The sequence below is a fragment of the Fibrobacter sp. UWB13 genome (assembly GCF_900177805.1).
Taxonomy (GTDB): domain Bacteria; phylum Fibrobacterota; class Fibrobacteria; order Fibrobacterales; family Fibrobacteraceae; genus Fibrobacter.
Map to the genome: position 1 here is coordinate 1 of NZ_FXAX01000006.1, position 57,671 is coordinate 57,671.

The following is a 57,671-nucleotide window of genomic DNA, read 5'->3' on the forward strand; positions in this document are numbered from 1 at the left end:
ATGAGTAATTTTAGTCCTAGAACTATGTCAAATTCATGGATGAAAGATTATGATGAGGCTGTCCTCAGGTATGAGGGTGCGCAAGACAAGGCTCGCGAAATGGCTATGAGAATGCTGGTAAAAGACGAGCCTGTTGATAAAATTGTCGAGTACACTAGACTCTCTGTTTCTGATGTTCTGGCTCTCAAGGCTTCCCTTGATCAGAAACAGTGAGTGCATTGAAATTGAAGTGATTGCTTTTTAATCAAAAAAATCCCCGAAATCAGTTGATTTTCGGGGATTCTTGTTAAAAGGGCTTTTTTTTGCAAAGAAGCCGAGGGATGTTATTCCACGCCGATACCAAGACCTCTAAACGGAACGTATCGGAGCTGTTCCTTGTTGTCGATAATGACTGCAACACCGGTAAGGAAGTACGGCCAGTGGCTTGTAACGTGGAACTTGTAGTTCACGGCTCCGTTAGAGACGAATACGCTGAACGGGAGAACAAAGTCGTCGTGGGTACAGATGACGCGGTACTTGTTCATGGAGGCGTAGCCCGGGGCGATGTCCTTCTTGATGATTTCTTCGGATTTTTCCTTGAGGTCGTAGAAGGCGTCGGCATAGAGGTTGTCGTATGCCCAACCCGCAATGACGAGACGGACGTTTGTCGTGGAGTCGTCATAGAACTTGTAGCGTTCGCTGTCTTTCTTGTACCAGCTGATGGAATAAAGGCTGGTTGTGTCATGCTGGAATGTCTGTTGTCCGCGGCCAAGGTTGATGTTGTAGCAGGTCTGTTCGGTGCGGACGTAGTTGGTGTGCGAATACACAAATTCATCGGCGCTGATGAGCTTTTTACCGACGGCTCGGGCTTGTCTTACGCCGTCAGACGGTTGACCGTTGACGGAGTCGGGTTCGTTTTCCCAGTAGGTGAGGGGCGTTTCACGACCGGTCTGTGCGTCGTCGCGTTCGCCGTGGCGGATGATGAACACAGCCTTTTCGTTGCAGCGGACGCTCTTGAAAACGTCAGCGATGTCAGCGAGTCCGTTGGTGTCAAGGGGAATGTTGATAACAGGAGTTTCGACGCAACTCGGATCGAGTTGGGCGGTTCCTGCCGAGGAACTGGACTGAGTCGGCGGAACGTCTGTGGAAGAGCTGGATTCACCGATCGGAGCTGTGGCGGAGCTGGAGATTGCGTCGGCAGAGCTTGCCGGGAGCTGATCTGTGGAAGAGCTGGAAAGCTGTTCTTGCTGTATTTGGCTGCTTGAACTTTGGCTAATGGCTGTGCTAATCGGGGATGTTGCGGAGTCGTCACCGCAGGCTGCCAAAAGCGAGGCGGAGAGGATTGCGCCGGTAAGAGCTAAAGAAATGCGAGAAATTTTATGCATTGCGTGAAATTCCTTGTTTTTATCCCTCTAAATCTATTTATGTTGCGTGGTTTCTTCAAGTAAATTTTTCCAAAACCCGTGAATTATGCGTTTTTTACGCTTTAGCTTCGGCTGGCTTGTCGGAATTGTAGTTGATTTCGTTGCGGCGCTTGAGTTCTTTGTTGAGCGGCCAGTAAATGAGCGCAAAAACGATGTAACCGATGAGGAGTACAATCCAGTGGTTGAGCCCGAAACCGATTTCCACATAGCGCATGGTGATGAACATGAACGGACCTGCGATGAGGAATAGCGGAAGCTGTCTGCATTGGTCGCCGAGCGAGTAACGGCTCTCGTAGCTTACGATGGAGTTCATCATCGGGAAGCTGGTGCAAAAACCGCCCATCAGGCGCTTGATGAACATGAGTCCGGAAACGACGCCTGCGATGGCGGGCGCCTTGATGTAAACCGGGAGCGGGGTCTTGTAGCGCACGCCTGCTTTGTACTTTTGCTTCTGGAAGAAAATCACGCCGATGACAAAGTCAAAAACGCAAACGCCGATAAAGTATGCTTCGCCTTCCGGGATGCGTGCATGCAAAAATGTTCCGAGTGCGACAAAAAAGGCGAGTCCTGCAATAATCGACGGTACGATTGGTACTTTTACTTTGTAGTGGAGGATGCGTACAATGTGTACGTACAACATGCACATGAAGCCCGAAACTGCATTTTCGGTGCCCATTGGGAGTCCGACAGCGATGTAGGCAAAACCGCAGGGAATAGGGATTGTTGCTGTGACCGCTTTGAGTTGCGGGTCCTTGAGGTAGGCGCTCAAGGTGCCGAGGGCGGTAACCATAAAGACGAGCAGCCAGTCGTATGCCGAAAAATGGAAATTTAACGCTTCAAACATCGTGCCCAAAGATAGAAAATAGTGGCTAATTGCTATATTCACACGCAGAGGTTTTATTATGAAAGTTTTGGTAACTGGTGTCGGTGGCCAGCTGGGTCACGATGTGATGAATGAACTTGCAAAACGCGGCTACGAGGGTGTCGGTAGCGATATTGCTCCGGTTTATTCCGGTGTGGCTGATGGCAGTGCTGTGACCACGATGCCTTATGTTCCGATGGATATTACGAATGCAGCTGCGGTTGCAGAAACCATCAAGAGCGTGAAGCCTGATGTGATTGTGCATTGCGCTGCTTGGACGGCAGTGGACCTTGCCGAAGACGAAGACAAGAAGGCGAAGGTCTTTGCAATTAACGCCGAAGGCACGGAAAACATTGCTCGCGTTGCTAAAGAAATTGATGCAAAGATGGTCTACATCAGCACGGACTACGTGTTTAATGGCCGTGGCACTTCTCCGTGGAAACCGGACTGCAAGGATTACGAACCGCTCAACGTCTATGGCGAATCCAAGCTCAAGGGTGAACTTGCCGTGAGCGGAACTCTTGAAAAGTATTTCATTGTACGTATCGCCTGGGTGTTCGGCCTCAATGGCAAGAACTTCATCAAGACGATGCTCAAGGTGGGCGAGACTCACGATACGGTCCGCGTTGTTTACGACCAGATTGGTACACCGACTTACACGCTTGACTTGAGCCGCCTCCTCGTCGATATGATAGAAACGGACAAGTACGGCTACTATCACGCCACGAACGAAGGTGGATTCATCAGCTGGTACGATTTCACGAAGGAAATCTACAAGCAGGCGGGACTCCCGACTAAGGTGTTGCCGGTGACGACTGCGGAATACGGTCTCTCGAAGGCCGCACGTCCGTTCAATAGCCGCTTGGACAAGAGCAAGCTTGTGGAAGCTGGTTTCAAACCGCTCCCCACATGGCAGGATGCGCTTGGCCGTTATCTCAAGGAAATCGGCGTGCTCGCTTAAAGGGCGGCGCACTTAATGAGTGTACGGTCTTAAGAAAATCTTTCGTACAAGGCGTCTCGTTCCACCGGAACGAGGCCTTCTTTTTTGATGAGGTCTTGCATGCGTTCCGGGCTCATGCCCACGGGAACCGTGGCGCCTGCGGCATGTGTAATCTTCTCTTCGATAATCGTGCCGTCCAAATCCGATGCGCCGGCGTGGAGTGCTTTCATGGCAGTCTCGATGCCCATCTGGATCCAGTAAGCCTTGATGTGCGGGAAGTTGTCCAAGAACAAACGAGAAACAGCGACCGTGCGGAGGATGTCTTCTTCGCTTGTGATGTTTGGGACAATCTGGTGGAGCGCATTGTGTTCCGGGTGATACACGAGCGGAATGAACGCGAAGAATCCCGGAGCTTCATCTTGCAAGTCACGGAGCATCTTCATGTGCGCGATGCGGTCTTCAATCTTTTCGATATGGCCGAAGAGCATGGTTGCATTCGTCGGGATGCCGAGCTTGTGGGCTGCACGATGGACGTCGAGCCATTCTTCGCCTGTTTCCTTGCCCGGGCAAATCTTGTCGCGTACACTTTGTACTAAAATCTCGGCACCGCCACCGGGGAGTGCGTCTAGGCCTGCGTCCTTGAGCGTTGCCATAATCTGTTCGGGCGTCTGGCCCGAAATTTTGGCGAAGTGGCAAATCTCGACGGCGGTAAAAGCCTTCAAGTTTGCAGACGGAAATTCCTTGCGGAGCTTGCGCAACATCTCGATGTAGTAATCGAACGGATGATCGGGATGGAGACCGCCAACAATGTGCAATTCGCGGGCGCCTTTGCTGATGGCTTCGGCGGCCTTGTCGCGGATGGTTTCGTAATTCCAGTCGTAAGCGGTCGGGCTATCTTTTTTGATGCGGCTGAAGGCGCAGAATTTGCAGTGCAGCACGCACACGTTCGTGTAGTTGATTTGGCGGTTGTTCACCCAGTAAACGGACTTCCCGTGGCGCGCTTCTTTTTCAGCATTGGCGCGTGCGCAAAGTTCATCGAGCGGTGCGTTCAAAAATAAATCGAGAGCTTCTTGTTCTGAAATGCGAGACATACTACAAATATAAAAAAGAAAAGACCTAGAGTGAATCTAGGTCTTTTTAGTAGCGGGGGCAGGACTTGAACGCTGCGACCTTCGGGTTATGAGCCCGACGAGCTACCAACTGCTCCACCCCGCGTCGAGGTTGTCCCATATATAGAAAATTATAACAGGTTTGGCAAGAGTGAAAAGCAGAGTATTTGTCGGAGTAAGTTTTTTTTATGTTTTCCCGCGATTTATGCACGAATTTGACTATACGAATTTTTTCAAAATGTGCTTGCTTGCGTAGAAATAATCAATTCCGCTCACGATTGTAATGGTGGTTATGATGCCCATCACAACAATCGGGAACTGGTGCCAAATGCTTTCAAATCCTGGAATCAATGCGCGGACCGGGTCAATGGCGCCAAGAAGAATCGCGACAATGCCGATGCCTTGCAATGCGGTTTTCCACTTGCCACTGCGACGTGCGGGCATCACGAGGCCTTCACTTGCGGCGAGCGTTCTGAGCGTTTCCACACTAGATTCGCGGAAGTAAATCAGAGCGACCATCCACACGGGCGCATAGCCTGTAGCGATAAAGCACATGAAAATCGTCATGTTCGAAATCTTGTCGCTGAACGGGTCAAGGTATTTGCCGAGCGTGCTGACTTCGCCCATCGCGCGGGCGAGCTTGCCGTCCAAAAAGTCCGTGAGCATAAAGCCGAGCACCATCACGAGCGAAAGCACTTTAAAGACGATGTTGTTGTTGCTGTAATCCAAATCGTTATCGTAGAAGAACACCCAGAGGAAAAACGGCGTGAGCACAATGCGGCTCATGGTGAGCTGGCTTGCGATCGAAAGCGGCTTGCGGTGTGCGGGGTCACGGTAGTACCAGTATGCGTATGCGGCGGTGGAGGCGGCAATGAGCAAAATGGAAATGACCATCATAATTTGTTGGTAATTTTCCAAGTTCAGCAAGTATACGCCCATCGTAATTGTGACAGAAAGATTTGCAAGTTTGCTCCAGCGGCGCTTGCGGGGGAGTTGCTTCCCTTCGCGGAGAACGCCGAGCGAAAATAGCGTGTGGGCTATCAGTCGTCCAAGCAAGACGGCGCAACCGACACCGAGAATCTTTTCGGCACTTTCGTTCTGGATCAAGTCGCGGAAGAAAATGCTTGTCATCACGATGAACTGCAAGAACCCATCGATAGTGTTGAGCCAAAGTCGGTAATAAGGCTTTTCAATTTCCTGGCTCTTGAGCTGGAACAAGTTGACCCAACCCATGATAAGCGCAATACCCACAAAGGAGCATGCCATCGTGGTCCAGTCTTTCCAGATGAAGATTATGACGCAGACAAAGATGAGAGCACGCATGATGCTCCAAATGCGTGACCTTAAACGAACATCAGAAGTTTTTTCTGGTTCTGTCATAAATTATTCTCCAACAGCTGCTTTGCATGGGTGCGGACCGTTTCGGAGGTCCCACCTAACATTCTAGCAATTTCTTCGATACGTCCGTTCTTGTCGAGGTCAATAATGGACGTAAATGTCCTTCCGTCAACCTCTTTCTTGCTCACGGCGAGCTGATTTTTGGCTCGGCTTGCGACTTGATGCAAGTGGGTGATGGTGAGCACCTGGTGGTGCTTCCCTAAATTGCGCAGCGCTTCGCCAATGCTATTGCCCGTTTCGCCCGAAATTCCGGAATCCACTTCGTCGAAAATCAGGAGCGGGACCTTGTCGAGGTCTGCCATGACGCTCTTGATGGCGAGCAGCACACGGCTGAGTTCACCGCCGGAGACCGCCTTTTGTAACGACTTTTCGCCTTCGCCCGGGTTCGGGGCGAGCAAGAATTCGATGCGGTCGGCGCCGTTTGGTGTCGGGTCCTGCTCCGTGATGCTCGTAAAGAATTTGGCTTTCGGCATGCCGAGGCTGTGCAAAATTTCTTGCACGGCCGAGTCAAAGCGCTGTGCCGCTTCTTTACGCTTCTCGGTAAGACTTGATGCCAAGCGGTGGGTCTCTGCTTTGTGGGCTTCTGCTTTGCGCTTGAGCTCTTCGAGGTCGGAGTCGAGGTTCTCGAGACTGTCGAGTTCCTGCTTACGTTGTTCGGTGAGCGCGATAAGCCCTGCCACATCAGTGCGGTACTTGCGCTTGAGTTTTTGAATCGTTGCAATTCGAGAATTGGCACGGTCGATTTCGACGGGGCTCATGGACTTTGACGGGCGGAGCCTCTGCAGGTCCTTGCAAATTCCTTCGAACGGGTCCGCGACTTCGACGAGTGCGTTCAGGTCTTCTTCGTAATGCGGAATCTTTTGAGCGAGACTGCGCAACTTGTACTGAAGGTTCTGGACCTGTTCCAAGATGCCGTTATCGCAACCGATCAATCCCTGGATTTCATTCAGCAGGTTGTGTTCCGCTTCGCTCTTGCTTGCAACGTTGACTTTTTCTTCAAGCTCTTCTTCTTCGCCATCGCGGAGTGCCGCCTTGGAAAGTTCATCGTACTGGAATTTCAAAAAGTCCTTTTGCTGCGCCAGATCTTTGGCGTGCGCTTCAGTCTTTTGAATCTCGGCGAGAACGTTGTTCCAGGCGTTGTAGCTTTTTGAATAGTTTATCAGCAACTCGTTGTTGCCCGCGTATTCATCGAGCATCTTTGCATGTGTGCGGATGTCGCGCAATAACAGCTGTTCGCTCTGCCCGTGCATCTGGATAAGCGATTCGCCAAGCTCCTGCAAATCCGAGAGACTGACGACAGAACCGTTCACGCGGGCGCGTCCCTTTCCGTTTTCAAGAATCTCGCGGCGGATGATGAGCTCATCGTCGTCATCGAGTTCCAACTTTGCAAGAATTTGTTTGACCTCGGGTTCATTCGAAATGTCGAAAGTCCCTTCGATGACCGCTTTTTCTTCGCCTGTGCGGACCATCGACGCTTGCGACTTGTCTCCGCAGACCATGCGGAGCGCTTTCATCAAGACGGACTTGCCGGCGCCAGTTTCACCCGTGATTGCGGTAAAACCTTCATGAAACGGGACGCTTGCTTCGGCAATGAGTGTAAAGCTGTTTATTGTGAGTTGCTTTAACATGATTATTTCTAGTTATTAGTCATTAGTTATTAGTTGTTAGTTGCTGCTATTGACTACTGACTAATGACCATTGACTAATTCCTATTTTTCAAACTCTATAATACTTCTGTAAATAGGTCTGCCTTCTTTGCGGTACTTGCGTTCGAAACCGGTCGTGATGCCTTCGGTGGGTTCTGCCGTATTGCGGACGAGCACCTTGCAAGTCGGGTAAGCATCGAATGTTTCAAGAGCGATTTCGTTGTATTCCTTGTGGTCAGTACCCCAGTAGAAAATGCGCTTGCCCGGCTTTAAACAACGGGCGACTTCATCGAGAAAGTCGGGGCGGAGCAAACGGTTCTTGTGGTGGCGTTCCTTTGGCCACGGGTCCGGGAAGTACATGTGGAAAGCTTCGACAGTGTTGTCCTTCACGGCGTCGCGCAAGAAGTAGAAAACGTCACCGCGCAACATGGCCGCATTGCCCTGAGCGACGATACCGCGCTTTTCCATGCGTTCGTGTGCGAAGGCTGCCCACGTGAAGTCCCATTCGCTACCCATGATAAAGTAGTCCGGATGCTTCTCGGCGTAGTCCGTCATGAAGTTGCCCTTGCCACTTCCGATTTCGACTTCGATGTGTCCGTTTTCGTTTGGAAACATGTCTTTCCAGGTGAAGTCGAGCTTGTGCGGCTTTCCGTCCGGAGTCTTGATGGGCTTGCGGTCGCCATTCGTGCGGAACACATAATGCCATAGCGCCTTCATTTGCGGGTCCTGACTCAAGTCTCGATAAAACTCCGGAATCACGACTTCCTTCGGAGCCTTTTCTTCTTCTAAAATTTCGTTGTTGATTTCTTCTGCCATGTTTTTGTTCCTATTAAACTTTACTGGATCCTTCGACTTCGCTCAGGATGACGCTGTTAAATAAACGCTATGATCCTTTCCTTAAACTTCTCCGGGATTGCCTTGTCTAGCATTTCGCGGATGTGCCTTTCGGAATACTTCATCGAGAAATGGCTCAAGATGATTTTTTCGCACTTGATTTCATCATCAAGCTCGTTGAGCGCATGCACAATATCTTTCAAGTGGCTGTGGCCCTTCTTTTTGCTCATCGCCTCTTCGCCATCGTCGAGGAATGTGCATTCTGTAATCAGCACTTTCGATTGGAAAACTCGGCTGTTGTCGAGCAAGCTTTCGCCAAGACAGTCGCCCATAAAGCTCACGAGCGGATCGTAAACTTCACGTGTGATTTCGACACCGTTCTTGCGGAGTTCGATAATTTCGGTGGGCGTTTTCCCGAGGAATTCGTCCTTGAGTTTTTTCTTGTAAAAGTAGAGCGTGCCGCCCATTGCCGGAATGGAATGCTTGACTTCGAACGCTTCGAGCGCGAGGTCCTTGCGGTATCTCAAAAATTGCAATTCGCCTGCGGTAACGGGTTCAATTTCCGGGTAGCGGAATTTCGCTTCGCCAACGCCTTCGAACAGAGCTTCTGCCTTGATCCATGCCTTTGCATTTTCGCTCAAGCATTCGGGCATGTAATAAACGCTGTCGCGTTCGACACCCATCATCTTGCGTAAACTGTGGTGACGCATCAGGCAGCGCGCGTGGTCGCCGTGCGCATGTGTCAGGAATACGTGGTTCAGGGGAATTGCCGAGAGCGGGCATTCGCCCATGTCAATGCAAAAATCCAGCTCTGGAATTTGGATGTATGTCGCCAGTCCGGAAATCGAAAATCCGGAAATAGGCGAGCATGGCGTATCAACGTGGATTTGCCGCAGAGCGTTGTGTATGTACTTGTTTTCGTTCACTTTTTTACCGCCCGATAATTTAGCAAAAAAGGAAATCAAAAAAATGACACTAAAAAAAGCAGCCCCTTAAGAGCTGCTAAAAAACTTGTTCGATTTATTTTTTATCGGTTCGAAACGATTCTATCGAATTCCGTGCAAGACATGGTTTCGATGTTCACACCCATAGCCCTGCTACGAGTCCTGTCGTTACCCTTCTTTTCGGGGATGCGGAAGCAGAAGTCGTACTTGTTGCCTCTGTCGGTTGGGATGCCCATCTTGAAAATGCGGAGGCGTTCAGAACCCTTAGGCGTAATTTCGAAGTAGTCGTAAGTGTTCTTGACGCGTTCAAGGCGCTTTTCCTGGCTGAATTCGAGTTCGTTCGTAATCGGGCCCTCGAGGTTGATCGGGAGGGAGTTCTGGAAGCGGAGCTCGAGCTTGCCGTTCGTTTTGACGATAGACGTTTCGGACGGCTTGATCAGGTAGCGTTGTTGAGGAATGTTCTTATACGCAATGTTGTGTCTGCTTGCCTTGCGCACGCCGCAAACTTCACGCATGTCGGGGTTAGCGACAAAGTCGATATCGCGGCAAATGGGGGGGAGGTCGGTCGGAACTTCGAGGTCTTCGCCGTTTTGAGCAGAGGAGCCTGCGCAACCAACCAAGAATGAAACTGCAAGGATGCAAGACGACAACAAAAATTTATTCTTCATGTACTCAAATATAAGTTTATTATATGCTATTGCGGAAAATTTTTTGAAAATGAACTAAATAGATGTTATTTTCTGCATAATTTTTAAAAGTTGTAAATATTTGTTAACTTTTTCTTTGTGTTGAGGCCTTTGTACCCTTTGGAGTTTGAAAAAATATTCTATCTTTGGCGTTGAAATTGAGATTGGGGTCAAAATGAAAATCTACAGCTGGAACGTCAACGGTATTCGTTCCGTACTGAAAAAAGGCTTTGAAGATTGGTTCACTGCGACCGATCCCGATGTGCTTTGCCTTCAGGAAGTCCGCGCCGAAAAAAGCCAGGTTGCTGAAGTGGCAAGCCGTGAAGGCTATTATACCTACTGGAACGCTTGCAAGCGCAAGAAGGGTTACAGTGGTGTTGCCGTGTATTCAAAGATTGAACCGGATGCGGTTAATTACGGCTTTGACATCGAAGAATTCGATGAAGAAGGTCGTGTGCTCCAGCTGGTGTTCCCGGACTGGGTGCTCAACTGCATTTATTTCCCAAATGGTGGTCAGGGCGATGACCGCTTGGACTACAAGCTTCGCTTCTACGATGCGTTCCTTGAAAATTCCAAGCAGTGGCTCGCCGATGGCAAGCATGTGGTGACTGTTGGTGACTACAATACCTGCCACAAGGAAATCGATATTGCTCGCCCGAAGGAAAACGAGAACGTGAGCGGCTTCTTGCCGATTGAACGCGCCTGGATGGACAAGTACGTCGAAAACGGCTTTGTCGATACGTTCCGCACGTTGCATCCGGATACCCGTGACGCTTATTCCTGGTGGTCGAACCGCTTTGGCGCACGCGAACGCAATGTCGGTTGGCGTTTGGACTACGGCTTTGTTGATGCCGCCCTCATGCCGAATGTGGTGAGCTCCGAAATCCTGAGTGATGTCAAAGGTTCGGACCATTGCCCGATTTGCTTGGAACTCGAACCGCCGTTCCTCCCGATTCCCATCAAGAAGTCGGAAGATATTTAAGTCGATAAATATTTAAAGCTAAACGCAAAATTTAAAAAGCCTCGCCATCTGTGAAGAGCGAGGCTTTTTGCTTATTTTGTCTTGACGATCATCCAAGCTTCGTCGAAGTATTTTTCCGCTTCGCCCAAGTCCGTGAGGAATACCATGCGGTTTATCTCTTGCTTGTTCGGATTGATAACGCGGTTGTTCTTAAAGTCGTCATCCATGATTTCAAGGCTTGCCTTGTTGGGCGTGGCGTAGTTGATCGCCTTCGCGAGCTGGGCTCCGATTTTAGCATCGAGGATGTAGTTCATAAAGGCGTATGCGCCCTCGGGATTTTTTGCTCGACTGCTGAGCGTCATGGCATCAACCCACATAAAGCTGCCTTCTGTCGGAATGGCGTAATGCAGCGTGGAGTCTGTGTCAATGGCATCCATGGCTTCTCCGCTGAAGACGATGGCTGCCCAGTTGCTATCGGCAATTACTTTGTCCTTTCCGATGTCGGAACCGTCAAAGCCTGCGAAGTGCTTGTCTTTTTTCGCCTGCAAAATGTAGTCCACTGCTTTGTTGAGCTCTTCTTGCTTGATGCTGTTGGCATCGTAGCCGACTGCCTGGAGTGCCATACTGAGCATGGAACGGCTTTCGTTTAAAAGGCTGAAATTACCTTTGGTGTTTTTCGCGTCAAAAAGCAAGGAGTAGCTTACGCTATCGGGGTGGAATTTGCCTCCGCGGTAGAGAATGCCTGTAGTGCCCCAAAGATAGGGGAGACTGTAGGTGTTTGTCGGGTCGTAGGCTTGGCCTAAAAACTGCGGTGCCACGTTCACGTGGTTTGGAATTTTATTGGTGTCAATAGACGAGATTAGCCCAAGGTGCACCATCTGCTGGATGACTACATCCGATGCAATGATGACATCGTATTTGCCGGAATCCGCCGTTATAAGCTTTGCGATCATTTCTTCTTGAGCTTCGTAAAGTTCCAGCTCCACATTGTAGCCGGTCTTGTTACGGAAGTCATCAAGCAATGCAGGATCGATATATTCGCTATAAATCATTACCGTGACATTTTTTGTAGACATTGCATCTCCCTGCTTTTGAATGCAGGCGGTTATCGCAATTGCTACGAAAAGTGCAATAATGAAGATTGTCTTTTTCAAATTGTCTCTCAATGCCTAGTAATGATACGATAAACATAAAAAAAACTGATAACGTGAACGGCGTGTATTTGAATTTATAACAAAAAATCCTGACACTTTGTGTGTCAGGACTTTAGTCACTAATAACTATTGACCAACGACTATTGACTAATGACCAACAACTAACTATGCAGGTATTCGATGATGGCGTCGTGAATCGTGGTGAACACGCTGCGGAGTTCGTCTTCGTCTTCTTCCAACAGCGTTACACGGAAACCCTTGAGGTCCGTGCAGAAGCTCGTGCTCGGCACAACGCAGATACCCTTTGCGCCCAGGAGATAGTACACGAAGCGGTAGTCGAGATTCGTCGTCTTGCTGCACCATTCTTCGACTTTCTTCTTGATAATCGGATTGTCGATCTTCAGCGTCTGGTGATTGTTGAGCGTACCTTCGCGGAAGATGATGGTGTTGTAGAATGCACCGTAAGTTGGGTTGAAATAGAGCTCCGGAATGTCGGATAGAATATCGTTAATGATCGCACTGCGGCGGCCAATCTTTTCGTTCAATGCCTTGCGGTGTTCCATGAAACGCTTGTCGCCGAGAACGCGCGGAATCGTCATCTGCGGGAGCGTCGTGGAGCAGACTTCCACCATCTTGGCGTTGTCGATGGCGCGGCAGAAGGCGTCGAACTGTTCGTCCTTGTCGCGGTTGTAGTATTCAGCCCAGCCGCAACGAGCGCCCGGCCATGGGTATTCTTTGGAAATGCCCTTGAGCGCAATGCCCGGAACGTCACCGATGTATTCGGCGAGCGCATAAGCGTGAGCTCCGTTGTACGTAATCTTGTTGTAGATTTCGTCGCAGATGATGAAGAGGCCGTAGCGCTTGGCGATGTCTACAATCTTCTGGAGGATTTCGAGCGGGTAAACCATGCCCGTCGGATTGTCCGGGTTCAGAATCAAGATGCCCGCGATGCTCGGGTTGTACTTCACCTTGTTCTCGAGTTCTTCGAGGTCCGGGTACCAGTGGTTTTCCGGCTGCAAACGATAAGTGATAGGAGCCGTATGGGCGTGGGCGGCTTCGGCAGAGCTATGCGTAGAGTAGGCCGGGGCCGGTCCGATGATACGGGTGTTCATCGAGAGCAGGCCATAGATGGTGGCGATTGCGTCACCGAGGCCGTTGAAGAACAGGATGTCATCGACGTTGATCTGTGCGCCACCGAGCTTGTTGTTTTCTTTTACCAAGAATTCGCGCGTTTCGAGCATGCCCTTGGACGGGCAATAGCCGTAGCTGCGGTTTGTGCGGACGAGGTCCACGACAATGTCCTTGATCCAGTCGGGAACTTGACATTTCTTTTCAATCGGGTCACCGATATTTTCCCAATGGATTGGCAAGCCGAGTGCCTTGAGCTGGTTCGCCTTCTTCACGATCTCGCGGATTTCGTAAGAAAGTTCCTTAGCACCTTCGCTCAACAATCTTCTACGCATTTTGGACTCCTATAGCGGTTTCGAAAATTCTTTTTGCGCTGTAATTATAGCATAAAATTGTTCAAGAATTTCCGTTGTTCCTTGTGGTTAGTGGTTAAAAAGGGGGTAAATAAAAAAAGCAGCCTTTTGTGGGACTGCCCTTGAAACGTTTTGTCTGGATTTTAGCGCGATGCTTTTCAGATCTCAGTTTCTTTGGACAGCCCCATAATAGCTCGGGCTGCTGCCGGGCTTGCTGCAATCGCTTTCGCTGCGATGGTGTTCTGTCCAAAGATATTCATGTGCCAAAATATAGTTCTGGGGCTTACGAATGTCAAGAGAAAAATTTGTTGTAAATTTGTATATTAGCATGTATGAAAGAGAAAATGCGTTTTACATTTTTTGTTTTGCTTTGGGCAACGCTTCTTTTGAATGGTTGCTTTTATTGCGGTGATCATGAAGAAAAAGAAGATTTGGTTGCCTATACTTTTTCCGAAACATCCATTGCACTCATGGATTCCCTAAAAAATGAGTATGCCGCCAAGAATAAGTGGTCGACGTCCGAGGTCGAAAAAACGAAACCCTCGAAAGGCTATGATGACAATAAATTTGTGTATGATATGTATTGGTATAATAACAGCTCTGACCATAAAGGCGTTAAAGGAATTGTTCTTCGTTTTAATTTATTTGCTTGTACCCCTGACAATGACTGTGATTATAATTTTGTTGAAGCCGATACAGTATCTCACCTTATCATAGAACTTCACGGGTGTGATAATTTTACTTGCAAAAATACGAGTCGCATTGTGGTGCATGATCGTGACTATCGTTTTGTCCGCGCTTTTGATAAAAGTCAGTTTTCCATTACGGATGGCGGCGATTTTGAATATTCGACGGATGGCGATTGCACAGTTTATAAAAAACTGAGTTTTAACTTGGTCATCAATGGTGAAGATATCAAGATAAACTGGAACATTAAAGACGGCTACATTGACTGCACTTCCACAAAATGTCATCGAGTTACTGATTATTCTGTGTGGGGTTGATATGATGAAATGGCTTTGCTCGTTTGTTCTGTTGCTTGTGATGGTCTTATCTTTGGTGGGCTGCGATAGTGTTGATACTGTATATGTTGTGCCTTCGAATAATGATCCTTATTCTTTGGAAAATCGAGAATTGCGCATAGGTGTAGATTTGGATTCTTCTATAGTTTTGGTTGCTGCTTCTGTCGATGTTCTTGATGATTCCCTGAAAAAGATTCGCTCTGTGGAATCTCGCGCTATAGGTGGATTTCGCCAATGGTATAAAAAGGATGGTTGGTCGTTTGAAGTTGCAGAACAAAACTACGAGTCTTCGTATTTAAAAGTTTCTTATACCTGCGTTTTGCCTAATGGTGATTCTGCAACGTTTGTGGATTATGTCGATATTGCGTGGGAAATGTATCCGACATTTTATTTAATTCAATCCTTGCGAAAATACAGGATAGAATCGCTTGTGAAAAAGGAAAAATTTCCGTTGTACACAGCGATTCGAATTGCTAATCGTGACTTGCTAGAATTCTTTTCGTTTAGCAGTGCACTTGATATCGAAAGTCAAGAGAAACACCTAGCTTGGATAAAGGAATATCCTTATTTGTATGGAGGCTATTATTTATCTGATCCTGATTTTCCTGATAATGTTGAAGCGATAGCCAAGGACTTTGATCGAGTCTTGACTAAAAACAAAAAAGTATCTGCTTTGGATACGGTTGAAATGGTGGATAACGCCTTGTTCAGTGGACAGATGGACATCCTTTTCCGCGATTCGCATTATTGGACTGCCTATGGCTTTCCTTATTGTGATTCAACACGTAGAGATAGTGTTGTTTTTAATAACGTAAAAGGAAGCTATTACAAGGATTCTCTTTTTAAATGCGATGGTCGTGCATGGCGTAAAATAGGCCCCCGTTCTAGTAGTAGTTCGGTAATGAGTTCGAGTTCAGCAAATCCATTGGATTGGTGCCTTAAGGAAAGTAGAATCTTAGCAGCAGAAAATAAAACTTACAGCATTGCTTATGATAGCTTGTGTTCTTCTGAGGTAGTGAACCAAATAGGTTCAGTCAATTTTTCGGGTGGTTTTTATGCGGATAGAGTGATGGATTTATCATCTGCTGAATTTTTGATGAACCTTGTTGATTCTGCTACGTGGCACTCACTAGCGTATTGGTATCGGATGCACCCTGTTTTGAGCTGGAATGAAGATGAAGTTTTGTGTCCAGATGGTTTTCACATTCCCGATACGCTAGAATTCAAGAATAGTCAATGGCTTTTTGACAATAATCAATTGGGAGCGTTTGAAACAAAAGCAATAGGTGATACGATTCCATCTGCGATAGAAGCTTTTGCATTTTTCTGGACATCTAATGCGAAAAGCGGTAATATACGGTATTGTGCCCAATTAAATTTTTACGACACTCCCTTATTCGTAGGTCAGTATTCCGCAAAACGGGCTGCAAAACCTTATTTTGTAGAAATTGTGGAATGCCCCGTGGATGTGACTATGGCTATACAGCTTGCTTGTGCGAAGGCTTTGGAAAAAAGGTGATTTTTACAGTCGCCGTCTGTTGGCAGGGAACCGGTCGTAGTACCGTTTTTTGTCTTCGTACATGCGGGCGTCGGCTTCGTGCATCGCAATGCGGATATCTCCACCGTTTGCATCGTAGTAGAACCCGACTGCAAAACTGACCTTGCCTGGAATCATCGATTTTTCGCGGAGTGCTTTGACTTTGGCTTCGAGCTCTTCTTTCGGCTTGTCGAGGGCGATAATCAAGAACTCGTCGCCACCTGCGCGGTAGAATTCGCAACCGTCGAACGTGAATTTTAAAAGCTGAGACGCGTCTTTTAAAAGCTTGTCGCCTGCATCGTGACCTTTGTTGTCATTGACGGGCTTGAGGCCGTTCAGGTCTGCAAAAATAATGCCGAGCGACTTGTACTGCACTTCGCCATTCAGAAACTGTGTTACGCGATTGTTCATGGAATTGCGGTTCTTGACGCAAGTTAAAAGGTCCATGCTGCTGAGTAGTTCTAGCTGGTTCAAAAGCTGGTAGTTCGCAATTTCCGAGGCGACAAAGAATGCCGAAAGCTCAAGTGTTTCACGTATGTAGAGCGTGTTCGACGTGTCGAAATTCGTGGCCCAGAAAAAGCCTAGAGTAAGGCCGTTGTATTCGAGTGGCAAGAGGACAAGGCTACGGACGTTAGCGGCTACAAGCGAATTGTACCATGCCGGGTTTTCCTGATGGATGACTTCGAGGTCGTCCTTGTTCTTGATCATCAGGCAATTGCTTCCGTTCAGTGTCTTTATCCAGGACCTTGCGTAATCGACAAAGTTTTCGGATTTGAGTTCACGAATGGAACGGATCCCGGAATCCGGCTTTAAGGCATCGCTAAATACGGACCACGTGTTGTCATTGAAGTCCGTCAGCATCACGCAGCAATAGCTTGCATCACAGATTTTGCGGATGTCCTCGATGACTTCGTCCATGGTCTTTTGCAAGTTTTTAGTACTGCGCAACTTGATACAAGTCTGCAATACGTTGGATGAAGTCTTAGCCGAAATGTTCGACATCGCGTCGACATTTTCTTCGAACGTAATTTCCTGGGAGTAGCTACAATACGCCTTTTTCGGGTCGTCAATAGCGAGCGGCATCATGTACAGGTTGATGCAGAAGGTGTAGCGCTCGGGGCGGATGTAGGCGTGTACAGGTTTCTTTTTGATGGCACATTCGTAGCAGAAGTTCTCGAAGTTGAGTTCCTTCTTCATGTAGCGTTCGTAGCTACTGCCTGGGACAAACTTTTCCTTAAAGACGACGTTGCCATCTTTGTCGACCTTTTCCATGGCGCGGATATACAGGTCATTTGCGGCCTCGATGCGGATGGTGCCGATTCTGTCATCATCGCGCTTTTCGACCGACAAGATGCTTGTCATCGTGTGGAAGTTATCTACAAATTTCTGCAAATCCATCATTTAACGATTCCTGCACTCAGGGTGCCTTTCATAAAAAGCTTTTTTATCGTTGTACATATTGGCGTCGGCTTCGCGCATGGCTTTTCGGATGTCGCCACCATTTTCTTCGTAATAGAATCCGACGGCAAAACTGATTTTGTTCGGGTCGTCCGATTTCTTTCGGAGCGTCTCAACTTTGTGGCTTAGAGTTTCTTTGGTGTTTTCCATGTCGATAATCAGGAACTCGTCGCCACCGGCGCGGTAAATCTCTGAATTTTCGAAAGTCGACTTGAGAATTTCTGCACCGTCTTTTAGCAACTGGTCGCCTGCACCGTGGCCTTCGCTGTCGTTGACGTATTTGAGGTTGTTCAAGTCGGCAAAGACAATCCCATAGCTGTTTGGAACTCTTTCGCGGCCGGATAATATCTTGAGAATGCGGTTGTTCATTGCGTTGCGGTTCTTGACTCCGGTCAAGAGGTCCGTAGAACTCAGCTTTTCGAGTTTTTGCAGCAGCTGGTAGTTGGCTATTTCCGATGCGATAAAGTACGTCGAAAGTTCGAGCGTTTCCTTGATGTGGTCCGTTTCTTCGAGAGCAAAGTTGGTTGCCCAGATGAATCCGATGATGTCATCGTTGTACTTGAGCGGGAACAGCGCAAGCCTTTCGATGTTGGCAGACCGCATGGAATTATACCAAGCCGGGTGACGGGCCTTGATATCTTCCTTGTCTTGTTCGTTCTTGACGAGCAAGCAAGTGCTCCCGTTGATGATGTCTAGCCAGGACTTGGCGTAGTCGATAAATTCATCGTTTAAAAAGTCTGCAAGCGTGTGCCTGCCGATTTCGGGGGCGGCATTTTCGCTGAGCAAGGAGCATTTACGTGCCTTGAAGTCCGTCAACATGATGCAGCAGTAATTGGCTTTGCAGATGTTGCGGATATCGGCCATTACCTCGTCCATGGTCTTGAGGAAGTTCTTGGTGCTGCGGAGCTTGATGCAGGTCTTGAGCACATCGGCAGTTGTCTTTGCCGAAAGGCTTTGCAAGGAATCCGTGTTCATTTCGGTCGACAGTTCTTGCGTGTAGGTGCAGTAGCACTTGAACGGGTCTTCAAAATCGAGGGGCAGGCTGAAGATATTGAACCAGACATCAAACCGATCTGGGTGGATGTAGGCGTGCATCGGCTTTTTGAGGACGGCGCTGTTGTAGATAAAATGTTCGAAGTTCAAGTCTTTGGGAATATACGCAGTGTATTCTTGACCCGGGACGAACCTCTTGCCATACGGCATGTCGATAAGATTGTCACTATTTTTTTCGAAGGAATCGATATATGCCTTGTTCCCGACTTCGATACGCATCTTGCCGTAGCCGTTCGGCTTTTTTTCGACGGACATGATGCAGGTCATCGAATCGAACTGATTGACATATTCCTGTAAATCCATATTTGCTCCTTCGTAGGCTTTTTGTAAATAAAAAGTCATTATAAAGATAATATGAAACACGCAAGTTGGGTTGACTTGTTTAACTTTTTTTGTAATTTCGCCTTGAAATGGGGTGATTTTCCTCACGTTTTTTTATATTCTCGCCAATGACCCACGAAACGCTATTTGACCCGATTCGCAAAAAAGAAGTCCCCGCAACGCCCGAAGAGCATGTCCGCCAGGCGACGGTGCGCTATTTGCTCGATGTGGTGAAGGTGCCGGAGCATTTGATTGCGGTGGAATTTCCGCTTTCGTCGATTGATGTAAAGACGGCGGACCGCGTGGATATCTTGGTGCATAATTTTAGGGCGGGGGCGCCTCTGAATAAGCCGTGGCTCTTGGTGGAGTGCAAGGCTCCGGGTGAATACACGTGGCCAGTGTTGCAACAGCAATTGAACAAGTATTTGCAAATCTTGACGCCGAACTACGTGATGCTTGCGTTAGGCGATTGTGTGCGCTATTTTGAGTTGGACTCCGTGACGCACCGCTTCAAGAAAATCGAGTGCCTGCCGGTATTTGGCTAGGGACTGTGCGGAGCTTGTCATCCTGAGCGGAGTGCGCAGCACGAAGTCGAAGGATCTAGTTATTGTACCACGGACAGAATATCGCCATCGGCGAGGCGTGTCTTGATGGTGTCGCCGCTTTTGAGCTGGCTTGCCTTGCGAATAAATTTCCCGTTTTCGTCAAGCGTGAGCGAGTAGCCCTTGGCAAGTGTCGTCTTGGGGTCTGCGTTTTTGACCTTCTCGGTGACGAGCTCGAACTGCGATTTCGCGAGGTCAAGAATCTTGCGGGATCCCTGCTTTAAACCTTCTTGGTTGCGGTCAAGTCGTTCGTGCTCAGACTTTATATAAAATGCGGTGTCTTTTTTTATGGAGGCGGCGATGAGCACGTGTTTTGATTTTTCGTTCTGGATGAGCCCGAAAACTTTTTGCTGGAGCTGGTTTCCCATTGTGCCGAGCTGCTTGTTGTTTTCGGTGAGGAGGTCGCGGGCTCCATCGGCAATGCTTGCCATTGCATTTGTCATGCGGTTCCAGCTATCCGTGACGCGTTCCACGAGACGCTTCGCGCAGTCTGTAGGCGTGATGCACGAGAGGTAGGCGACTTCGTCCAAAAGGCAACGGTCGATTTCGTGACCGATTCCCGTAAAGACTGGGGTGGGGTAGTTCGCGACCGCGCGGCAAAGCGCTTCGCTATCAAAGAAGTTTAAGTCCGTCTTGGCACCGCCACCGCGCACAATGCAGACAACGTCTAAATTTGAATCGCTTTGGAGCTGTTCCAGTGCAGCGATGATGCTGTCTTCGGTTTCGTTCCCTTGCATTCGCGCATAGACGGTCGTGACCTCGAATGCAAACGGCGAGGCTTCAAGTCTCGTGGTGAAGTCCTTGTACGCAGCCGTGTTTTCACCGGTGATGAGTCCCACGCGGAGCGGCACGTCGGCAAGTTCGAGCTGCTTGTTCTTTTCGAGCAAGCCCTCCATCGCAAGGCGCTTCAAAATGGCGCTCTTGGTGAGAGCGAGTTCGCCAATTGTATAAACCGGATCGATGTCTAGGATTTGTGCTTGCAGCTTTCCGTACGGGATGTACAATTCCGCACGCACGAGAAAGTTGACTTTCAAATCGTGCTTGAGTGTAAACGGTTGCGAAAGGCTTGAAATCTTGGCGAGAATCGCATCGTACTTGGCGGTGTAGCAATAAAGGGCAAGCGTTGCTTTCGGCTTCACGTCGCCATCGGCAAAGTCCGCAATGCTCAGGTAAACGCCCGACGGCTTTTCCGCAATTTGCGAAATGACCCCATGTACCCAAACCGCAGGTGTCGATTCTACGGTGTTCTTGAGCGAACGCATGTACTGCGTGACCGAATATGTGCGAACTTCTTGATCCATTTTTTGATGTCACCCCGGATTTATTCCGGGGTCACCTTTTGCATTGTCATGCCCGCGAAGGCGGGCATCTCCTTTCAAACATTTTGACGTTAACTATAATAATAATTAAATTGGTTGTAAGAAAAAGGACTCCCCGTGTCGAAAGTAGTTTCTGCAATGGATATGCGTCAGAATTTTGGGACGCTCTTGAACCAAGTCGCCATCAAGGACGAAGAAATCGTCATTGAGCGCGCTGGCAAGCCTTTGGCACGCCTTGTGAGCATGAATTCTGCTACAAGCGGCAAGCTTGATTTCCGCGACATTGGCAAACTCCCGAACGACATCTGGAACGAACTTTAGTTTGTATTTATTTGCTGAAGGCTGTAAAAAACATCTTAACGAAAAACGCCTCCGACTAAGTCGGGGGCGAAATTTTTGTCATTCTCCGTTAGGAGAATCCATGCTTTTCAGCTTGCTTAATTCATAAACCCGGCAAAGATGTTGTTGCTCAGGAACGGTACAAAGCCGAGGAGGATTACCGCGATGCTCAGCAAAATGATGACTTCGCGCTGGCGCTTGGTGAGGCGAAGCGGATTCAAATGTCCGTCAGGTTCATCGACCCAGGCAGCCTTGATGAGCTGCAAGTAGTAGAAGAGCGCAATGACGTTGTTCAAGACGGCGAATGCCACGAGCGTGTAATGGCCTGTCGAAGCGCCGCTGAAGAACAGGTGGAACTTGCCAAAGAAACCGGCGAGAGGCGGGATGCCTGCCAAGCTGAACATCGAAATAGCAAGGGCGATGGCGAGGCTCGGGTTCTGCTTTGAAAGTCCGCGGAGCGACTGGAATGTTTCTTCGCGGTGATGCCCGATGATGCCGAACACGAAGAATGCGAGGTAGTTCGAAACGGCATAGACAAAGAGGTAATAGATGATTGCCGTCTTTGCGGTTGTTGCAGGGCCGAGCAAGGCGACCATGATGTAGCCTGCCTGAGCGATAGAGCTGTAAGCCATGAAGCGGCGGAGGCGGCTTTGCTTGAGTGCGCCGAGGTTACCGACAAAGAGCGTGACGCCTGCGAGGAGCGCAATGAGCGGAGCCATCTTGTCTTGGATCGGGGAGAGCGGGCCATAGACGAGCACGACGAGGAACGCAATGGCGGTTGCCTTCGAGGTCACGGAAAGCACGGCGGTTACCGGCGTCGGAGCGCCTTCGTAAACGTCCGGAGCCCAGGTGTAGAACGGGAACAGCGTGAGCTTGAATCCGATTCCGCAGAAGAGGAACAGCACGGCAATCCACAAGAGCGGGCTAGAACCGCTTGCGACGGCGGCTTGAATCTCGTTAAAGTGGAGGCTTCCGGAGAAACCGTAGAGGTAGCTGAAGCCAAACAGTTCAAATGCTGTGGCGACAGATCCCATCAAGATGTACTTGGTAGCAGCTTCGGAACCGTACTGGTCGCGCTTGTTCCAGGCGGCGAGTGCGTACATCGGGATGGTCGCGATTTCGAGGCCGAGGAAGAACGTGAGCAAGTCGCAAGCGCTCACGACTGTGAAGCCGCCGAACGTCGCAAATGCGATGGCGCCGATGAATTCGGCAATCTGGTGCATAGGTGGCTTCTTGTCGGCGCCGTGTTCAAAGTAGTCCTTGGAAAGCCACATGCCAAGCAGAGCGCTCACCATGAGCACTTCGCGCATGAGCACGCCGAAGTCGTCCACTTTCCAGTTGCAGATAAAGAACTTGCCGTTGCCGCTCGCGAGCGGGATGAAGTTCAGCAAGAAGAAAATGGCGATAAAGCCGATGTTTGCCATGCGCCACGGGACTTTGGATTGCGTAGTCACGAAAAGGCGTATCCCAATCACGACGAACGGGAAAATCAGCAGCAAAACGTCAGGTAGAATGAAGTTTGGAATTGCAAAATTTGTCATAATTAAACCTACTATAAACCTGCCGATGAAATCTTTTCAAAGATAGGTGCTATGCTCTGGTCCAGAAGTTCAGAAATCCAGCCGGGGCAAACACCGATGAACAACAAGCAGGCAACGAGAACGACAATGACCAACTTTTCGCGGAAGCTTCCATCCGTGAGGCCTTCGTACTTCTGCGGGAGCGGGCCGTGAAGCATACGGTTCGCGGTTTGCAAAATGTAGACGGCGGTCGTCGTGATGGAGAGAATGGCGAGAATCGTCACGATGCGTGTAAGCGTGGAATCTTGCTGGAACGCGCCAATGAAGATGGTGCTTTCGGCAATGAATCCGCTAAAGCCCGGGAGGCCAAGCCCTGCGAAACCGGCAAGCACAAAGCCAACGCCGAGGAATGGCATCTTGCGCATGATACCACCCATTTCCGTGATATCGCGGGTGTGGGTGCGTTCGTAAATCATGCCGATGGTCGCGAAGAAGAGGCCTGTCAAGAATCCGTGCGAAATCATCTGGAGGCTAGCGCCGCGAAGTCCAATCGGCGTGAGGGCTGCAAGTCCGAGGAAGATGAGGCCCAAGTGGCTGATGGAACTGTAAGCGGTGATGTACTTGAGGTCTTTGTGGCGGATGGCGATAAACGGGCCGAGAACCACGTTAAAGATGAGGAGTGCTACAACGTACGGGAGCCAAATCTTGGCGGCTTCGGGCATGAGGAACATGGCGACACGCAAGCATCCGTAGGCACCCATTTTCATCATCACACCGGCAGCGAGCATCGAAACGGCAGTCGGTGCAGCGGAGTGACCATCCGGGCTCCAGAAGTGGAACGGGAAAAGCGAACTCGAAACGGCAAATCCCATGAACATGAGCGGGAATGCCCACATCTGGAAATCCATCGGGAGAGTCGTCTTTGCAATTTCAATGAGGTTCCAGCTTGTAGCGCCACTTTCGAAGTAAAGCCCGAAGAGCGTTGCAAGAATCATCGAAGAGCCAAACGCGAGCGTCAACGTGAGCTTTTTACCACCGTAGTCGCGCTTGCCACTGCCGTAGCAGGCAATCATGAGGTACATGCAGAGTGCTTCCATTTCGTAGAACACGAAGAAAAGCACCAAGTCAAAGCTCATGTACACGCCGTAAACGCTTGTTGCCAAGAGCTGGATAAGCGCAAAGAAAATCTTTTGATTCCCTTTGATCTTGAGGCTTACAAGCACGCCAGCCCAGACGATGAACGCCGTGAGCGCAAGCAACAGCATGTTGAGACCGTCAGCGCCGACAATGTAATGGGCATTGAACATCGAAAGCCACGGAATATCCGTGAAGAAGCGGAGCGCAAGTGGTGCGGCTGCCGGATCCGTCGGAGTTCCCGAGAGGGCATAGACGGCGTAAGTCAAGTAGCAGACAATTGCAAGGACAATCGTTGCCGACGTGACGTGGATGGTTCGGAGCGTCTTTTCGTACGTGGCAGGGATCAGTACGCAGGCGAGAACCGTTAAGAGGGGGAGAACCCAAATGGAGTTAAAAAGTATTGTATTCATGGGTGCGCCTTACAGGGGAAGCTGGCCGAAGAATCGCCAAAGGAGAACGCCAACAATCAAAGTACCCAAGTAGAACGGCAGGTAGCCGGCCTGGGCAAAACGGACCAAGTCACCGAGCTTGTGGACAAACCAGACCGTAAAGGCGAGGAGTCCTTCAATCACGTAATCGTTGAATGCGCGGGCGACACGTGCGATACCGCCAAAGATGAACTGGCGGACGACGGCGTAGTACATTTCATCGAGGTAGAACTTGTGATAAACGACTTTGTAAATGCCACTGCGATTGGATTCATCGAGTGCGCGCTGGACTTTAGCCCAGGGGCTTGCGTAAAGCACCCAGGCAATCACGAGAGCGATAACGGCAATGCCCACAGCTACAAACGGAATCCATTCGGCATGATCGAATCTCACCAACTGCGGAACATGCAATGCACCCGGCTCAAAGAACTTCTCGAAAAGTCCCTTGCCTAAAACACCGCTCAAGAGAGCCGGAATCGCAAGGATTACAATCGGGAGTGTCATCGCGAAATCTTCATGCACATGGCCTGCCTTGACGCCTTCGTGACGCGGAGCGCCATGGAATGCAAGGAAGAACAGACGGAACATGTAGAACGTCGTGAGGCCGCTCGTGAGGAGTGCAAGCCCAAAGACAACGTAATGGTGCCCTTGGAATGCGGCGAGAATGATTTCGTCCTTGGAGAAGAATCCGGAGAACGGCGGAATGCCTGAAATCGCGAGAATCGAAATGAGTGTGCAGGCGTAAGTGAGCTTCATCTTCTTTCCGAGACCGCCCATGGCATCGAGATCGTTCGTACCGACCTGATGGATTAAGCTACCGGCGATAAGGAACAAGCTGCACTTGAAGAACGCGTGCGTAAAGATGTGGAATGTCGAAGCGGTCCAACCGGTAACGGCGACAACCTGGCCAATCTTGCAAGCGCCAAGCGCAAACATCATGTAACCGAGCTGCGAAAGCGTGGAGTAGGCGAGGATGCGCTTGATGTCCTTTTGCGTGCAAGCGATGACGGCAGCGAATACCATCGTGAATGCGCCAACCCACATGATGAGCGTGAGGGCGTTATCGCAAATGGCAAAGAACGGGAAGAGTCGAGCGACAAGGTAAACGCCTGCGACGACCATTGTTGCACTGTGAATGATAGAGCTGACGGGTGTAGGACCTTCCATCGCGTTCGGGAGCCAGATATGCATCGGGAACATGGCGGACTTGCCCCAGCCACCGGTGAAAATCAAGATGGAACCGAGAACGAGTGCTTCGGACTTTGGAATTGTCACAAGGCCGAGGTTGATGAATTGCTTCTGGAAATCGATGAGGCTGAGCGAATTGAGCGTCGAAAAGTCGAAACTTCCGACGACGTAGCTCACAAGCACAATGCCGAGCAAGAAGAAGCTATCGGCAAAGCGGGTGAGGATGAACGCCTGCTTGGATGCGCTTACGGCACTTGGCTTGTGGTACCAGAAACCGATGAGCAAGTAACTCGAAACGCCGACGAGTTCCCAGAAGATGAACATCTGGAAAAGGTTTGTAGCGATGACGAGTCCGAGCATGCTAAAGCTGAACAGCGAGAGCAGTGCAAAGAAACGCCCGGCGGCGCGGTCTTCGCGCATGTAGCCGATGCTGTAGATATTCACCATGAAGCTGATGAACGTGACAACCACGAGCATCATCACGGAGAGCGGATCTACGAGCATACCGATTCTTGCGACCAAATTCCCGACGAACGGGATAAACGTATGGTCGAACAGAATTGCCTTTTGCGGTGCAAAGTCCGAGCTGAAGTAGTGGAAGGCGAGTGTGCCTGCGGCGGCAAAGGCAAGGCCGTTGCAAATGACAGCGAGAATCGCTGCGGCTTTTGCGCACTTGTTTCCGAGGAAAAGCCCGTTCACGACGAACGTGATGAGCGGGAACAGAAGGATCAAATAGCCGAGAGTGATATCATCAATCATGGAGGTCCCTCAACTGGTCAACGTCAAGACTCTTATGGCGGCGGTACATGGTCACGATAATCGCAAGGGCGATGGCCATTTCGCAAGCCGTCACGGCAATGACAAAGATACTGAACAGAGCGCCTGCAGTCGCATCGTGTGCGGTGAAGTAGGCGAAACTGATAAAGTTGATGTTTGCGGCATTCAGCATGAGCTCAATGGAAATGAGCATGCCAATGAGATGGCGACGGCGCATCAGGCCCCAGACGCCAATCCCGAACAGCAAAAATGCGAGAATCAAGCAATTCAAAAGGTTCATTTGCTAGCCTCCTCTTCGGCATCTTCCTTGGTGCGGCGGGCGACCGTGATAGCGCAAATGAGCGTCATCAAGAGGAGCACGCTCACGATTTCAAATGGGATGATGAATCCGTTGGGATCGTTACCAAGCAAGCGCAAGGCGAAGTTTTGGAGTGAAGAATAGTCGGCGGGGGAGTTCACGATGCCGCTTGCCAAGTCCGGAGTCGGCAGCACGCATTTGACCATCACGAATACAAACGCGATGGAGAGCGCAAATGCGGTGAACACTCGCGGAATCTTTGTCGTGAAAGCGTCTTCTCCCAAATGGCTTGTGAGGAGAATCGTAAACACCACGAAAATCACGACACCGCCCACGTAAACCATCACCTGGGCAAGCGCAATGAATTCGGCATGCATGAGCATGTAGAGGATGGCGGTCGTGACAAAGCTAAAGATGAGGAACACGGCACTCTGCAGGATGTTTTTCACGGCAACGCAACAAACTGCCGTCATTAAAATCACGAATGCGACGACATAGAACGCAATGTCCATGCCTCCCATCGGGAATGATAAAGGCAAATCCGGGAACATTAACCTTGTCCCTCCTTCTTATTTAAAATCATTTCGAGATCGTTCGGGTCGGTTGTCGCAACTTCGAATGCGGGACTCATGCGGATGGCTCCAAACGGGCAGGCTTCTACGCAGAGGCCACACTGGGTGCAACTGGCGAAGTGGTACACGTAACGTCCGAGAACCTTCTTGCCGGCAATGTTCTTTGTGGCAAGCACGTTGATGGAGGCGTTCGGGCAGGCGCGTTCGCACATGCCGCAAGCGGTGCAGTGGTTGTTGCCGTCTGCATCTTCGATCATCTCGAGGCGGCCGCGGTAACGGTCGTGCATCTTGAGCGTCTTCCTGTTTTCGGGGTACTGTTCCGTAACGATGCGCTTAGGATTGAAAAAATATTTGAGCGTCACGGACAATCCGCAAATAAGGCTCCACGGACCCGTAATGCAACGCTTTAAATAGCGCTTGATATATTGTAATGTTGAAATCTTTTCTTGCATAAACTAACCACCAATTGCGATAAAGGCTGCGCCAGCGACGAGCAACACTAGGTTTACCGGCAAAAGGAATTTCCATTCAAAGTCCATGAGCTGGTCGACACGCGGGCGCACAAACGTCCAGCGGACCATCATGTAGCACCAGACCATAAAGTAAATCTTGGCGAAGAACCATACGACGCCGGGTACCATGTTCAAGACGTTGTCCACCGCGGCGATGCCGATGCACGGCGGGAAGAATCCACCGAGGAAGCATGTGGTCGCAAGGGCGGAGTTTGTGATGAGGGCGATGTATTCAGCGAGGTAGAACATGGCAAACGGAGTGCCATTGTATTCCGTGTGGTAACCGCCGGTGAGTTCCTGTTCTGCTTCGGCAATGTCGAAGGGAGCGCGGTTCATTTCGGCTGTACTAGAAATAAAGAAGAGGATGAACGCGATGAAACCGAGGACTGGAATCTTGAAAATCCACCAGTCAAAAATGGTTCCTTCCTGGCCCATCGTAATGCTCATGAGGTTCGTAGAACCAGAAATCATGACGACAAACAGGAGAATCATTGCAAACGAGATTTCGTAGCTGATCATCTGGGCGCCACTGCGGAGCGCACCGAGCAAGGAATACTTGTTGTTACTGCTCCAGCCGCCAAGCAAAATGCCGAGCACGCCAAAGCCGTTCACCGCGATGATGAGCGGGATGCCCATCGAGACGTCCGCCACGACGAGATTCTTGTCGAACGGAATCAAGGCGCAGACGATGAACGGTGCAATCAAGACGATGAGCGGTGCCAAGTAGAACATGAGCTTGTCAGCGCCACTCGGAGCGTACACTTCCTTGAAGAGCATTTTGATCACGTCCGCGATGGTCTGGATCGTTCCGTGCCAGCCAAGACGCATCGGTCCCAAACGGCACTGCACGTGAGCGCAAACCTTACGTTCCATGTAAATGAGGATCGGGGCAGAGCCGATGTTCACCACGCAAACAGCGATAATGCAAATCACAGCGTTGATGAGGAAGGCGACGACGCTGTTGAGGTCTTCGGACTGGATGTTTGCGGGCAGGTATTCTGCCAAGCGCGGAACCCATTCACGGACAAAGTCGCCAATAGGATGTGTTACTGAAGGTACAAACATAAACTACCTGTCAATTTCCGGAATCACGGGGTCAAGGGTTGCCATGATGGTCACGAGGTCCGAAATCTTGTGACCTTGAGCCATCTTGTTAATTGCTCCAATATGCGGGAAGCTCGGGCCGCGTGTGTGGATGCGGTACGGCTTTTCACCGGTCGTCGCGGCGACAACGTAAGTGGCGTAAAGACCCTTGGCTGTTTCAATTTCGCTGTAGTAGCGGCCCACGGGGAGTCGCACCGGCTTTTCTTTGGAACGCCACGGACCTTCGGTCGGGAACTTTTCGACGCACTGGCGCAAAATCTTCATGGATTGATGAATTTCAGCAATGCGGATCTGGTAGCGGTCGTAGCAGTCGCCGTTATGGAATACGGGCACGTCAAAGTCGAGCTGGTCGTAAATGCTATACGGGTTTGCACGGCGCACATCGAAGTTCACGCCGCTGGCGCGGAGCACAGGACCCGAGCAACCGTAAGCGATTGCATCTTCCTTGGAAAGAACTCCAATGCCGATGCTGCGTTCCAACACGATGATGTTTTTCGAAAGGAATCTTTCGTAGTCCTTCATCGTATCTTCCATGTGGTCGAGGAATGCTTTCACGCGTGGGATAAACGTATCCGGCACGTCATAGCGGCTTCCGCCCGGTCTAAAGAAGTTCGTCGTAAGGCGAGAACCTGTTACTTCTTCAAGCATGTCGTGAATCATTTCACGTTCCTTGAAGCCGAACAAAAGGCAAGTCTGTCCGCCAAGGTCACCGCCAAAGCAACCGTAGAACACCAAGTGCGAGGCTATGCGGCCAAGTTCCTGGAGCATCACGCGGATGTATTCGCCACGGAGCGGAACGCCCACGTTCATGCCCTTTTCAAGAGCAATGACAACGCCCAAGTTGTTCTGGATGGCGGTCAAATAGTCCTGACGGTCCGACATCGCGATGTACTGCAAGTAGCTCATCGATTCCGCTTGCTTTTCCATACCGCGGTGGATATAGCCAAAGTGCGGGACAACTTCTACAATGGTCTCACCGTCCATGCGGAGCGTGAGTCGCAAAGCACCGTGAGTACTCGGGTGCTGCGGACCCATGTTGATAAAAAATTCTTCAGTATTCGATTTGCGTTCGAGGCGAAATCCCGGAGGTAACTGATGACTCATATAGGCCTCCTAATCATTTCCGGGTGAGCAAAGTCTTTACGGAGCGGGTAACCCACGAAGTCCTTGTCCAAGAAGATGCGGCGAAGGTCGGGGTGGTTTTCAAACTTGATGCCGAACATGTCGTAAACTTCGCGTTCCTTGATTTCTGCACCGGGGTAGAGGTGCGAGATTGTTGGGACGCTAGCGAGGAGCGATGTTGGGCGTTTTTCTTCGTCAATCGAGAAGTCTTTCTTGAGCTGCACGCAAAGGAAAATCTTGTGGCCGATTTCAAGGCTTCTGAGCATTGTCACCATGTCGAAGTGGTCGTCGTAGTCAATGGCGGTCACGTCAATCAGGTAATCCATCTTGAATTCAGGATCATTCTTGACAAATTCAACGACGTTCAGGTAATCTTCCTTTTCGAGCATGACTTCGAGCGGGCAATCCGCAGGCATCTTGGCGACGACATCTTCTGGAGTGTCTTCACCGCGGGTATGCACGGTCACGTTCGGGAACTTGGCGCGGAGCTTTGTGAAAAGCTCGAGCTGCGTCATGCCAAAGCGCTTGGCGGGTACGCGTTCCACTTCCGGGAAATCCGGCTTCTTGACGCGAATCGGCTTGAAGGCGCTCTTGTAGTCTGGATTTTCTTCCTTGAACTTCGCGCGGGCTTCGGCCATCTGCTCGTCTTTCATTTCTTCGAGAGCGGCCCAAGTCTTTGCGGCTTCGCGATAGCGATCCATCGTCGAAACGTCTTTCGGTTCGCCTTCGTGCCACGGGTTGCGGCATGTTTCCTTGAGAATTTTTTCGCGGAGCGTCAAAAGTCCGTGGAAGAGTGCTTCGGGGCGCGGCGGGCAGCCGGGAACGAACACATCGACCGGAATCAAGTTCTGTGCGCCACGAACAACAGAATAGTTGTCGTAGATGAACGGGCCACCGCTAATCGTGCAGGCGCCCATGGCGATGACGTATTTCGGACCGGGAATTTGTTCCCAAAGCATCTGGATGGCGGGTGCCATGCGGCGGGTAATCGTACCTGCCAAAATAAACAAGTCCGCCTGTCGCGGGGACGAGCGGAACACTTCAGAGCCAAAACGGGCAATGTCATAACGAGCCATAGAACTCGACATCATTTCGATGGCGCAGCAGCTAGTACCGTATGTCAGAGGCCAAATGGAGTTTGCACGGGCCCAGTTCACAACATAGTCGATGGCGTTTACAACGTACTTTCCACCGGGAATCGGGTCCAAAATCTTTGGAGCTAAATTGATTATTCCCATTTGAGAATTCCTTTCTTCCAGGCATAGGCGAGACCTGAAACGAGAATCGCAATGAAGATGATAAGGTCGATAACGACGACTGATGGCGGGAGCGCCGTGTGGCCAGCCATGATTTCCTTGAAGTTCATCATGACGGGGAAGAGGAACAGCGCTTCGATATCAAACACGAGGAAGAGCAAGGCGAACAGGTAGTAGCCCACCTTGAACTGAATTCTTGCGTTGCCGATGGTTTCCATACCGCATTCGTACGGTGCCATCTTGTTCTTTGTATTCTTGGTGCGGTAGCCTAGCAATAGGCCTGTGACGGTTGCCGCCGCCGCGATAAACGCGCCCAGAAAAAGGAATATTGAAAGTATGATGTATTCAGACATAGTCGTTAGTTTTTAGTCAATGGTCATTAGTAGAAATTCTGCAAGTCCTGGACGGTTCCGAATAGCGTATTGCCAATCTGGAAGCGGTCCAGAACGTGTTTCAACAAGTCCTTAAATTCATCGATGGTGCCTGCGTTCATGGTATTCAATTTGCCTTGAATATCACTCACGAAACCGTAAACGACAGGGCTTGATTTCATGCCCTGCATTTCCCCACTCCATTGCTGCAACACTTTATCCGTATCAATCCTTGCGATAACGTATCGCGTCGTCGAAAGAAGCTCCTGCAAAAAGTGCACGAGGAAAATTTCTTCTTGCAAAATACCCCAGCGTTTGTCTTTAGAGTAAAGCGAAGAATTTTCTGCCTTGCCGTAGAAAATGGCAGCCTGCGCATATTCGAGGCATGTCATCAGGAGTCGTTCGTAACGCTTGATGTCCTTGCTCAAATGCTGGTACCAGGCATTGTTCTCTTCGGGTGTAGAGTCCTTGGCTTCGGCGATTTCGTTCGGGAACAGCGCACGGAACGCGTAATACACTTCTTCGTAATAACGGTTCCTCATGCGGCAGTTGAACGCACGGTTTTTTTGTGTGTAGTCGCAATGGTGTAGGGAAGATATCATGCTTTTTCAACCCCTCTGACGCCCTCGACTTGCCTTATCTTGGCCACAATGGCATCGACCTGGTCCTTGCGGAACGCCTTGAATTCCATACGGATGCGTCCCGTGTACTGGGCACTGGCGATACTCATTCTATCCAGCGACAAGTTCTCGTCTTTCAGAACCATCAGGATGCTTAACGGCAAGTTCCTGCGGTTGTCTGTTTCAATCGTGAGGTGCGTGGTAAATGGCTTCGAAACGTCGGCGCTCCAGTCGACAGGGAGGCGTTGGTCGGTCGGCAAGTCCTTGAGGCAAGGGCAGTCGCTCTTGTGGACTTCAATACCGATTTGCGGGCGCATCACGCCGACAATCTTATCACCCGGAACAGGGCCGCAGCAGCTTGCGAAATGGATGAGAAGACTGGTTTCTTGGCCAATCATCAACGGCATTTCGTCGGTGAGCGTGTTGTCCATGTCCTTTCCGAATTTCGGATAGAAGCGGATGGCTGCGGTTTCCTTGGATATGTCGTTTCCGCCGTTCAAGAAACGGTGGATGTCCTGGAGCGGCAGTTCGCCCTGGCCGATTTTCTCGAAAAATTCGTTGAGGCTCGTCATGCCGAAGTTCTTGAGGATGTCCTCTTCCTTCGGGCGTTTGTCCTTTTCAATTTTCAGGAGGCGCAGTTCGCGAGTCCAGATTTCTTTACCGAGGCTGCGGGATTGCGTGATGATGCTTGTCTTCATCCACTTGCGGAGCTCCTGCTTTGCCTTGATGGTCTTGACCATTTCAAGCCATTCCGGGCTCGGTTCCTGGTTCGGGCTCTTTAAAATCTGGATGGTGGCACCGTGCGGCACGGGTTCATCGAGGCTCACGACCTTGTCGTTAATGCGTGCTCCGATGCAGTGCAGGCCGAGCTCCGTGTGTACTGCAAATGCAAAGTCCAAAACGATGGCGCCTTCGGGGAGTTCAACGGATGCTCCCTTCGGGGTGAACACCGTCATGCCTTCGGGCTTCAAGTCCACTTTCAAGAAGTCGAGGTATTCCTTGGAGTCCGAGATTTCGGATTGCAGCTTGACCATGTGATCGAGCCAGGCGAGTTCTTCACCTTCGTGCTGCGTTTCCATCTTGTAGGCCCAGTGGGCGGCAAATCCCTTTTCGGCGGTTAAGTCCATGTCCTTTGTGCGGATCTGGACTTCGACCATCTTGTTTTCGGGACCGATGACGGTTGTATGGATACTCTGGTAAAGGTTAGGCTTCGGGGTCGCGATGTAGTCCTTGAAGCGGCTTTGCAGCGGCGTCCAGAGGTTGTGAACGTAACCCAGAGCGAGGTAGCATTCCGGAATCGTTTCGACGATAATGCGGATGGCGAAAATGTCAAAGATGTCTTCGAACCCGCAACCGCGGGCAATCATCTTGTTATAGATGCTGTATATGTTCTTGGTGCGTCCCTGGATGGTGCAGTCGAAGTCTTCGAGAGCCATCTTGATCTGGAGCGGGCCAATCACGGATTGCACGTAGTTTTCGCGCTTTTCCTTGTTCTCGATAAGGGCGTCGACGAGCTTTTGGTATTCGTCCGGGTTTACGTACTTGAAGCTCAAGTCTTCGAGTTCGGTTTTCAGTTTGTATAGACCGAATCTATGGGTGAGCGGTACGTAAATGTCGAGCGTTTCCTGGGCGATAATCTTGCGCTTTTCGGGCTTCATGTATCGCATGGTGCGCATGTTGTGGATGCGGTCTGCGATTTTAATCATGATGACGCGCGGGTCTTTGGCCATGGCCGTAATGAGCTTACGGTAGGTACTTGCCTTTTGCGCCGTCTTGCTTGCTTCTTGGACTGCGGTAATCTTTGTCACCGCATCGACCATAAACGCCGTGTCTTCGCCAAAAAGTTCAGAAATTTCACTGAGGGTATGCGGGGTGTCTTCCACCACGTCGTGCAATAAGCCTGCGAGTACCGTTGCCTGGTCTTGCTTGAGGTCTGCAAGAATCTTGGCCACTTCGTAAGGGTGTTCTGTGTAGGGCATGCCGCTCTTGCGGTATTGACCATCGTGGGCATCGGCAATAAAGGCTATAGCTTTTCTGAGAATCCCTTCGTCAAGTTTGGGATTCTTCTTAAGGAGCACACTTACAATGTGCTCTTGGTTAGTTGTAAATTTAGCCTGATCCATCATTCTCAATTTATCTAATAATTTGATACTTATGCGGCTTTTTTTCGAAAATATGCCAAAAATAAGACGAAAAAAGCATCGACTTGACTAGAAAAAAGGAAAAATTGAAAATTTCCAGTTTGCGGGTAGATGCATCTGAATGAGTGCGTTGTAACTGTTACAACAAAAAAGTTATTACACCTCGCCCAAAATTTTTAGAATAGATTAATTTAAAGGACAACAATTCCGCCGAATTCACGGCTGTTGTTGGGGTTGGTATACAATGAATAAGTGGATGAAAGTAATGCCAGTGGCAGTTGCTGCCTTTGGCTTATGGGCGTGCGGCGATGAAGCTATGACTTCTGCCGCGCAATGTACAACAAAAGAATGCTTGGAACAGGTCGGTCAATCCGCTGGAATTATTTCTGGTGGAGAATCTAGCTCCAGTTCGTACGCCGAAAATAGCGTAGAATCAAGTTCTGATGACGGTTCTGGCAGTCAGGGACCTGATTCTTCTGCAGATGCACAATCTCCGACGAGTAGTTCTGATGTCGCTATTTCTAGCGGTGCATCTAGTAGTAGTGTCCTTGGACCTCAGCTTTCGTCGAGTAGCGATGCTTTGCCTGGAAGCAGCAGCGATGCTGTCTCTAGTTCTAGCCGTGGACATCATCAATCTAGTTCGTCTGCAGCAAAGCCGGAAGTCTCTAGCTCTAGCGAATCAACGCCTCCGACTCCGGTAAATGAATTTGTTGAAGACCATCGCAGTGAATGCCAGATTGGCAATATCCCTTCAAGCGTGAACAACGCAAAACTGCCGGACCCGTTTATGGGTCTTGATGGCAAGCGTATTTCTAGCAAGGCTGATTGGAAATGCCGTCGCGAAGAAATCGGTGCCATGTACGAAAAGCTCATGTTCGGTACAAAGCCGCGCAATCCTGAAAAAGTCGAAGGCTCGTATTCTGGCGGAAAGCTCACCATTAAGGTCACCGACAAGGGCAAATCTGGTTCGTTCTCCGTGAAAATCAGCAACGCCGGTACCAAGGACAAGCCGAAGCCTGCGATGATCGGTTTTGGCGGTGGCATGATGGGCGGTTGCGGAAGCCTCGGCAACGCAACGAACGGTCTTGACATCGCTCAGATTACGTTTAACCCGGATGACGTCGCTCCCGAAAGCGGTGGCGGTATGTTCTTCAACATCTATGGTGGTAACACGAACAACTACGGCACCATTATCGCGTGGGCCTGGGGCGTGAGCCGCATTATCGATGCTCTTGAAAAGACGCCTGAAGCCGGTATCGATGTCAAGCATCTCGCCATGACGGGTTGCTCTCGCTGGGGTAAGGGAACGCTTGCCGTGGGCGCATTCGATGAACGTATTGCCCTCACGATTCCGCAGGAATCCGGTTCCGGTGGCGCATCGCTTTGGCGTGTGGGCGCTCAGGTGAACAAGCAGAAGGGTAAGCAGTTCGTTCAGGGCTTGAGCAGTGCTGGTTCCGAAGGCAAGTGGATGATTTCTAGTTTCAAGAGCTACGATGGCAAGGAAAATACGCTCCCGTTTGACCAGCACATGTTGGTGGCTATGGTGGCTCCGCGTGCGCTCCTCATTCTCGACAATGCAGGTCAGGAATGGTTGGGCGAAGTTCCGTCGAACTATTGCGGACAAGCTTCTAAGGAAGTTTATGACGCTCTCGGTGCAACGGAAAATTACACCTACAGCCAGGAAGGCGGTCATGGTCACTGCCAGCTTCCGAACGGGCAGTTTGACGAAGTCAAGGACTTTATGAACAAGTTCTTGCTCGGCAAGGATGCCAAGACGGGTAAGATTGACTACACCAAGAATACTCAAACCATCAACTTCAAAAAGTCTGAATGGATCGACTGGGAAACACCTAGCTTGAAATAATTATTAGTCGTTAGTTGTTAGTCATTGGTTATTAGTTATTGGTTGTTTTTTCTAATGACTATTGACCATTGACTAATGACCGTTGACTGATTATAAAAAATAACCGCCGACATTGTGTCGACGGTTTTTGTATACTTTGTGCTTTTTTTTACAGCGAATCCTGGAACTTATGGAATTTGTCCAAAAGTTCTGCGTAGGTCTTTGTGGCTTCGAGCTGCGGGAACTGTGCCACGATGGAATCCGGAGCGCAGAAGAAGCAGCCCTTGTCGGCCTGCTTGAGCATGCCCGTGTCGTTGAAGGAATCGCCCGAGGCAAACACCTTGAAGTTGAGTTCCTGCAAGTGCTTTACGACCTTCGTCTTCTGGTCGCTCATGCGCAAGTGATAACCCTTGATCATGTCGTTTTCGACCACGAGATTGTGGCAGAAAATTGTCGGGAATCCGAGATTTTTCATGATGGGGTAGGCGAATTCCTGGAATGTATCCGAGAGAATGATCACCTGAGCTTCGTCGCGGAGCGTGTCCATAAAGTCACGGGCACCATCGAGGAGTCCGAGGTTTGCGATAACGTTCTGGATGTCAGAGAGCTTGATGTTTTCGCGTTCGAGAATCTTGATGCGGCCCTTCATGAGCACATCGTAGTCGGGAATGTCGCGAGTGGTGAGGCGGAGGTCCTTGATGCCCGTCTTTTCGGCGACGGCAATCCAGATTTCTGGTGCAAGAACGCCTTCCAGGTCAAGAGTGACAACACATTGCTTAGTAAACATGATTTTAGGTGTTAGGTTGTAGGTTTTAGGTGGTTGTTGCTTAAGGGTCTTTAGCTATTAGTCATTAGTTGTTAGTAGATAATTGTGCTTACGGCACCAAACTTTAAAAAACTAAAGACCATTGACTAATGACTATTGACCTAGCACTATATTTTCTTATTTCTCTCGTCTATAATTTCTTGCATGTCGGCAGGTGTAATCGTGTAGTTTGTGCGGCAGAAGTCGCAGACAACGTTCAAGTCCTTGTTTTCGCTGCTGAGTTCTTGCAAATCCTTGAGCGGGAGCGTTGCAAGTGTAGCGAGCATGCGGTCCTTGCTGCACGGGCAGAAGGGCTTCGGGTCGATTTCGCGCACCACTTCGATGTCGTACGGTCCGCGGAGCTGGTCCAGAAGTTCATCAAGGTCAAAGCCCTTGTCTGCCTTGTACATGTCACAGAACTTCGGGAGATTCTGCACGATGACTTCGATTAGGTTGATGTCCTTGTCCTCGAGGTCCGGGAAAGCTTCGATGTAGAAGCCTGCGGCATAATCGAGAACGCTCGGGTCCTGAGTGTTGTACTGGGCTTCGATTCCAACGGCAGTGCGAATCTGTTCGGACTGCAAAAGGTATGTGGCGAGGTTCTGACCCACAGAAACGGACGGAGCTTCGATAATGCTTTCGTGAACGCGCTTGCCCTGTTCGTTCAACTTTACGACTTGCACGTGCTGAGGCACGAGGGCGGGTTCGTTTGCTCCGATTGCCTGGAGTTCAGTCTGCGGAATCATGGCGCGGACAAGACCCATCGGAGTCGAGTCTGTTTGAATCTTTGTGATTTCGCCACCAAAAGTAGTGGTATAGGAAACTGTACCTGCGAATTTAAGGCCTGCGCTCAAGAATATGCTTGCAATGGAGTTTTCGGCAAGCAACTTGAGGGCAAAACCCTTGGCGTTGTGGTGGCGGCCGATTTCATTCATGGTCTCTGTTAAATCGACCACGATAAGGCGGAAGGGCGTTTTTTTGCCCGTCGCACGGATGATTCTGTCTTTAAAATTCATACCCTAAATATAGAATTTCACGATATCTCTGATGTTGGTGCTGTTTAAAAATGAGTTAAGAACGCAAAAAAAATAATGAAAAAAGGTAATTGAATTAGAAAAAAAGCTATAATAACTAGGTAACTATTTGGAGGTATTATGCAAATTCTCGTTCTGCTGGCAGATGGTTTTGAAGAAACCGAATTCGTTGTTCCTGTTGATTTGTGGCGCCGTGCCGGTTTTAAGGTGACTATTGCGTCTGTTTCGGGGGCTGATTTAGTCAATGGTCTTCATGGGCTCAAAATCCAGTCCGATGTTGCTTTGAATAAACTTGAACCGACCGATTTCGATGCTGTTTTCTTGCCGGGTGGCGGTGTTGGCGTGCAGAATCTCAAGGCAAGTGCTGCTGTTGAAAATGCAATTTGCAGCCTCAATGATGATAATAAATGGATTTTGGCTATTTGCGCCGCTCCGACGGTACTCAGCAAGGCTCGAATTCTTGTCGACAGAAAGGCTACGTGTTATCCTGGCTGCGAGACCGATCTTGTATGCAGTGAATTTTCTACAGACCGCGTCGTTGTTGACGGAAATATCATTACAAGCCGTGGTCCGGGTACGGCTGAAGAATTTGCTCTAAAGTGCATTGCCGAGATGGGTAGCACTGAACTTTCTGAACAAATCCAACGTCAAATCGTTGCTCGCTAAGTTGTCTGTATCATACTGTATCATGACAAAACCCTGAGGTATTCCCCTGTAACTATGCAGGGGATTTTTTTATAGACGGTTTATAATTTGTTTATTCATTCTTAAGTTGTTAGTCAATAAGTACAATGTTTGTACGATAAAATATTTTTTTATTAAAAATTGAATTTAGGTGACACTTTATATTGTAAAAAATGCTATATATAAAGTACTCCATATACACCAATAAGGGTCGGAAACTAAAATTTCCGGCCCTTTCCTTTTAATAATTAAATGTCCACAGTTAAAAAATCAAAAAATGCCCGGCATAGCCGAGCATGATTTTTTAGTCAATAGTTGCTGTTTTCGGCGTTTTGGCGCCAAAATTATCCGACGCTATGTTCGAGTTTTAAAGTCAACAGTTGGCGGGCCTCTGTAGCGAACTCGCCGGGGAGTTCCTTGAACACGTCCTTGCAGAATCCGCCGACCATCGCTTGTATGGCATCTTCACGTTTGATGCCGCGGCTCTCAAAGTAGAACAGCTGGTCTTCGCTGATGCGGCTGGTCGTAGCTTCGTGCTCGGTTTGGGCGCTTGCGTTTGCGACGGTGATGTAGGGGAACGTGTGGGCGGCGCTCTTGGTGCCGACGAGCATGCTATCGCACTGGGTGTAGTTGCGGGCGCCTGTAGCGGACTTACGGATGCTCACTTCGCCACGGTAGGCGTTGCTAGAGCAGTCCGCGCTGATGCCCTTCGAAATAATCGTGCTCTTGGTGTTCTTGCCGATGTGGATCATCTTCGTGCCGGTGTCTGCCTGCATGTGGCCGTTCGTGAGGGCCACGCTGTAGAATTCACCGACGGAATTGTCGCCCTGCAAGATGCAGCTCGGGTACTTCCACGTGATGGCGGAACCCGTTTCGACCTGCGTCCAGCTGATGCGGCTGTTCTTGCCTGCGCATTTGCCACGCTTCGTGACGAAGTTGTACACGCCGCCTGCGCCCGTTTCGCGGTCGCCGGCGTACCAGTTCTGCACGGTAGAATACTTGATTTTGGCGTTTTCTTTGGCCACGAGTTCCACGATGGCGCTGTGGAGCTGCTTGCTGCTGAATTCCGGCGCGGTGCAGCCTTCGAGGTAGCTTACGCTGGCGTCGTCATCGGCGATAATCAATGTGCGTTCGAACTGGCCTGCTTCCTTGTTGTTGATGCGGAAGTAGGTGGAAAGGTCCATGGGGCACTTGACTCCAGGCGGAATATAGACGAAGCTTCCGTCGCCAAAGACCGCGCTGTTGAGGGCCGCAAAGTAGTTGTCGCCAGCGGGGACCACGCTACCCAGATATTCCTCGATGAGTTCCGGGTATTCCTTGATGGCGTCGCTGATGGAGCAGAAGATGATGCCCATTTCCATGAGCTTCTTCTTGTGGCTTGTGTAAATGCTGACGGAATCGAACACGGCATCGACGGCGACGTTCGCGAGTCGCTTCTGTTCGTCGAGCGGGATGCCGAGCTTTTCAAAAGTCGCCAAGAGTTCCGGGTCCACGTCTTCGATCTTTTCGTGGCTCTTCTTGGTCTTCGGCGCGGAATAGTAAACGATGTCCTGCAAATCGACAGGATTGAAGTGGAGCTCGCCCCAGTTGGGCTGTTCCATCGTCTTGAGCTTTTCGTAGGCTCTCAAGCGAAAATCGAGCATAAATTGCGGTTCGCCGCGAAGCGCTGACGCCCTGCGGATGATATCCTCGTTAAGGCCTTTTTCGAAGGCTTCGTTCTCAATATCAGTGACAAATCCGTATTTATAGTTTTCGCTCATCTTTAACCCGCTTTACCCGCGTATTTTTCGGGTGCAAATATAGAAAAATGTAAAAGAGGTTCCAAATGGAACAACTCCATTTCTGTGTTAACCTATAAATGTTGTAGGGTGACTGCGGCGACCGCCGTCATTTACCCTTTCTTAATCACTTCTACGGTGAGCTTGTTGAACGCAATCTTGCCGCCTTCGCGCAGTTCTAGCGCAGCCCTGAATGTCGTGTCGTTTTTCTTGAACGGTTCAAGGATCGGTGTGGATTTGTTCTTGAGGAGCGTTTCGACTTCTTCGTCGGAAAACTCGCGTTTGAAGAATATTTTGGGAATCCCGTAATTGCAGGCGGGGTTCATGCACACGTATGCCGCAAGCGTTTGCACTTCGCCGTTTGGCGTTTGCGTGGTCGTGCCGCTACGGAAACGCAGTTGGTCGCCGCAACAAGGGCAGGGGAGGTCTCTGTGGACAAATTCAAAATTTGTGCGACCGTCTTCACCGAGTTTTAGGTAGGCATCGAATTCCGTCCCTTTCTTGCTCTTGAATCCGGTTAAAAGTTCGGTCTTGCCGCCGGTGAGGAGAGCCTTGATGTCTGCTACGCGGAGTTTTTTGCCTGCAACGGACTTGAACAGGGTAAAGTTACAAGCTGGGCAGAAAATGGCGTTTTTGTTTTCTTCGAGTTTCTTTTTGCAGAGCGGGCAGTTGAACTTGGTTTCGGTGCCGTGGAAATGTCCATCGTTTTCGAAAGCGAATGTCGCCTTGAAATCCTTGTCCCAGACGACTTTGGCGTTGAAGGTCGTGCCTTTCTTGGTCAAGAATCCGCTGATGATTTCGGTCGTGCCGTTGCTGAAAAGTTCTGCAATTTCTGTGTCGCTCATGATGTGCCCGGCAATTGTCTTGTAAAATACGAAGTCGCAAGTCGGGGCTGTGTCCGGTGTGAGCGTCGGGTCGCCATTTTCGTTGTTCGATGTGGTGACGTCGCTCCCTTCGCAGATGAGGCGGTTCCCGGAATCCAAAAGCGTCTTGCCGCACTTGGGACACTTGTAATTGGTCGGCGTTTTGGCGCGGGCGTCATCGGAAAATTCAAAGCCGATGTTGCCGTCATCGCCTAATGTGAGCGTGGCGCTGAATGTCGTTCCTTTTTTGCTCTTGAAACCGCTGAGCAAATCGGACTTGCCGGTTTTCAGGAGTGTCGCCATTTCGGCGTGGCTCAGTGTGCGGCCGGCAATCGTGTGGCCTGCCTTGAAGCCGCATTCTTCGTTTTTGCAGATATAGCCCCACGGCGCAATTTCCAACGGGCTGGAACATTTCGGGCAAGGAATGGCGTCGGTGACGGTTTCGCGTTCGAATTGGCTTGCGTATTTTTGGTGCAGATGTTCGAAGAGTTCCTTGACGTAATTCACGATGCCGTCGCGGAATTCAATTGGCGTGAGTTTGCCTTTTTCGACTTGCGAAAGCTTGAATTCCCATTCGCCGGTCATTTCGGGTGATTTGACTTTTTCGTCCATGAGCGCGATGACTTCGCGTCCGCGTTGGGTGCTGACAAGGTAATTCTTTTGCGCTTCGATGAATCCGCGTTTTTTGAGCGTTTCGATGATGCCAGCTTGCGTGGCTGGCGTTCCGAGACCGCGTTCTTTCATGGCTTCGGCAAGTTCTTCGTTTTCGATTTGCTTGCCCGCCGTTTTCATTGCGGCAAGGAGCGTCGCTTCGGTGAAGTACTTAGGCTTGCTCTTCTTTTTCTTTTGCAGTTCTAGACTGTCAAATGGCGCGTGGTCCCCGAGATTCCATTCCGGGAATGTCTCGACAATGTTTGTGATATCGTCGCCATCGCCTTTGCTTTCGGTATCTGCTCCCTTCGCATCGCTTGTCATGCCGGACTCTGTTCCGGTATCGCCTTTTTTCTTTTTCGACGGTTTCTTCTTTTCTTCCTTGACGAGTGCGCGGAAACCTAAATCTTCATTCCTCTTGAGTTTTAGCCTAAAGATTTCGGCGTTGGCGGCATCCAGCAGAACTTCCATTTCGCTCCAGACATACGGCTTGAGCCAAGCCTGCACAAAGCGTTCCTTCGCGAGCTTGTAAATGTTCTCTTCCATTTCAGGGAGGTTTTGCGGCTCTTCTCCCGTGGGGATAATGGCAAAGTGGTCTGTGACTTTACTGGAGTTGATGAAGACAAAGTTTTCGTTCACGCTACGCATGACTGATTTTTCTTGCGGCGTGGCTAGTTTTTGTGCAAGTGCGTATGCTTCTTGCTGCATCGTATCCGGCAGGTATTGCGAGTCCGTACGCGGGTAGGTGAGCAACTTCTTTTCGTACAAGTTTTGTGCGCAATCGAGAACTTGTTGGGCGCTGTATTTAAAACGCTTGTTGCCCTCTTTTTGCAGTTCCGTCAAGTCGAACGGCTTTTGCGGGAACTGTTTTTTTTGCTGGATGTCAACCTTTGCAATTGCCGCTTCTTCTGGCGGCGAACATTTGTCTATAACAGCTTGCGCCGGCTCTTCTTTCTCGAAAATCGCAACTTTTAAATTGCTTTGCTTGTCTGCCGCGACTTTCTCATCTACAGGCGTGCCGGAATCGCCTTTTTCCTCTTTCGTTTCGCTTTTGACGAGCTGCGCCAGGAACCCTTTCCACGTTCCCACAACACTGTAATAAAACAGTTCCTTGAATTGCTCGACAATTGCATCGCGTTCCACGACCAAGTTCAGCGTCGGTGTCTGCACGCGCCCCACAGAAATCATCTTTCCGCGCCCGGCAGTGAGCGTGTATGCACGAGTTGCATTCAGCCCGACCATCCAGTCGGCACGCTGGCGGAGCCTTGCCGCATAGCTCAAGTTCAAACGCTCAGTCGCGTCTTCCAGATTCTTCCAAGCCTTGTCCAAATCTTTCGCCACATAGCTGTTCACCCACAAACGCTTGATCTGCTTTTTGCGAAAGTCCGGCGTGTAGTCGAGAATCAAGTCGAAAATCAAATTACCTTCACGGCCCGCGTCCGCGCCGTTCACAAGAACATCCGCCCTTGCCATCATGTCGCGCACAACCGCGAGCTGCTTTCGCGTGCTCTCGATTTCCATCAACTTGAATTTTTCGGGCAAAAGCGGCAAGTTCGAAAGTCGCCAACCGCCCTCGAAACCGGGGTAGGCGTCCAACGGAGCAAGCGTAATCAAGTGACCCACGCACCATGTGATGCAATGGTTCTTGCCGATGAGGCACCCGTCGCCTTGCGTAAACTTTTCCCCTTCGATACGCTCCAACATGGGCTTGTAATGTTGATTGGCGACAGATGGTTTTTCGGCGACGAGTAAAATCATAATTGTCGAAAAATATAATTTAATTCTTGGATGGCTTGTAGGAGTATTAAACTCTTATTGTAGAATCGCTTTAGTGGATTGCGAGTGCCGCTTTTTTTAATTCATCAAAAAATTGCTTTGTTGCCTTGGCGTTTGCTTTGCGAGTGTCCTCTGCAGCTTCACTCATTATTTGGGCAAGCATTTCATCGGTAGGTTCGTCTAAATCAGTCAATCTGTACGAATTGATGTTTTTTTTTGTTATCATAGACGCCTCTGAGTGGTGAAACCTTTTTACTAATATATGTTTTGATGAATTTTTAGTCAATATGATAGTGCTTGTGATGGCTAAAACGGAGCGCTGCTATGGGATTTTTATCTCCGCTTGAAAACAATCTCTATAAGAAAAAAAACAGGGCCAAACGCGAAAACGCCCAGCCCATTGTAGAGAAAAATGATAAGGTATTGAAGAAATATCGGGTAAATGAGCTTTACAGTTTCAAGCGATTGTCTCGATAGCATTCATCAAGTAATTCAACTAAATCCCAATTTCTTTGGTAATAGTCGATGCTTCTTTCGCTTATTTCATAATATCCGCATTCTACGGCGTTTCCTGAACGGCAGGTGTTGTAATGTTTCTTGCAATATATCGGGGTGTCGTCGGCTACGCCTTTTTTCCAGTTTTTTCTACAATGTTGGCAAAGGAAACAATTTCTAACATTTCTTTTGTTCTTCAAAAAAAGACATAGAACAGCCTTGAAAACATCGTCACCTGGGAAAAATTGATAGGATTCTTGCAAGGAATTTCCTATGACAACATAATCACAAAGTGTTTTTTCCATAGCTTTCAATTTTTCGTATATGCTAGGAATTTCCTCATATCTTACCGGAGTACAGCGACCATCCTTTGTCAGCATAAACCCTTTAAATTGATAATCTCCGCAAGACAAAAAATTTTTCAATTTGAAATTATGGAATCTTATATCGTTTGATTCCTTTATTATCATATAGGGCTCTTCCCAAGGAAAAATACCATTATTTAAATTCAATCCAAATTGAATCGTTCGTATTTTATCGTCAAATATATATCCTCTTGACAATCCCACCGAAAAGGCGAATCGAATTTTGTTTCCTTTTTCATCTGCGTAAACCAAACTATCGTCAGTACATTCTGCATCTACGATGCTCCTAAACCTACAGGCCAAATCAAAACTTGAACAAGTCATTGCGTTTAGGCATCGAACAGTTTTGAAATAGGGGCAGTCTTTCTCGCAATGTTTTCCGCTAGGGAAATTGATGACAAACCTTTCATTCTTTCTTAGTGTTTTGGCATAATAGTCTTTGAAACTATTCTTTGCTTTTAACATTTCCAACGTGCAATATGGTTCGTCTTTTATGGCGCTATTTACCATATTGAAACATACAACATTGAGTCTGTTTAAATCCGTAACGATCAGGCCATTTTCTGTTCGGAAGCCTTTCAAGTCTTCTTCCGATTCAAGATTGATTTCTACAATGGGTACGCCAGAAGCTATTTTATCCTCTGTGGAAATATGTGTCACAGCAATTTCCACATACAATTTATCACCATTAGCGTTTGAAAGCAAAATATCTGGTGTCAATCCAGTTGTTGAATCGTATTTTTCAACTTCAATACTTGTAAATTTTTCAATTAAATCAAGTTTTCTATTTTCAAATTGTCCATAACACTTTTCACTCTTACAGTATTTACACTTATCCGTTCCACATTGATGTTCTACTTCGTAGTCAACCATTAAGGGGAACCCCATCATTTTATTCTTTTCAAACAGTTCCTTGAAAAGTCTTTTACCAAGTTGATGCAGATACGTTTCAAGAGAGCATTTGGATTCTGAATGTCTAAAATGCGGAAGTCTTTTCGTGACATTTACAACAGCTTCCAATTTAGAGCCGCAACCTAAGCAAGTAAACTGGTGGTTTTTGCGATATTCCACCGTGACTTCCTGGACGTGCTTTACAGAGCCGTCTTCAGATTGGGCGTATTGATAGGTTATGCTCATATTTTATCTCAGCTCGAGAAGCATCTCGATAAGGCTTACTTTTAAATATACTCATATTTTATGTGGGTTTTCGTGTGATTGAACTTTTATGACGAGCGTTAAAGAGCCTACTTGACAAAGATTTCATCAAAGGTGTATCTTTAACAGAGTACACCGACGAAATTCTATTGAACGAGGTTGATGGTATGACAGACTTGCTTTACGAGAGACAAGGGGCCTATGCTCAAGGACATGATGATGCCTGTAAAGAACACGCCCAACTTATGGTCGATGCCGGAATAATGACCCCAGAGAAAGCTGCCGAATTGTTCAAGGTTCCTAAAAAGGAAATCCTACCAAGAAATCGGTGATTGCTTTTTTCTAAATGAAATACCCAGCCCGACTAAGTCGGGTTTTCTCTTTTTTCATTTTGCAAACTGCTTATAAAATCGATTTATTTAAATTCCCTAAAATTCCATACGCTACAAATCATCTTCTAAATCTCCGAGATTTAAATTGGGCGTACTATTATTAGGAAAAGGAAATTGAGGACTGGGCATGGGTTTTGTAGGGAAAGCATCTTCCAAAATGCGCTTGCGGTTGGATTCGAAGCGGTCACTTTGGATAGCTCTCTGCATGAACGAAGCGTAATCTTCAATAGCCTGGTTGGCCTTGTCTAACGTCGGACGTAATGCTTTACGCTTGCTTTCCACACGCGGCGTCGGTAACTGGCTTGCAAGATCCAAGGCTAGAATCTGAATGGAGTCATACTGGCTCCATATTGCATCGAATGCCTGACGAGCGCTATCGCGAGCAGCAACAGACACCATCGGCTGTTCCGTGCGATTTTCAGCCTGATTCAAGGCTTCTAAAGCGTCCTGGTAGTTCTTCTTTATCATGTAGCAGAAACCCATAACAAGGTAAGCTTCTGACACGAGGAAAGATTCTGGAAGGTTGTTTATAATCCATTTGGCGTACTTTATAGCTTCATCCGGCTTGTTGGCCTTGATAAAGGCCCATGCAATACCAAGCATCGCTTCGTCGAACACCGGAGAATCCTTCTGCACCAGGCCATACATCCGAGCGGCGGCTGCAATGTCCGGCTTTTCTGCAGAGAAGAATAGGTGGCCAAGTTTGACCTTGGCTGCATTCTGGATGTCGTGTTCGGACTTGTTGGAAACTGGCAGTTCCGTAATAGCGCGGAAGCAGTTTTCGGCTTCGTCAAACTTGCTCATTCGACTGTTAGCGATACCCATTGTATAGCGGGCGTATAAGTAGTTTGCGTTACCCGGATGGATTGTGGCGAGCAGATCGATAGCTTCCTGATAGAGGCCCTGTTCGAACTTGATTTGGCTGGCAACGTAGTCTGCATCAGCCTTCGCATCGCTTTTGCCGAACTTCTGAGCAATGTACTGGTACTTATTCATTGCTTCTGTATATTTTCCTTCCTTATAGTCCATGTTCATCAACTGGAAGTGATACTTGGCAAGTTGGTCACTCTGCGGATAGCGCTTGATGGCATCTCGGTAAATTTCCCTAGCCGCCTTGTGCATACGGAGGTTTTCAAAGGACTTTGCCTCATAGAAAGCAGCCTGGTCCACCAAGTGGAATGCCGGGTACTTGGTCTGAACCTTACCGAAGGCGTAAGCCGCATCCAAGAACTGACGATTCAAGAAAAGACGCTTAGCGGCGCGGTAGTCGTCGAGCGGACCCGTTTCAAATAATCCTGCCGAGTTCTCGTACATCCAGGTGCTACTACCATATTCGGGAGACCACTCATCCTGCTGATACTGATTCGGCGTGTCGGTGGCCTTTGCAAACAAAGAAGTGCAGGCTACGGCAAGCCCGATAGCGGACGCTTTGACGAAACTAGTACGCAACACCATTTTATTTATGCTTGAAATAACTCTTCTATAAAACCCACTTCAATATACTTTATTTTGTTTGGGTGAACAAGCGATTGAAAAAGTGTTTTTTGAGAGGTTTTGACTGTTTTTTTGAAATAATATATATTTCCTAAAAAAAGATTTTGTCTTTAATGAAGTCTTGGGGGGCTTTCATGAAAAATACACTTGAATATTTTTTAGGGGTATTTCTCCTATTTTACGTTTGCGCATGGAGTAAAGCATCTGATATCCTCATCGTCGTTGACGACGAAATGATAAAAGACAACGAAATCAGGAATGCCATAAACACCTATACAGATGACATCTGGAATACTTATCAGGTAAATGCCTCTATCGTATCTTTCAAATCCCAGAAGAACGGCGGGAAAGCGACCGACCTAAAAGAAATACTCGTAAGCAAGAAGGATTCTATCACGGGAGCCGTTTTTGTTGGAGACATTCCGCGAGCTCAATTTGAATTTTATCAGAAAACAGAAGAAGGATTCCGATACCAACGTTGGGTAACAGACTTATACTTCATGGATCTTGACGGTATTTGGAAAGACACTGCTGCCGGAGGCCCCGAAGCCTATGGCGGAAAGTTGTTTGACACCACCACGACAACATTAAACTTCAATGTAGTCAACGGTTCTCCGATACCAGGGAAAGTACCGGCGGATAGTTTTTCAATTGCATATTCCGGATACATCAAATCTCCTGTCACCGCACTTTGTTCCCTGCAACTTACCACGGACAATGACAGGCGCCTTTGGATTAACGATTCCCTGCTCATTGACGCATGGTTCAACAACTGGGACATTCCCTATTACAGCGCTTTTCAATTCCAAAAAGACAGTCTCTACAAATTCAAACTGAACTATGCAGAAGAATTTGGCGACGCTTATCTTACCCTAAAATGGAAATGCGGGGATAATGCCTCCTATCAACCAATCCCTGATTCCGTTTGGCGTCAAAATGACAAGAGCACACGCGGTCTTAATCAAACCTATTACGGAAATATTTTCATGATAGATTCGCTCCCCGAAGAGGACATAAAGCACCTTTGGATTTCTGGAAAATCCAATGGAGTTTTTGACGGGCACTATTCCAAAAGTGGCGCAGTTTCTGATTCCTTTGAAATATGGGTTTCTCGAATTGACCCCAACACGGCCGGTTTCTACGGTAACCCCAAAACACTTTTATTGAGATATTTCGAGAAAATCCACAGCTACTATCTCGGTTTGTTCAAGAAACGTACGCGTAGTGCCATGTTCCTAACTGAGGAAGGAGGCTTAAACAATCCTCTAGACCAGAAATTCGTTGATGGTTTGAGTCGTCTTTATTCCCTAGACTCCCTTGATAAGTCTATCGCTGACGGGCTGGAATATCTAGACAACATAAAATCAGATAAGTATGATTGGGCCCTTTACGGTGGGCACGGAGGCCAAACTGGCCTTGGAAACGGACTGGATATAACACAAGTGGAAAGGAACATGTGCGTCTCACCGAGATTTTTCCACTTTGCTTGCTGTGGTCCACTTACCTGCTATGATTTCTACGGCAACGCCAATAGTGCCTCTGTTGGAAGCGAGCATATCTTTAACACGATTAACGGCGGTTTTGTAAGTATCGGTTCGTCCAAAACCAGTGGAAGCGACCAAATGGATGGTTTCATGTACTACGCCTTTGAGCACAAGTTCATTGGCGAATCGTTCCGGGAATGGGTGAATGAAAGGGTGAAAAGAAACCAGTACGGCCATAAGGAAGACCTTTACGATTGGTTCTATGGAGAATCGATTATCGGAGATCCGATGCAAAAACTGGAAGTGCCAGAACAAAAAACGATTCGCATCCACAAAGTCAAAGCACAACAGAAACCACAAAAAAACGGCAAGCTGTACGACCTTTTGGGAAGAATCAAAGGCTTGACAAATTTATAAAATAGTGTACATTTGTGTATGTAACAAAGGAGGCTTTGCAATGAAATTAGAAGGCTTTGGACTTTTTGTCGATGACATGGCGACTATGACTTTTCCGATGCGCGCAAGGTTGCTCCGGACAAGTTAAAGACCGTAATCCGCCATCCGATTCGGAAAAAGCAGTAGTTTCTAAAATGGGAACACCCCCTCCTTCCCCCTTGCCATTCCTCTCGAAACTTTGTATATTCATGCACATGAGAAAAATCACGAACCTTCTACTTCTACTTAGCATCGCTACCGAAGCGAGGTTTTAGGGATTTTTCAAAGATTTTCAAAGAATTTAAACCTAAAAGCGCCCGCTTCGAGAATGAAGCGGGTTCTTTTTTATGGTGAAATTCTATTTTTGGAATTGAAAAATTAAAGGAACTTTGCGGTCTTGAAGCCGGCAAGGAGATAAAAAATGACTGAAACGAGAAAACCATTCTTCTATGACGTAACACTGCGTGATGGTAACCAGGCTCTTCCGAAGCCTTGGAACAATGCCCAGAAAAAAGATGTTTATCTGTTGCTCTTGAAGCTCGGTGTGCAAGGTGCCGAAGTCGGTTTCCCTGCGTCTAGCGAAATGGATTTTGAATCGGTCATGGAATTGGCTAAGCTCACCGCTCAGATGGCGGAAGAAGGCGACGAAACTGCAAAGAACGTCGTGGTTTCTGGCCTCGCTCGCTGCATCGAAAGCGATATCCAGCGCTGCTGGGAAGCGGTCCAGTACGCACCGCACCCGCGCATCCACACGTTCCTCGCTACAAGCCCCTTGTCCATGGAAAACGTGCTGCACATGACGCCTGAACAGGTCAAGGAAAAGGCTGTGAAGTGCGTGAAGTTTGCAAAGTCGCTCGTTGGTGACAAGGGCGATGTGGAATTCAGTGCTGAACATTTTGGCGACTGCCTCGAAAACATGGATTTTGTGATTGACGTTCTGAAGGCTGTTGTCGAAGCCGGTGCTACGACGATCAACCTGCCGAACACGGTGGAACGCTATCGCCCGAAGCTCTATGTGGATCAGGTCAAGCAGGTTTACGAAGCTCTGCCCAAGAACATCACGATTTCTGTGCACTGCCATAACGACCTCGGCATGGCGACTGCAGCAACTGTCGAAAGTTTCTTCGTCGGCGCCACACAGCTCGAAGTTGCTTTGAACGGCCTCGGTGAACGTTGCGGTAACACGAACTTCTACGAAGTTGCGATTGGCTTGCATAACTCCGGTGTCGATACGGGGCTGCATCTCGAACGCATTTACGAAACTGCAATTCTCGTGAGCCACTGGAGTGGCGTGCCTATATACATCCGCGCTCCGTTGATCGGTACTGAAGCTATCGTCCACCGCAGTGGCATCCATCAGGATGGCGCTTCCAAGACGAAGGACATGAAGAAGGGCGCTTACCGTCCGATTGATTACTCGATCATTGGTCGTAACCAGAACGATACGCTCAGCTTCACGAGCCAGAGCGGCCGCACCGCCGTGTACGAAATCATCACGAAGTTCGGCTACAAGATGACCTTGCAGGAAGCTTCCAAGTTGCAGCCGGTGCTGAAGCGCTTGAGCGAAGCCGAAGGCGAACTCAGTGCCGAACGCGTGCTTGACGTGTTCCGCGAACAGTTCGTCAACGTGAACGGTCGCCTGGTGTTCAACAACATCGAAGTTATCCCGGACGAAAACCGCTTCATTTTCCACTTCAAGAAGGATGGCGAAGCGCTTGTGAAGTCCGTGACGGCCGAAGGCCCGATTGAAGCTGCCCTTATGCTCATGCGTGAAATCGGCATGCCGGTTGAACTCGTGAAGTACCGCCAGCTTGTTGTTCCTGAAAAGGACAAGTTGTGGGCAGGTCGTGGCTTAAGCCGCATTGTCTTGAAGGCTAACGGCGAAGAAGTTGAAGGTCGCGGTGTCTCGAGCGATACGCTCAAGGCCAACATGCGTGCTCTCTTCGGCGGCGTGAACCTCTTGTACAAGAAGGCTTAAGAAGTCGTCATGGCGGACTAAGGTTGGTGAACTTGTCGGACCACCGCCATCTCGGAAAAAAGGAGAAAATTATGTTTTTTATCTGCGCAATTTTATTTGCTGCCTGTTGTAGTTTTGCTGCTGCTTGGAGCGATGTGGCAACAAAACCTTCGCAGGTTCAGGTTGACGGGAAACCTTATTACGAAATTTCTTCGGCAAAGGAACTTGCTTGGTTCTCGAATGAAGTTGCGTCTGGCAAAAACAACATTAACGCCATTCTGAAAAATGATATTGTACTTTGGGACTCGGTGTCAGGCGATACCAACTATTGGACTCCGATAGGTCTTGCAGATTCGCTTGCGTTTGAAGGCATTTTTGATGGCAATGGAAAAACGATTAACGGCGCACGCTCCGAACATTCGCTAGAAAAAGTAGATACCGTTTTTAATGGCTTTTTCAGGTTTGTCGGTGAAAAGGGAGTTGTCAAGAATTTCACTCTCAAAAACAGCTTGATTACATCAGAACATCTTGGCTCTGATACGGTTATGACTTTGGATGAGTTTGCAAAGAATACTCCGTTTTTCTTTTCTGTTGTTGGTTGTGTCGCTGGTGTGAATAAAGGTCTTATCGATAGTGTGCGCGTTCTTGATGTTGAGCCCATTGCTAAGGGGAGCACTTCTACAAGGACTATAGTAAAAGATTCCACGAGAATTTCTTTGGTGATGGTAAACGGATATGTTATGAGATATTTTGTTGGCGGCGTTGTCGGGCTTAATAAGGGGGCTGTAACTCACATCCGTGCGAATGATGTGCATGTTTCACCTCATGGCTCGATGGTGACGATGTATATGGGGGGAATTGTAGGGGCTAATGTGGGGACTGTTTCTGAATCGCTTAGCGAGGCTAGTTTAGACGATGCTGTACCTGCGATGCTTGGCGGTATTTGTGGCAAGAATGAAGGAACGCTCGATCATGTTAAAATGGTGGGAAATATCGAAAATGTAACCGGCTTTGTCGGTGGAATTGTCTCAGAAAACCATGGCCGTGTGACTTGGTCGGAATACACGGGCTCGCTTGGTCGTGCTGGAGATGGAGGTGTTTCGATTGGAGGCATTGCTGCATATAACACAGGAACGATTTCGAAATCTTTCTATGGCTTTATAGACAAGTCTCAGGCGCTTAGACTTACTGCAACATTAGATGACTTTGGCCTTGGTATTAGCCCCGAAGCCTTTGCTGGTGGCATTGTTGCAAGGCAATCTAATCAAGGGATTGTCGAGGACTGCGGTGTTCATATTTCGTGGCTTGTTCTAGGAAACAATGGTAAAACGTCAACTAGTATGTATTCGGGTGGCATTGTCGGAATTGATTCGGGGAGCGTGTATAATTCATACGCTGCGTTTTATAAAATTTCGAGTATTGGAAACAAGGCTCCGCTATACAATGTTGTTGTAGGTGGAAAACACGAGGGGAATCATTATGATTCCGTTTTGATGCAAACCCCTTTTCCCAAGGATACGACGGGATTAGAACAATCGCTGATGAAATCCTCGAAGTTTGCGTGGATATTGAATACAAAGTATAAAACTGAATCTAACAGAAATATTTGGTGCTATAATGGTGATTATCCGGTGCTTGCTCGAGATGGGCGCAAACCGACCTATAGTGTAATCCGCTATGTAAACGGAGTTGTCTTTGATACCGCTTATACGGATTGCAATGGACGAATGGTTTGGCTCGACAGTATGCCTGATCCATTAAAAGACAAAACTCCCAATGGCTGGAAAATCATGAATGGCAGTAAGATGGTGAATATCAATTCGGATTATGTTTTTGCTGGTGATACAAGCATCTATACTACTGATGAAAATTTTGTGAGCTTTATCGCGACTAAACCGAAACTCTCGATAACGACTTCTGTGGATCGAGGATGGATTTATATTGATGGGGTATCGCCTGCGGAATCCGTTGCTTTGTTCGATGTTCAGGGGCGCTTGGTAAAACGTGAAACTTCCACGAATAATCATTTGGCTATTCCTTTGACTCATTCTGGAATGTATATTTTAATGTATAAAGGAACTAGCTATAAGGTTAGAGTCCCTTAAATGAATGTTTGGAGAAAGTATGTTAGAACAACTGAAAGGCCCTTTCAAAAAAGTTTACGGCAAGGTGCGCTCCTATGTCAGCCGTTTTGTCGGACCCGTCAAGGATTCGGCGTCAAAGTTGTTTGCTCTGATTCCCGGATTCAAGGCTTTCGCTGGTTCCGAAGACTTGGCAAATGCAAACGATGCTGACGGCGCCGTGGATGGCGAAAATGGCAAGGTCGCAAAGCCGGGCATTCGTGCAAAACTCAAGAACTTCAAGCAATCTCTTAAGGGTTTGAGCGATGCTCAAAAGCTCATTCTCCTTACGATTGCAGTTGTGCTCCCGGCGGGCATTGTCCTCGCGCTAGCCCTTGCAAGTTTCTTGAAAAAGCGCAAGAAATAAACTCGTTGGCTGCGCACTTTTCAATTGCGCTCCTCATATAAAGTCCGCCTTTGTGCGGATTTTTTTTGTCCAAATAAATTTTTGTATATTTATTTTGTATATTATACAAAATAAGGAAGGAGTGTTTATGAATAAACGCATTGCATATTTTTCTTTCGTCTGTATTCTTTTGTCTAGTCTCATCGCTTGTGGAGATGATGAATCAAATAATCCCATTGCAAATGATGTAGAATCTTCATCATCCGAAATTCAAGATGACGACAAATCCAGTGACTCAAAATCCGTTAAATCAAGTTCGTCAGAAAAAGCGGCGATAAAGTCTAGCGATTCTCAAAAAAAGGAATCTAATTCATCTAGCAGTGAAACGAAAAAATCAAGTGATGCGAAATCTGGAATTGAAAGTTCTTCAAGCTCCGCAAAATCGTCAAGTAGCTCGTCGGATAAGAACGCCTCATCGAGTTCTTCAGAAATCAAGACCTATGCAGCCTCGAAGGTAAAACCCTCTGGTACTTACGATTGCAAAAAATACAAGTGCTTTACGACGGAATACCTGAATCAGAAAATGCTTGCCGCCGGGGATTATGGTGAAATCCTCGATGAAAGAGACAATCAGGTTTATAAGACTGTTATTATTGACGATCAAGTATGGATGGCTCAGAACCTGAATTACGAAACGGCGTATAGCTATTGTACCGATGATGATTGTGCTAAGTATGGTCGTTATTATTTGTGGTCTGCCGCGGTAGATAGAAAGGACTGTGAACATGGTAATTTTTGTTCGCTGCCACCAAGTGGGCAAGGCGTGTGCCCTGCGGGCTGGCATTTGCCCTCGAAAGACGAGTATCTGAGATTGTTCGACAACGTTGGCAAGTACGGCGGTACCAATAATGAATTCGTCGCAGCAGAACTCCGTGCCCAGCGAGGATGGTCGGTTGAAGACAATGCTGATGATTATGGTTTTTCTGCGTTGCCTACGGGCTATAAGCTCGGTTCAGCAGGTAATTTTGCTGATGTCGGAAAGACAACGCATGCATGGACTTCTACAGAGGTAAACTCCATAGGTGCGTATCAATTCAGAATTTATGAAGATCGTCTATATGTATCCTTGATTGATGACAGCAAGGGGTATCCTCTCCCTGTTCGTTGCGTTATGGATAAAGATTCTTTGCCTAAAATCCAAGCTCCTGCGCTGTATTTAGAACATGTTGACGAATGGTTAGGTGTGGTTTCTCGAGAGGAATATCTTAACCCTAATGTTATCTATGATTCTCTTGTGGATCCTCGAGATGGACAGGTTTATAAGACAAAGAAAATTGGCAAACAGGTATGGATGGCTCAGAATTTGAATTATGCGGATAGCACAAAAACTCCAAGCCTTGCGAATGGAAGCTGGTGCTATAATGATGAACCTGAATACTGCAAGTTGCTAGGGCGCCTTTATAATTGGACAGCCGCAAAGGATGTCTGCCCGGATGGTTGGCATCTGCCGAGTTATGATGAATGGAAGGTGCTGGAATCTAAATTTGGTGGTCAAATTATGGCGGGGCAGTTCCTCAAAGCTCAAGCGGGGAGCCTTTCTAATAATGGCGACGATGAATTTGGTTTTTCGGCTTTGCCTGCAGGTGGAAGATTTATTGATGACAGCGAACATGATAAAGTCAATTATCTTTATTTGGGAGATAACGCCTTCTTTTGGAGCTCAACCCCAGAGAATGATGATTATGCATACCGTATGAATATTCCTTATTCATCCAATACTACGAATATACGCTCTATAAAGCAAAAATACGGACATTCCGTCCGTTGCGTCAGAGACTGATGGAATTGTGAATTAGGAAGTCGGATTTCAGAGGGCCATTTGCATTTGCTAGATTTGAGCTACCATGCTTTCATCTCGACTTCCTAAAGATCTTTCTCCGTCGCCGTTCTTTGCTGAACTGGAACGCGCCAAGGCCGATGTTCTTGCAGAGTGCGTCGGAGCAAACTCGCTTCCGTTTATCGACATGACGGTGAGCTCGCCTGTGAAGGCTGGCTTGCCGGTGGATTTGGATGATGCGGTTGATGAAGGTCGTAAAGCTTTTGGCAACTGGAGTCCAGATGCGGCGGGTTGGAAATCGGCACGCGAGGCGGTGGTGGAGTATTACCAGCAGCGCGGTGGTAATTTTACCGCGGGGCAGATTATCCTTACTGCAAGTACGAGCGAAGCTTATTCTGTGCTTTTCAAGACGTTCTGCGATCCGGGCGATGTGATTTTGACGCCGATGCCAGGCTATCCGCTACTTGATACGCTTGCGCAGCTTGAACATTTGGAATGTGCGCCGTACTTCTTGAAGCTGAAACGTGAGCGGTTCGACAAGCTCACCGACCTTAAAAAGGTCACTGAGCGGCGCTCTGCGCCAGCCGAAGTGAACGCGTTCCGCTTTGTTCTGGATTCCGACAGCTTGCTTGCGGCGCCGGAGCGTGCGAAAATCTTGTTGCTTGTTTCTCCGCATAACCCGACGGGGCATTGCGTCTCGCGTGAAGAATGGAACGAGGCTGTGCGATTCTGCGAAGAGAATAACATGATTCTCGTCGTCGATGAAGTCTTCGGCGATTACGCCTTCTCGGATAAAGTCTCACGCACTTGGCAATTTGTTTTTGACTCGTGTCATCCTGAGCGAAACGAAGTGGAGTCGATGGATCTCTGGGATGCGGGTGGAGGCGACTTTATCAACCTTCCCGAAGACGGTCCAAAATGCCCGATTTTCTGGCTGAACGGCTTAAGCAAAGCCGTTGGCTCGCCGCAGCTAAAGCTCGGCTGGATGGCGTTCTACGCTCCGCGCGAAAATTTCGAAGAAATTCGCGCGGCTCTCGAATTCGTCGAAGACGCATACTTGAGCGTCTCTGCACCTGCGCAGGCGCTTGGCATTTCGCTTTTGCCCAAAGCTGCCGCTTACGAATTGCGTGCTCGCGAACGACTCCTAACCAACTGGCAGACGCTTCGCGAAGCGTTTCCGTCCAAGTATTGCCCTGAAGTTCTCGGCGGCTGGTACGCCGTTGTGCGTCTCGGAGAAGATGATGAAGAACTCACGCTCCGCTTGTTGCGTGAAATGCATGTGCTTGTGCAGCCTGGTTTCTTCTTTGACTTTGACGAAGATGGCTGGGTTGTGATGAGCTTGTTGCAAGACCCTGCGATTTTCAAAGAAGCGATTCAACGCATTAAGCAATAACGCAAAAAAGCCCGCGCATCTTGCACGGGCTTCTAAATTCGATCAAATTGCTTCGAGTGCCGCGCACTCTTGCAATGACATTTTCTACTAGTAACTATTGACTAATAACTAGTAACTGCGGCGGAGCCGCTTTAGTAATTATTCACCTTGAACGTCTTGGTGGCGTTTTTGGAGGTGACCTTGATGATCTGCATGCCCTTATTCTTGAGGCTTACATTCAAGGTTGCTCCCTTGCTAGTGAATTCCTGATCAAGTTTGCCGTTAAGACCGAAAACCTGAACTTTGAACGGAACAGAATTTGCGCTGTTGATCGTAATCGAGGAAGTGCCGCGGACAATGCTGAATGCATTTGTATTCAAAACGCGACCAGAAATGATCCCTTCTTCTTGGTGCTTCTTTTCTTCTTCCTCTTTCTTTTTACGTTCCTCTTCTTCTTTCTTCTTCTGTTCTTCCGGGTCTTCAACGTCACTTGCGACCTTTTCCACCGGAGCCTTCTTGCTCAAGATGTAGCCGAGTGCGCCGACGAGCGGAGCGTTCAAGTCCACACAAACTTCGTTCACCTGCCAGTCTGCTGTAGAACCGTTGTGGCTGCCGCTTGTGAAGTCGCCTGCAATCATGCCGCCCAAGAGCTTGTTCTTTTCCGGAGGAG

General features: G+C 48.6%; 49 protein-coding genes and 1 tRNA gene (1 of these 50 running past the window's edge). 16 read left to right on the top strand and 34 right to left on the bottom strand.

From position 1 onward, the window contains the following. Positions 1-24 precede the first annotated feature (24 nt). On the top strand, positions 25-213 hold the full coding sequence (locus tag B9Y77_RS15075; RefSeq protein WP_139260862.1) for a hypothetical protein: 189 nt from the start codon (positions 25-27) through the stop codon (positions 211-213). Positions 214-323: 110 nt separating this feature from the next. Here the strand turns inward: B9Y77_RS15075 and B9Y77_RS15080 are convergent, their stop codons facing one another. After that, positions 324-1,364, bottom strand: coding sequence for a histidine phosphatase family protein (locus B9Y77_RS15080; protein ID WP_085492251.1), 1,041 nt, complete (start codon positions 1,362-1,364; stop codon positions 324-326). Positions 1,365-1,458: 94 nt separating this feature from the next. Beyond that, positions 1,459-2,247 (bottom strand): hypothetical protein, encoded by a 789-nt coding sequence (locus tag B9Y77_RS15085; protein ID WP_085492252.1) that lies wholly within the window; start codon positions 2,245-2,247, stop codon positions 1,459-1,461. Between the two features lie 58 nt (positions 2,248-2,305). Here B9Y77_RS15085 and rfbD point away from each other — a divergent pair, with 58 nt between their 5' ends. Continuing rightward, positions 2,306-3,226, top strand: coding sequence for a dTDP-4-dehydrorhamnose reductase (gene rfbD / locus B9Y77_RS15090; RefSeq protein ID WP_085492253.1), 921 nt, complete (start codon positions 2,306-2,308; stop codon positions 3,224-3,226). A gap of 29 nt (positions 3,227-3,255) precedes the next feature. On the opposite strand, the gene mqnE is transcribed toward rfbD, so the two are convergent. The 7 genes from mqnE to B9Y77_RS15125 all read right to left on the bottom strand — a co-directional run bounded on the left by mqnE (position 3,256) and on the right by B9Y77_RS15125 (position 9,804). Then, positions 3,256-4,296 (bottom strand): aminofutalosine synthase MqnE, encoded by a 1,041-nt coding sequence (gene mqnE / locus B9Y77_RS15095; RefSeq protein ID WP_014546954.1) that lies wholly within the window; start codon positions 4,294-4,296, stop codon positions 3,256-3,258. A gap of 50 nt (positions 4,297-4,346) precedes the next feature. After that, positions 4,347-4,420, bottom strand: a tRNA-Met gene (locus tag B9Y77_RS15100). 113 nt (positions 4,421-4,533) lie between these two features. After that, the gene (pgsA, locus tag B9Y77_RS15105; protein ID WP_014546955.1) at positions 4,534-5,694 is read right to left on the bottom strand and encodes a CDP-diacylglycerol--glycerol-3-phosphate 3-phosphatidyltransferase; all 1,161 of its coding nucleotides are present in this window, start codon (positions 5,692-5,694) and stop codon (positions 4,534-4,536) included. Next, complete coding sequence (gene recN / locus B9Y77_RS15110) at positions 5,691-7,340, bottom strand: DNA repair protein RecN (protein WP_085492254.1); 1,650 nt, start codon at positions 7,338-7,340, stop codon at positions 5,691-5,693. Before recN ends, pgsA begins: the two co-directional genes overlap by 4 nt. Before the next feature lie 81 nt (positions 7,341-7,421). Further along, positions 7,422-8,174, bottom strand: a complete 753-nt coding sequence (locus tag B9Y77_RS15115) for a tRNA (guanine(46)-N(7))-methyltransferase TrmB (protein WP_085492255.1) — start codon at positions 8,172-8,174, stop codon at positions 7,422-7,424. Between the two features lie 56 nt (positions 8,175-8,230). Beyond that, positions 8,231-9,118, bottom strand: a complete 888-nt coding sequence (locus tag B9Y77_RS15120; protein ID WP_085492323.1) for an MBL fold metallo-hydrolase — start codon at positions 9,116-9,118, stop codon at positions 8,231-8,233. Positions 9,119-9,219: 101 nt separating this feature from the next. Next, complete coding sequence (locus B9Y77_RS15125; protein WP_073443004.1) at positions 9,220-9,804, bottom strand: hypothetical protein; 585 nt, start codon at positions 9,802-9,804, stop codon at positions 9,220-9,222. Between the two features lie 193 nt (positions 9,805-9,997). On the opposite strand from B9Y77_RS15125, the gene B9Y77_RS15130 reads away from it, so the two are divergent. Beyond that, positions 9,998-10,804 carry an exodeoxyribonuclease III gene (locus B9Y77_RS15130; protein WP_085492324.1) on the top strand — a complete coding sequence of 269 codons (807 nt, stop codon included), beginning with the start codon at positions 9,998-10,000 and terminating at the stop codon, positions 10,802-10,804. Between the two features lie 71 nt (positions 10,805-10,875). Here the strand turns inward: B9Y77_RS15130 and B9Y77_RS15135 are convergent, their stop codons facing one another. Both B9Y77_RS15135 and B9Y77_RS15140 read right to left on the bottom strand, forming a co-directional pair. Beyond that, entirely contained in the window at positions 10,876-11,859 is a 984-nt protein-coding gene (locus B9Y77_RS15135) for a polyamine ABC transporter substrate-binding protein (protein ID WP_254900073.1), read from the bottom strand. Between the two features lie 239 nt (positions 11,860-12,098). After that, the gene (locus B9Y77_RS15140; protein WP_085492257.1) at positions 12,099-13,400 is read right to left on the bottom strand and encodes a pyridoxal phosphate-dependent aminotransferase; all 1,302 of its coding nucleotides are present in this window, start codon (positions 13,398-13,400) and stop codon (positions 12,099-12,101) included. A gap of 350 nt (positions 13,401-13,750) precedes the next feature. Between B9Y77_RS15140 and B9Y77_RS15145 the strand changes: the two genes are divergently transcribed. Together B9Y77_RS15145 and B9Y77_RS15150 are read left to right on the top strand one after the other, a co-directional pair. Next, positions 13,751-14,422, top strand: coding sequence for a hypothetical protein (locus B9Y77_RS15145; RefSeq protein WP_139829339.1), 672 nt, complete (start codon positions 13,751-13,753; stop codon positions 14,420-14,422). Between the two features lies 1 nt (position 14,423). Next, positions 14,424-15,959, top strand: a complete 1,536-nt coding sequence (locus B9Y77_RS15150) for a hypothetical protein (RefSeq protein ID WP_085492259.1) — start codon at positions 14,424-14,426, stop codon at positions 15,957-15,959. A 3-nt stretch (positions 15,960-15,962) separates the two neighbouring features. On the opposite strand, the gene B9Y77_RS15155 is transcribed toward B9Y77_RS15150, so the two are convergent. After that, entirely contained in the window at positions 15,963-17,378 is a 1,416-nt protein-coding gene (locus B9Y77_RS15155) for a sensor domain-containing diguanylate cyclase (RefSeq protein WP_085492260.1), read from the bottom strand. After that, the gene (locus B9Y77_RS15160; RefSeq protein ID WP_085492261.1) at positions 17,379-18,791 is read right to left on the bottom strand and encodes a GGDEF domain-containing protein; all 1,413 of its coding nucleotides are present in this window, start codon (positions 18,789-18,791) and stop codon (positions 17,379-17,381) included. It abuts the gene before it with no gap. A 146-nt stretch (positions 18,792-18,937) separates the two neighbouring features. On the opposite strand from B9Y77_RS15160, the gene B9Y77_RS15165 reads away from it, so the two are divergent. Then, positions 18,938-19,354 (top strand): type I restriction enzyme HsdR N-terminal domain-containing protein, encoded by a 417-nt coding sequence (locus B9Y77_RS15165; protein ID WP_085492262.1) that lies wholly within the window; start codon positions 18,938-18,940, stop codon positions 19,352-19,354. Positions 19,355-19,413: 59 nt separating this feature from the next. Here the strand turns inward: B9Y77_RS15165 and xseA are convergent, their stop codons facing one another. After that, entirely contained in the window at positions 19,414-20,712 is a 1,299-nt protein-coding gene (xseA, locus tag B9Y77_RS15170) for an exodeoxyribonuclease VII large subunit (protein ID WP_085492263.1), read from the bottom strand. Between the two features lie 135 nt (positions 20,713-20,847). Between xseA and B9Y77_RS15175 the strand changes: the two genes are divergently transcribed. Then, positions 20,848-21,051, top strand: a complete 204-nt coding sequence (locus tag B9Y77_RS15175) for a type II toxin-antitoxin system Phd/YefM family antitoxin (RefSeq protein ID WP_014546967.1) — start codon at positions 20,848-20,850, stop codon at positions 21,049-21,051. Positions 21,052-21,167: 116 nt separating this feature from the next. Here the strand turns inward: B9Y77_RS15175 and B9Y77_RS15180 are convergent, their stop codons facing one another. The 12 genes from B9Y77_RS15180 to B9Y77_RS15235 are packed head-to-tail and all read right to left on the bottom strand — an operon-like array spanning position 21,168 to position 34,052. Then, positions 21,168-22,610 carry an NADH-quinone oxidoreductase subunit N gene (locus B9Y77_RS15180; RefSeq protein ID WP_085492264.1) on the bottom strand — a complete coding sequence of 481 codons (1,443 nt, stop codon included), beginning with the start codon at positions 22,608-22,610 and terminating at the stop codon, positions 21,168-21,170. A gap of 11 nt (positions 22,611-22,621) precedes the next feature. Next, on the bottom strand, positions 22,622-24,136 hold the full coding sequence (locus B9Y77_RS15185; RefSeq protein ID WP_085492265.1) for a complex I subunit 4 family protein: 1,515 nt from the start codon (positions 24,134-24,136) through the stop codon (positions 22,622-22,624). 9 nt (positions 24,137-24,145) lie between these two features. After that, entirely contained in the window at positions 24,146-26,101 is a 1,956-nt protein-coding gene (gene nuoL / locus B9Y77_RS15190) for an NADH-quinone oxidoreductase subunit L (protein ID WP_085492266.1), read from the bottom strand. Further along, the gene (gene nuoK, locus B9Y77_RS15195; RefSeq protein WP_014546971.1) at positions 26,094-26,399 is read right to left on the bottom strand and encodes an NADH-quinone oxidoreductase subunit NuoK; all 306 of its coding nucleotides are present in this window, start codon (positions 26,397-26,399) and stop codon (positions 26,094-26,096) included. The genes nuoL and nuoK overlap by 8 nt, the downstream gene beginning before the upstream one ends. Further along, positions 26,396-26,968: an NADH-quinone oxidoreductase subunit J family protein gene (locus tag B9Y77_RS15200; protein ID WP_085492267.1), complete on the bottom strand. Its 573-nt coding sequence runs from the start codon at positions 26,966-26,968 to the stop codon at positions 26,396-26,398. The genes nuoK and B9Y77_RS15200 overlap by 4 nt, the downstream gene beginning before the upstream one ends. Continuing rightward, the gene (locus B9Y77_RS15205; protein WP_014546973.1) at positions 26,968-27,441 is read right to left on the bottom strand and encodes a NuoI/complex I 23 kDa subunit family protein; all 474 of its coding nucleotides are present in this window, start codon (positions 27,439-27,441) and stop codon (positions 26,968-26,970) included. The genes B9Y77_RS15200 and B9Y77_RS15205 overlap by 1 nt, the downstream gene beginning before the upstream one ends. A gap of 3 nt (positions 27,442-27,444) precedes the next feature. Next, positions 27,445-28,566: a complex I subunit 1/NuoH family protein gene (locus B9Y77_RS15210; RefSeq protein ID WP_085492268.1), complete on the bottom strand. Its 1,122-nt coding sequence runs from the start codon at positions 28,564-28,566 to the stop codon at positions 27,445-27,447. Positions 28,567-28,569: 3 nt separating this feature from the next. Further along, a complete protein-coding gene (locus B9Y77_RS15215) occupies positions 28,570-29,709 on the bottom strand; it encodes an NADH-quinone oxidoreductase subunit D (protein ID WP_085492269.1) in 1,140 nt (379 codons plus the stop codon). Beyond that, a complete protein-coding gene (gene nuoB, locus B9Y77_RS15220; protein WP_085492270.1) occupies positions 29,706-30,965 on the bottom strand; it encodes an NADH-quinone oxidoreductase subunit NuoB in 1,260 nt (419 codons plus the stop codon). Before nuoB ends, B9Y77_RS15215 begins: the two co-directional genes overlap by 4 nt. Next, positions 30,956-31,336, bottom strand: a complete 381-nt coding sequence (locus B9Y77_RS15225) for an NADH-quinone oxidoreductase subunit A (RefSeq protein WP_014546976.1) — start codon at positions 31,334-31,336, stop codon at positions 30,956-30,958. Before B9Y77_RS15225 ends, nuoB begins: the two co-directional genes overlap by 10 nt. 26 nt (positions 31,337-31,362) lie before the next feature. Continuing rightward, positions 31,363-31,956, bottom strand: a complete 594-nt coding sequence (locus tag B9Y77_RS15230; RefSeq protein WP_072827343.1) for a hypothetical protein — start codon at positions 31,954-31,956, stop codon at positions 31,363-31,365. Then, positions 31,953-34,052, bottom strand: coding sequence for a RelA/SpoT family protein (locus tag B9Y77_RS15235; protein ID WP_254900074.1), 2,100 nt, complete (start codon positions 34,050-34,052; stop codon positions 31,953-31,955). Before B9Y77_RS15235 ends, B9Y77_RS15230 begins: the two co-directional genes overlap by 4 nt. A 307-nt stretch (positions 34,053-34,359) precedes the next feature. Here B9Y77_RS15235 and B9Y77_RS15240 point away from each other — a divergent pair, with 307 nt between their 5' ends. After that, complete coding sequence (locus tag B9Y77_RS15240; RefSeq protein WP_085492271.1) at positions 34,360-35,979, top strand: glucuronyl esterase domain-containing protein; 1,620 nt, start codon at positions 34,360-34,362, stop codon at positions 35,977-35,979. A 148-nt stretch (positions 35,980-36,127) separates the two neighbouring features. Here the strand turns inward: B9Y77_RS15240 and thrH are convergent, their stop codons facing one another. Next, positions 36,128-36,745: a bifunctional phosphoserine phosphatase/homoserine phosphotransferase ThrH gene (gene thrH, locus B9Y77_RS15245; RefSeq protein ID WP_014546980.1), complete on the bottom strand. Its 618-nt coding sequence runs from the start codon at positions 36,743-36,745 to the stop codon at positions 36,128-36,130. A 146-nt stretch (positions 36,746-36,891) separates the two neighbouring features. Continuing rightward, the gene (locus B9Y77_RS15250) at positions 36,892-37,779 is read right to left on the bottom strand and encodes an Hsp33 family molecular chaperone HslO (protein WP_085492272.1); all 888 of its coding nucleotides are present in this window, start codon (positions 37,777-37,779) and stop codon (positions 36,892-36,894) included. A 138-nt stretch (positions 37,780-37,917) separates the two neighbouring features. On the opposite strand from B9Y77_RS15250, the gene B9Y77_RS15255 reads away from it, so the two are divergent. Then, complete coding sequence (locus B9Y77_RS15255) at positions 37,918-38,463, top strand: DJ-1 family glyoxalase III (protein ID WP_085492273.1); 546 nt, start codon at positions 37,918-37,920, stop codon at positions 38,461-38,463. A gap of 362 nt (positions 38,464-38,825) precedes the next feature. Here B9Y77_RS15255 and sufB read toward each other — a convergent pair whose 3' ends face one another. The 4 genes from sufB to B9Y77_RS15270 all read right to left on the bottom strand — a co-directional run bounded on the left by sufB (position 38,826) and on the right by B9Y77_RS15270 (position 45,546). Next, a complete protein-coding gene (sufB, locus tag B9Y77_RS15260; protein WP_014546983.1) occupies positions 38,826-40,241 on the bottom strand; it encodes a Fe-S cluster assembly protein SufB in 1,416 nt (471 codons plus the stop codon). A 131-nt stretch (positions 40,242-40,372) separates the two neighbouring features. Further along, entirely contained in the window at positions 40,373-43,531 is a 3,159-nt protein-coding gene (locus B9Y77_RS15265) for a type IA DNA topoisomerase (RefSeq protein WP_085492274.1), read from the bottom strand. Between the two features lie 70 nt (positions 43,532-43,601). Next, positions 43,602-43,775: a hypothetical protein gene (locus B9Y77_RS16100; protein ID WP_176221785.1), complete on the bottom strand. Its 174-nt coding sequence runs from the start codon at positions 43,773-43,775 to the stop codon at positions 43,602-43,604. 223 nt (positions 43,776-43,998) lie between these two features. Beyond that, positions 43,999-45,546, bottom strand: coding sequence for a competence protein CoiA family protein (locus tag B9Y77_RS15270; protein WP_085492275.1), 1,548 nt, complete (start codon positions 45,544-45,546; stop codon positions 43,999-44,001). Between the two features lie 185 nt (positions 45,547-45,731). On the opposite strand from B9Y77_RS15270, the gene B9Y77_RS15275 reads away from it, so the two are divergent. Next, positions 45,732-45,896, top strand: coding sequence for a hypothetical protein (locus B9Y77_RS15275; protein WP_254900075.1), 165 nt, complete (start codon positions 45,732-45,734; stop codon positions 45,894-45,896). A gap of 111 nt (positions 45,897-46,007) precedes the next feature. On the opposite strand, the gene B9Y77_RS15280 is transcribed toward B9Y77_RS15275, so the two are convergent. Beyond that, positions 46,008-47,411 carry a tetratricopeptide repeat protein gene (locus B9Y77_RS15280; protein WP_085492277.1) on the bottom strand — a complete coding sequence of 468 codons (1,404 nt, stop codon included), beginning with the start codon at positions 47,409-47,411 and terminating at the stop codon, positions 46,008-46,010. A 173-nt stretch (positions 47,412-47,584) separates the two neighbouring features. Here B9Y77_RS15280 and B9Y77_RS15285 point away from each other — a divergent pair, with 173 nt between their 5' ends. The 6 genes from B9Y77_RS15285 to B9Y77_RS15315 all read left to right on the top strand — a co-directional run bounded on the left by B9Y77_RS15285 (position 47,585) and on the right by B9Y77_RS15315 (position 57,022). Next, complete coding sequence (locus B9Y77_RS15285; protein ID WP_176221786.1) at positions 47,585-49,351, top strand: PA14 domain-containing protein; 1,767 nt, start codon at positions 47,585-47,587, stop codon at positions 49,349-49,351. A 439-nt stretch (positions 49,352-49,790) separates the two neighbouring features. Beyond that, on the top strand, positions 49,791-51,347 hold the full coding sequence (gene leuA2, locus B9Y77_RS15295; protein ID WP_085492280.1) for a 2-isopropylmalate synthase LeuA2: 1,557 nt from the start codon (positions 49,791-49,793) through the stop codon (positions 51,345-51,347). A gap of 71 nt (positions 51,348-51,418) precedes the next feature. Next, complete coding sequence (locus tag B9Y77_RS15300; protein ID WP_085492281.1) at positions 51,419-53,431, top strand: hypothetical protein; 2,013 nt, start codon at positions 51,419-51,421, stop codon at positions 53,429-53,431. Positions 53,432-53,450: 19 nt separating this feature from the next. Then, entirely contained in the window at positions 53,451-53,813 is a 363-nt protein-coding gene (locus B9Y77_RS15305; protein WP_085492282.1) for a hypothetical protein, read from the top strand. Between the two features lie 127 nt (positions 53,814-53,940). Further along, on the top strand, positions 53,941-55,632 hold the full coding sequence (locus B9Y77_RS15310; RefSeq protein ID WP_085492283.1) for a fibrobacter succinogenes major paralogous domain-containing protein: 1,692 nt from the start codon (positions 53,941-53,943) through the stop codon (positions 55,630-55,632). Between the two features lie 64 nt (positions 55,633-55,696). Further along, complete coding sequence (locus B9Y77_RS15315) at positions 55,697-57,022, top strand: pyridoxal phosphate-dependent aminotransferase (protein ID WP_085492284.1); 1,326 nt, start codon at positions 55,697-55,699, stop codon at positions 57,020-57,022. 131 nt (positions 57,023-57,153) lie between these two features. Here the strand turns inward: B9Y77_RS15315 and B9Y77_RS15320 are convergent, their stop codons facing one another. Beyond that, positions 57,154-57,671, bottom strand: the 3' portion of a protein-coding gene (locus tag B9Y77_RS15320) for a glycoside hydrolase family 9 protein (protein WP_176221787.1). Its footprint extends 1,303 nt past the window's final position; 518 of the gene's 1,821 nt are visible here — the last part of the coding sequence; the start codon falls outside the window, past its right edge; its stop codon occupies positions 57,154-57,156.

Coding starts and splice junctions, on each gene's coding strand:
- B9Y77_RS15075 (WP_139260862.1), top strand. CDS start 25: ATGTCAAATTCATGGATGAAAGATTATGATGAGGCTGTCCTCAGGTAT.
- B9Y77_RS15080 (WP_085492251.1), bottom strand. CDS start 1,364: ATGCATAAAATTTCTCGCATTTCTTTAGCTCTTACCGGCGCAATCCTC.
- B9Y77_RS15085 (WP_085492252.1), bottom strand. CDS start 2,247: ATGTTTGAAGCGTTAAATTTCCATTTTTCGGCATACGACTGGCTGCTC.
- rfbD (WP_085492253.1), top strand. CDS start 2,306: ATGAAAGTTTTGGTAACTGGTGTCGGTGGCCAGCTGGGTCACGATGTG.
- mqnE (WP_014546954.1), bottom strand. CDS start 4,296: ATGTCTCGCATTTCAGAACAAGAAGCTCTCGATTTATTTTTGAACGCA.
- pgsA (WP_014546955.1), bottom strand. CDS start 5,694: ATGACAGAACCAGAAAAAACTTCTGATGTTCGTTTAAGGTCACGCATT.
- recN (WP_085492254.1), bottom strand. CDS start 7,340: ATGTTAAAGCAACTCACAATAAACAGCTTTACACTCATTGCCGAAGCA.
- B9Y77_RS15115 (WP_085492255.1), bottom strand. CDS start 8,174: ATGGCAGAAGAAATCAACAACGAAATTTTAGAAGAAGAAAAGGCTCCG.
- B9Y77_RS15125 (WP_073443004.1), bottom strand. CDS start 9,804: ATGAAGAATAAATTTTTGTTGTCGTCTTGCATCCTTGCAGTTTCATTC.
- B9Y77_RS15130 (WP_085492324.1), top strand. CDS start 9,998: ATGAAAATCTACAGCTGGAACGTCAACGGTATTCGTTCCGTACTGAAA.
- B9Y77_RS15135 (WP_254900073.1), bottom strand. CDS start 11,859: ATGTCTACAAAAAATGTCACGGTAATGATTTATAGCGAATATATCGAT.
- B9Y77_RS15140 (WP_085492257.1), bottom strand. CDS start 13,400: ATGCGTAGAAGATTGTTGAGCGAAGGTGCTAAGGAACTTTCTTACGAA.
- B9Y77_RS15145 (WP_139829339.1), top strand. CDS start 13,751: ATGAAAGAGAAAATGCGTTTTACATTTTTTGTTTTGCTTTGGGCAACG.
- B9Y77_RS15150 (WP_085492259.1), top strand. CDS start 14,424: ATGATGAAATGGCTTTGCTCGTTTGTTCTGTTGCTTGTGATGGTCTTA.
- B9Y77_RS15155 (WP_085492260.1), bottom strand. CDS start 17,378: ATGATGGATTTGCAGAAATTTGTAGATAACTTCCACACGATGACAAGC.
- B9Y77_RS15160 (WP_085492261.1), bottom strand. CDS start 18,791: ATGGATTTACAGGAATATGTCAATCAGTTCGATTCGATGACCTGCATC.
- B9Y77_RS15165 (WP_085492262.1), top strand. CDS start 18,938: ATGACCCACGAAACGCTATTTGACCCGATTCGCAAAAAAGAAGTCCCC.
- xseA (WP_085492263.1), bottom strand. CDS start 20,712: ATGGATCAAGAAGTTCGCACATATTCGGTCACGCAGTACATGCGTTCG.
- B9Y77_RS15180 (WP_085492264.1), bottom strand. CDS start 22,610: ATGACAAATTTTGCAATTCCAAACTTCATTCTACCTGACGTTTTGCTG.
- B9Y77_RS15185 (WP_085492265.1), bottom strand. CDS start 24,136: ATGAATACAATACTTTTTAACTCCATTTGGGTTCTCCCCCTCTTAACG.
- nuoL (WP_085492266.1), bottom strand. CDS start 26,101: ATGATTGATGATATCACTCTCGGCTATTTGATCCTTCTGTTCCCGCTC.
- nuoK (WP_014546971.1), bottom strand. CDS start 26,399: ATGAACCTTTTGAATTGCTTGATTCTCGCATTTTTGCTGTTCGGGATT.
- B9Y77_RS15200 (WP_085492267.1), bottom strand. CDS start 26,968: ATGTTCCCGGATTTGCCTTTATCATTCCCGATGGGAGGCATGGACATT.
- B9Y77_RS15205 (WP_014546973.1), bottom strand. CDS start 27,441: ATGCAAGAAAAGATTTCAACATTACAATATATCAAGCGCTATTTAAAG.
- B9Y77_RS15210 (WP_085492268.1), bottom strand. CDS start 28,566: ATGTTTGTACCTTCAGTAACACATCCTATTGGCGACTTTGTCCGTGAA.
- B9Y77_RS15215 (WP_085492269.1), bottom strand. CDS start 29,709: ATGAGTCATCAGTTACCTCCGGGATTTCGCCTCGAACGCAAATCGAAT.
- nuoB (WP_085492270.1), bottom strand. CDS start 30,965: ATGGGAATAATCAATTTAGCTCCAAAGATTTTGGACCCGATTCCCGGT.
- B9Y77_RS15225 (WP_014546976.1), bottom strand. CDS start 31,336: ATGTCTGAATACATCATACTTTCAATATTCCTTTTTCTGGGCGCGTTT.
- B9Y77_RS15230 (WP_072827343.1), bottom strand. CDS start 31,956: ATGATATCTTCCCTACACCATTGCGACTACACACAAAAAAACCGTGCG.
- B9Y77_RS15240 (WP_085492271.1), top strand. CDS start 34,360: ATGAATAAGTGGATGAAAGTAATGCCAGTGGCAGTTGCTGCCTTTGGC.
- thrH (WP_014546980.1), bottom strand. CDS start 36,745: ATGTTTACTAAGCAATGTGTTGTCACTCTTGACCTGGAAGGCGTTCTT.
- B9Y77_RS15250 (WP_085492272.1), bottom strand. CDS start 37,779: ATGAATTTTAAAGACAGAATCATCCGTGCGACGGGCAAAAAAACGCCC.
- B9Y77_RS15255 (WP_085492273.1), top strand. CDS start 37,918: ATGCAAATTCTCGTTCTGCTGGCAGATGGTTTTGAAGAAACCGAATTC.
- sufB (WP_014546983.1), bottom strand. CDS start 40,241: ATGAGCGAAAACTATAAATACGGATTTGTCACTGATATTGAGAACGAA.
- B9Y77_RS15265 (WP_085492274.1), bottom strand. CDS start 43,531: ATGATTTTACTCGTCGCCGAAAAACCATCTGTCGCCAATCAACATTAC.
- B9Y77_RS16100 (WP_176221785.1), bottom strand. CDS start 43,775: ATGATAACAAAAAAAAACATCAATTCGTACAGATTGACTGATTTAGAC.
- B9Y77_RS15270 (WP_085492275.1), bottom strand. CDS start 45,546: ATGAGCATAACCTATCAATACGCCCAATCTGAAGACGGCTCTGTAAAG.
- B9Y77_RS15275 (WP_254900075.1), top strand. CDS start 45,732: ATGACAGACTTGCTTTACGAGAGACAAGGGGCCTATGCTCAAGGACAT.
- B9Y77_RS15280 (WP_085492277.1), bottom strand. CDS start 47,411: ATGGTGTTGCGTACTAGTTTCGTCAAAGCGTCCGCTATCGGGCTTGCC.
- B9Y77_RS15285 (WP_176221786.1), top strand. CDS start 47,585: ATGAAAAATACACTTGAATATTTTTTAGGGGTATTTCTCCTATTTTAC.
- leuA2 (WP_085492280.1), top strand. CDS start 49,791: ATGACTGAAACGAGAAAACCATTCTTCTATGACGTAACACTGCGTGAT.
- B9Y77_RS15300 (WP_085492281.1), top strand. CDS start 51,419: ATGTTTTTTATCTGCGCAATTTTATTTGCTGCCTGTTGTAGTTTTGCT.
- B9Y77_RS15305 (WP_085492282.1), top strand. CDS start 53,451: ATGTTAGAACAACTGAAAGGCCCTTTCAAAAAAGTTTACGGCAAGGTG.
- B9Y77_RS15310 (WP_085492283.1), top strand. CDS start 53,941: ATGAATAAACGCATTGCATATTTTTCTTTCGTCTGTATTCTTTTGTCT.
- B9Y77_RS15315 (WP_085492284.1), top strand. CDS start 55,697: ATGCTTTCATCTCGACTTCCTAAAGATCTTTCTCCGTCGCCGTTCTTT.